General features: G+C 65.5%; 49 protein-coding genes (2 of these 49 only partly in view). 29 read left to right on the forward strand and 20 right to left on the reverse strand.

The annotated features are described in order from the left end of the window. Positions 1-314: the 5' portion of a ribulose bisphosphate carboxylase small subunit gene (locus K307_RS12700; protein WP_042878639.1), read on the reverse strand. It extends 118 nt beyond the left edge of the window; the window shows 314 of its 432 coding nt (coding positions 1-314); its start codon is at positions 312-314; the stop codon falls past the left edge of the window. Between the two features lie 46 nt (positions 315-360). Continuing rightward, positions 361-1,821: a form I ribulose bisphosphate carboxylase large subunit gene (locus K307_RS12705; protein WP_042878640.1), complete on the reverse strand. Its 1,461-nt coding sequence runs from the start codon at positions 1,819-1,821 to the stop codon at positions 361-363. Between the two features lie 166 nt (positions 1,822-1,987). Between K307_RS12705 and K307_RS12710 the strand changes: the two genes are divergently transcribed. Then, the gene (locus tag K307_RS12710; RefSeq protein ID WP_051974843.1) at positions 1,988-2,938 is read left to right on the forward strand and encodes a LysR family transcriptional regulator; all 951 of its coding nucleotides are present in this window, start codon (positions 1,988-1,990) and stop codon (positions 2,936-2,938) included. A gap of 167 nt (positions 2,939-3,105) precedes the next feature. On the opposite strand, the gene K307_RS12715 is transcribed toward K307_RS12710, so the two are convergent. From K307_RS12715 to K307_RS12730, 4 genes are all read right to left on the reverse strand, one after another. Continuing rightward, the gene (locus K307_RS12715; RefSeq protein ID WP_042878642.1) at positions 3,106-4,125 is read right to left on the reverse strand and encodes a Bug family tripartite tricarboxylate transporter substrate binding protein; all 1,020 of its coding nucleotides are present in this window, start codon (positions 4,123-4,125) and stop codon (positions 3,106-3,108) included. Positions 4,126-4,170: 45 nt separating this feature from the next. Next, the gene (locus K307_RS12720) at positions 4,171-6,642 is read right to left on the reverse strand and encodes a CaiB/BaiF CoA-transferase family protein (protein ID WP_051974844.1); all 2,472 of its coding nucleotides are present in this window, start codon (positions 6,640-6,642) and stop codon (positions 4,171-4,173) included. A 37-nt stretch (positions 6,643-6,679) separates the two neighbouring features. After that, complete coding sequence (locus K307_RS12725) at positions 6,680-9,997, reverse strand: acetyl-CoA carboxylase family protein (RefSeq protein WP_042878645.1); 3,318 nt, start codon at positions 9,995-9,997, stop codon at positions 6,680-6,682. A 111-nt stretch (positions 9,998-10,108) separates the two neighbouring features. Then, positions 10,109-11,659, reverse strand: coding sequence for an acyl-CoA carboxylase subunit beta (locus K307_RS12730; protein ID WP_042878646.1), 1,551 nt, complete (start codon positions 11,657-11,659; stop codon positions 10,109-10,111). A 90-nt stretch (positions 11,660-11,749) separates the two neighbouring features. On the opposite strand from K307_RS12730, the gene K307_RS12735 reads away from it, so the two are divergent. Then, on the forward strand, positions 11,750-13,456 hold the full coding sequence (locus K307_RS12735; protein ID WP_080745008.1) for a sigma-54 interaction domain-containing protein: 1,707 nt from the start codon (positions 11,750-11,752) through the stop codon (positions 13,454-13,456). 136 nt (positions 13,457-13,592) lie between these two features. On the opposite strand, the gene K307_RS12740 is transcribed toward K307_RS12735, so the two are convergent. Next, positions 13,593-14,657 (reverse strand): VWA domain-containing protein, encoded by a 1,065-nt coding sequence (locus K307_RS12740; RefSeq protein WP_042878649.1) that lies wholly within the window; start codon positions 14,655-14,657, stop codon positions 13,593-13,595. A 74-nt stretch (positions 14,658-14,731) separates the two neighbouring features. Here K307_RS12740 and K307_RS12745 point away from each other — a divergent pair, with 74 nt between their 5' ends. From K307_RS12745 to K307_RS12770, 5 genes are all read left to right on the forward strand, one after another. Further along, positions 14,732-15,655, forward strand: a complete 924-nt coding sequence (locus K307_RS12745) for a S1C family serine protease (protein ID WP_042878651.1) — start codon at positions 14,732-14,734, stop codon at positions 15,653-15,655. A 12-nt stretch (positions 15,656-15,667) separates the two neighbouring features. Continuing rightward, positions 15,668-16,681 (forward strand): AAA family ATPase, encoded by a 1,014-nt coding sequence (locus K307_RS12750; RefSeq protein WP_042878652.1) that lies wholly within the window; start codon positions 15,668-15,670, stop codon positions 16,679-16,681. Next, complete coding sequence (locus K307_RS12755; protein ID WP_042878654.1) at positions 16,659-17,654, forward strand: DUF58 domain-containing protein; 996 nt, start codon at positions 16,659-16,661, stop codon at positions 17,652-17,654. Before K307_RS12750 ends, K307_RS12755 begins: the two co-directional genes overlap by 23 nt. After that, positions 17,651-18,709: a VWA domain-containing protein gene (locus K307_RS12760; RefSeq protein ID WP_042878657.1), complete on the forward strand. Its 1,059-nt coding sequence runs from the start codon at positions 17,651-17,653 to the stop codon at positions 18,707-18,709. The genes K307_RS12755 and K307_RS12760 overlap by 4 nt, the downstream gene beginning before the upstream one ends. A gap of 1,452 nt (positions 18,710-20,161) precedes the next feature. Continuing rightward, positions 20,162-20,386 carry a DUF2188 domain-containing protein gene (locus K307_RS12770; protein ID WP_042878660.1) on the forward strand — a complete coding sequence of 75 codons (225 nt, stop codon included), beginning with the start codon at positions 20,162-20,164 and terminating at the stop codon, positions 20,384-20,386. Between the two features lie 455 nt (positions 20,387-20,841). Here K307_RS12770 and K307_RS12775 read toward each other — a convergent pair whose 3' ends face one another. Beyond that, a complete protein-coding gene (locus K307_RS12775) occupies positions 20,842-21,852 on the reverse strand; it encodes a zinc-dependent alcohol dehydrogenase family protein (RefSeq protein ID WP_042878662.1) in 1,011 nt (336 codons plus the stop codon). A 450-nt stretch (positions 21,853-22,302) separates the two neighbouring features. Here K307_RS12775 and K307_RS12780 point away from each other — a divergent pair, with 450 nt between their 5' ends. From K307_RS12780 to K307_RS12790, 3 genes are all read left to right on the forward strand, one after another. Further along, a complete protein-coding gene (locus K307_RS12780; RefSeq protein ID WP_042878664.1) occupies positions 22,303-23,139 on the forward strand; it encodes a universal stress protein in 837 nt (278 codons plus the stop codon). Between the two features lie 72 nt (positions 23,140-23,211). Then, positions 23,212-24,051: a universal stress protein gene (locus K307_RS12785; RefSeq protein ID WP_042878666.1), complete on the forward strand. Its 840-nt coding sequence runs from the start codon at positions 23,212-23,214 to the stop codon at positions 24,049-24,051. Between the two features lie 120 nt (positions 24,052-24,171). Continuing rightward, positions 24,172-24,732 (forward strand): hemerythrin domain-containing protein, encoded by a 561-nt coding sequence (locus tag K307_RS12790; RefSeq protein ID WP_042878668.1) that lies wholly within the window; start codon positions 24,172-24,174, stop codon positions 24,730-24,732. Positions 24,733-24,800: 68 nt separating this feature from the next. On the opposite strand, the gene K307_RS12795 is transcribed toward K307_RS12790, so the two are convergent. Together K307_RS12795 and K307_RS12800 are read right to left on the reverse strand one after the other, a co-directional pair. Beyond that, positions 24,801-25,163: a DUF3307 domain-containing protein gene (locus K307_RS12795; RefSeq protein WP_051974845.1), complete on the reverse strand. Its 363-nt coding sequence runs from the start codon at positions 25,161-25,163 to the stop codon at positions 24,801-24,803. A gap of 283 nt (positions 25,164-25,446) precedes the next feature. Next, complete coding sequence (locus tag K307_RS12800; RefSeq protein WP_042878671.1) at positions 25,447-26,343, reverse strand: hypothetical protein; 897 nt, start codon at positions 26,341-26,343, stop codon at positions 25,447-25,449. A 278-nt stretch (positions 26,344-26,621) separates the two neighbouring features. Between K307_RS12800 and K307_RS12805 the strand changes: the two genes are divergently transcribed. Genes K307_RS12805 through K307_RS12830 form a run of 6 tightly spaced genes read left to right on the forward strand, consistent with a single transcriptional unit; the run spans position 26,622 to position 31,882 of the window. Then, on the forward strand, positions 26,622-27,335 hold the full coding sequence (locus tag K307_RS12805) for a c-type cytochrome (RefSeq protein ID WP_042878672.1): 714 nt from the start codon (positions 26,622-26,624) through the stop codon (positions 27,333-27,335). Positions 27,336-27,339: 4 nt separating this feature from the next. Continuing rightward, entirely contained in the window at positions 27,340-28,653 is a 1,314-nt protein-coding gene (locus K307_RS12810) for a c-type cytochrome (RefSeq protein WP_042878674.1), read from the forward strand. Positions 28,654-28,658: 5 nt separating this feature from the next. Then, the gene (locus tag K307_RS12815; RefSeq protein ID WP_042878676.1) at positions 28,659-28,874 is read left to right on the forward strand and encodes a hypothetical protein; all 216 of its coding nucleotides are present in this window, start codon (positions 28,659-28,661) and stop codon (positions 28,872-28,874) included. Further along, on the forward strand, positions 28,871-29,464 hold the full coding sequence (locus K307_RS12820; RefSeq protein WP_042878677.1) for a cytochrome c oxidase subunit II: 594 nt from the start codon (positions 28,871-28,873) through the stop codon (positions 29,462-29,464). Before K307_RS12815 ends, K307_RS12820 begins: the two co-directional genes overlap by 4 nt. Next, entirely contained in the window at positions 29,451-31,073 is a 1,623-nt protein-coding gene (locus tag K307_RS12825; protein ID WP_042878678.1) for a cbb3-type cytochrome c oxidase subunit I, read from the forward strand. Before K307_RS12820 ends, K307_RS12825 begins: the two co-directional genes overlap by 14 nt. After that, entirely contained in the window at positions 31,073-31,882 is an 810-nt protein-coding gene (locus tag K307_RS12830; protein ID WP_042878680.1) for a c-type cytochrome, read from the forward strand. The genes K307_RS12825 and K307_RS12830 overlap by 1 nt, the downstream gene beginning before the upstream one ends. Before the next feature lie 47 nt (positions 31,883-31,929). On the opposite strand, the gene K307_RS12835 is transcribed toward K307_RS12830, so the two are convergent. Both K307_RS12835 and K307_RS12840 read right to left on the reverse strand, forming a co-directional pair. Further along, entirely contained in the window at positions 31,930-33,942 is a 2,013-nt protein-coding gene (locus tag K307_RS12835; RefSeq protein WP_051975050.1) for a sensor histidine kinase, read from the reverse strand. Between the two features lie 5 nt (positions 33,943-33,947). Next, positions 33,948-35,351, reverse strand: coding sequence for a sigma-54-dependent transcriptional regulator (locus K307_RS12840; protein ID WP_042878681.1), 1,404 nt, complete (start codon positions 35,349-35,351; stop codon positions 33,948-33,950). A 309-nt stretch (positions 35,352-35,660) separates the two neighbouring features. Between K307_RS12840 and K307_RS12845 the strand changes: the two genes are divergently transcribed. The 8 genes from K307_RS12845 to K307_RS12870 all read left to right on the forward strand — a co-directional run bounded on the left by K307_RS12845 (position 35,661) and on the right by K307_RS12870 (position 43,227). After that, entirely contained in the window at positions 35,661-37,091 is a 1,431-nt protein-coding gene (locus tag K307_RS12845) for an OFA family MFS transporter (RefSeq protein ID WP_042878683.1), read from the forward strand. Positions 37,092-37,129: 38 nt separating this feature from the next. Beyond that, on the forward strand, positions 37,130-37,252 hold the full coding sequence (locus tag K307_RS49410; RefSeq protein ID WP_022538703.1) for an MFS transporter small subunit: 123 nt from the start codon (positions 37,130-37,132) through the stop codon (positions 37,250-37,252). Positions 37,253-37,496: 244 nt separating this feature from the next. Then, positions 37,497-38,945 carry a cytochrome ubiquinol oxidase subunit I gene (locus K307_RS12850; protein WP_042878684.1) on the forward strand — a complete coding sequence of 483 codons (1,449 nt, stop codon included), beginning with the start codon at positions 37,497-37,499 and terminating at the stop codon, positions 38,943-38,945. A 13-nt stretch (positions 38,946-38,958) separates the two neighbouring features. Continuing rightward, complete coding sequence (gene cydB, locus K307_RS12855; RefSeq protein WP_042881936.1) at positions 38,959-39,966, forward strand: cytochrome d ubiquinol oxidase subunit II; 1,008 nt, start codon at positions 38,959-38,961, stop codon at positions 39,964-39,966. Then, positions 39,966-40,103, forward strand: coding sequence for a DUF2474 family protein (locus tag K307_RS47770; RefSeq protein WP_155301136.1), 138 nt, complete (start codon positions 39,966-39,968; stop codon positions 40,101-40,103). The genes cydB and K307_RS47770 overlap by 1 nt, the downstream gene beginning before the upstream one ends. A 4-nt stretch (positions 40,104-40,107) precedes the next feature. Further along, positions 40,108-42,204 (forward strand): FUSC family protein, encoded by a 2,097-nt coding sequence (locus tag K307_RS12860; protein ID WP_051974846.1) that lies wholly within the window; start codon positions 40,108-40,110, stop codon positions 42,202-42,204. Then, positions 42,191-42,403, forward strand: a complete 213-nt coding sequence (locus tag K307_RS12865) for a DUF1656 domain-containing protein (RefSeq protein ID WP_042878685.1) — start codon at positions 42,191-42,193, stop codon at positions 42,401-42,403. The genes K307_RS12860 and K307_RS12865 overlap by 14 nt, the downstream gene beginning before the upstream one ends. Next, entirely contained in the window at positions 42,400-43,227 is an 828-nt protein-coding gene (locus K307_RS12870) for an HlyD family secretion protein (protein WP_042878686.1), read from the forward strand. The genes K307_RS12865 and K307_RS12870 overlap by 4 nt, the downstream gene beginning before the upstream one ends. Before the next feature lie 101 nt (positions 43,228-43,328). On the opposite strand, the gene K307_RS12875 is transcribed toward K307_RS12870, so the two are convergent. From K307_RS12875 to K307_RS12890, 5 genes are all read right to left on the reverse strand, one after another. Next, positions 43,329-43,595: a helix-turn-helix domain-containing protein gene (locus K307_RS12875; RefSeq protein ID WP_051974847.1), complete on the reverse strand. Its 267-nt coding sequence runs from the start codon at positions 43,593-43,595 to the stop codon at positions 43,329-43,331. Further along, positions 43,582-45,042, reverse strand: a complete 1,461-nt coding sequence (locus K307_RS12880) for a PLP-dependent aminotransferase family protein (protein ID WP_042878690.1) — start codon at positions 45,040-45,042, stop codon at positions 43,582-43,584. Before K307_RS12880 ends, K307_RS12875 begins: the two co-directional genes overlap by 14 nt. Positions 45,043-45,108: 66 nt before the next feature. Beyond that, complete coding sequence (locus tag K307_RS47775; protein ID WP_155301137.1) at positions 45,109-45,285, reverse strand: hypothetical protein; 177 nt, start codon at positions 45,283-45,285, stop codon at positions 45,109-45,111. Continuing rightward, the gene (fdhD, locus tag K307_RS12885; protein ID WP_051974848.1) at positions 45,279-46,151 is read right to left on the reverse strand and encodes a formate dehydrogenase accessory sulfurtransferase FdhD; all 873 of its coding nucleotides are present in this window, start codon (positions 46,149-46,151) and stop codon (positions 45,279-45,281) included. The genes K307_RS47775 and fdhD overlap by 7 nt, the downstream gene beginning before the upstream one ends. 294 nt (positions 46,152-46,445) lie before the next feature. Next, positions 46,446-48,773 carry an FdhF/YdeP family oxidoreductase gene (locus tag K307_RS12890; protein WP_042878691.1) on the reverse strand — a complete coding sequence of 776 codons (2,328 nt, stop codon included), beginning with the start codon at positions 48,771-48,773 and terminating at the stop codon, positions 46,446-46,448. Positions 48,774-49,063: 290 nt separating this feature from the next. On the opposite strand from K307_RS12890, the gene K307_RS12895 reads away from it, so the two are divergent. The 3 genes from K307_RS12895 (at position 49,064) to K307_RS12905 (ending at position 50,388) form a co-directional block, all read left to right on the forward strand. Next, positions 49,064-49,774, forward strand: coding sequence for a DUF899 family protein (locus K307_RS12895; RefSeq protein ID WP_042878692.1), 711 nt, complete (start codon positions 49,064-49,066; stop codon positions 49,772-49,774). Positions 49,775-49,873: 99 nt separating this feature from the next. Further along, complete coding sequence (locus K307_RS12900) at positions 49,874-50,149, forward strand: DUF3562 domain-containing protein (protein WP_230625643.1); 276 nt, start codon at positions 49,874-49,876, stop codon at positions 50,147-50,149. Between the two features lie 8 nt (positions 50,150-50,157). Then, positions 50,158-50,388 (forward strand): hypothetical protein, encoded by a 231-nt coding sequence (locus K307_RS12905; protein WP_042878693.1) that lies wholly within the window; start codon positions 50,158-50,160, stop codon positions 50,386-50,388. 41 nt (positions 50,389-50,429) lie between these two features. On the opposite strand, the gene K307_RS12910 is transcribed toward K307_RS12905, so the two are convergent. Together K307_RS12910 and K307_RS12915 are read right to left on the reverse strand one after the other, a co-directional pair. Continuing rightward, positions 50,430-51,122 (reverse strand): cysteine peptidase family C39 domain-containing protein, encoded by a 693-nt coding sequence (locus K307_RS12910; protein WP_230625645.1) that lies wholly within the window; start codon positions 51,120-51,122, stop codon positions 50,430-50,432. Between the two features lie 191 nt (positions 51,123-51,313). Next, positions 51,314-51,697 (reverse strand): hypothetical protein, encoded by a 384-nt coding sequence (locus K307_RS12915; RefSeq protein WP_042878695.1) that lies wholly within the window; start codon positions 51,695-51,697, stop codon positions 51,314-51,316. Positions 51,698-52,051: 354 nt separating this feature from the next. Between K307_RS12915 and K307_RS12920 the strand changes: the two genes are divergently transcribed. Together K307_RS12920 and K307_RS12925 are read left to right on the forward strand one after the other, a co-directional pair. After that, a complete protein-coding gene (locus K307_RS12920) occupies positions 52,052-53,575 on the forward strand; it encodes a Fic family protein (RefSeq protein WP_042878697.1) in 1,524 nt (507 codons plus the stop codon). Between the two features lie 267 nt (positions 53,576-53,842). Further along, a complete protein-coding gene (locus K307_RS12925; RefSeq protein WP_042878699.1) occupies positions 53,843-55,852 on the forward strand; it encodes an alkaline phosphatase D family protein in 2,010 nt (669 codons plus the stop codon). A gap of 65 nt (positions 55,853-55,917) precedes the next feature. Here the strand turns inward: K307_RS12925 and K307_RS44405 are convergent, their stop codons facing one another. Then, positions 55,918-57,671: the 3' portion of a PAS domain-containing protein gene (locus K307_RS44405; protein WP_155301138.1), read on the reverse strand. The gene runs 1,069 nt beyond the window's last position; only the last 1,754 of its 2,823 coding nucleotides appear in the window; its start codon lies off the right edge, out of view; the stop codon is at positions 55,918-55,920.

Below are 57,671 nucleotides of genomic sequence, written 5' to 3' on the forward strand. Positions count from 1 at the left end.
TCGGCGGGACGATTGACGATGAAGGACATCACCACCGACTCCACCGTATGGGTCGAATCGAAGGCCGTGACGCGGATGTAGTGGTTGGGGAAAGTGCTGCGCGCGTTGTTGATTTCCATCAGGATGCCGGCTGCATCGCGCAGGTCGAACATCGGCAGGCCGAACATCTCCCAATAGGTGTTGCGCGGGTGCGGGTCGTCGGTGTATTCGATGCCGACCGCCCAGCCCTTGCCGAGGCAGTATTCGAGCTGGCTGGTGATCTGCGCGTCGGTAAGGTCGGGCAGGAAGGAGAAAGTGCCTTGGGTAATACGCATGATGTCCTCTCGTTCTCTGGTTTCGCTGTGGTAGCTCGCGCCTGGCTCAGGCCACCGACGCGGTCGGCACAAAGTCCGAGGTGTCGGTCGGCGTGTAGTTGAAGCTGATGTCGCCCCAAGTATCGAGCGCCGCCCGCAGCGGCCCGCACCAGCGCGCGGCGTCGCGCAGGATTTCCGGCCCTTCGTTGAGGATGTCGCGCCCTTCGTTGCGCGCCAGCACCATCGCTTCCAGCGCGACGCGGTTGGCGGTGGCGCCCGCCTGGATCCCTTGCGGGTGGCCGATCGTGCCGCCGCCGAACTGCAGCACCACGTCGTCGCCGAACAGGCTGATCAGCTGGTGCATCTGGCCGGCGTGGATGCCGCCGGAGGCCACCGGCATCACCTTGCGCAGCGAGGCCCAGTCCTGGTCGAAGAACAGCCCGCGCGTCAGGTCGGTATCGGTGTACGCATCGCGGCAGACGTTGTAGTAGCCCTGCACGGTGAGCGGATCGCCTTCCAGCTTGCCCACCGCAGTGCCGGTATGCATGTGGTCCACGCCCGCCAGCCGCAGCCACTTGGCGATCACGCGGAAGGACACGCCATGGTTCTTCTGCCGGGTGTAGGTGCCATGGCCCGCGCGGTGCAGGTGCAGGATCATGTCGTTCTGGCGGCACCAGTTGCTCATGGACTGGATGCAGGTCCAGCCGACGATCAGGTCGACCATGATGATGACCGAGCCCAGCGACTTGGCGAACTCGGCGCGCCGGTACATCTCTTCCATGGTGCCGGCGGTCACGTTGAGATAGCTGCCCTTGACCTCGCCGGTGGCGGCCGAGGCCTTGTTGACCGCGTCCATCACGAACAGGAAGCGGTCGCGCCAGTGCATGAAGGGCTGCGAGTTGATGTTCTCGTCGTCCTTCATGAAATCCAGCCCGCCCTTCAGGCCCTCGTACACCACGCGGCCGTAGTTGCGCCCCGACAGGCCGAGCTTGGGCTTGGTAGTGGCGCCCAGCAGCGGGCGGCCGAACTTGTCCAGCCGCTCGCGCTCGACGATGATGCCAGTCGACGGGCCGGCGAAGGTCTTCACGTAGGCGACCGGGAAGCGCATGTCTTCCAGGCGCGCGGCCTTGATCGGCTTGAAGCTGAAGACATTGCCGATGATCGAGGCGGTCAGGTTGGCGATCGAGCCTTCCTCGAACAGCGACAGGTCATAGGCCACGTAGCAGAAGAACTGCTCGGGGTTGTTGGGCACCGGATCGACCCGGTAGGCCTTGGCGCGGTACATGTCGCAGGCGGTCAGCCGGTCGGTCCACACCACCGTCCAGGTGGCGGTGGAGGATTCGCCAGCCACCGCGGCGGCGGCCTCGACCGGATCCACGCCGTCCTGCGGCGTGATGCGGAACAGCGCCAGCACATCGGTGTCCTTGGGCACGTAGTCCGCGTCCCAGTACCCCATTTCCTTGTACTTCATGACGCCGGCGTCATAGCGCTTGCGCGGCTTGGCTTGGATCGTCTCAGGTGCGTTCATGCTGATCTCCCTTGCGTGGATTGGCGGCGCGGCTGCGTTGTTGGAAAGATATCTGCCGACCCACATAAGGTAAATTCAGATATTCTTAGCCCCTGTATAAGCAATCCCTTAAGTGCGATCCAAGCCGCACATCAAGGGAAGCGCCCAAAGCCCGCCCCCACTGCCCATGTCCTTCCTGCGCGCCCTCACCCTTCGCCAGTTGCAGATCTTCGTCACGGTGGCCAGGCACGCCAGCTTCGTGCGCGCGGCCGAGGAGTTGCACCTGACCCAGCCGGCGGTCTCGATGCAGGTCAAGCAGCTGGAATCCGTGGTGGGCCTGGCGCTGTTCGAGCGGGTCAGGGGGCAGCTCACGCTGACCGAGCCCGGGGATCGCCTGCTGCACCATGCCTCGCGGATCCTCGGCGAGGTGAGGGACGCTGAGGAAGGACTGCAGGCAGTCAAGGACGTTGAGCAAGGCTCGATTACGATCGGGCTGATCAGCACGGCGAAGTACTTCGCGCCCAAGCTGCTCGCCGGTTTCACGGCGCTGCACCCCGGCTTGGACCTGCGCATTGCCGAAGGCAATCGTGAGACGCTGCTGCAACTGCTGCAGGACAATGCGATCGACCTGGCGCTGATGGGCCGTCCGCCGCGCGAGCTGGACGCCGTGTCGGAGCCCATCGCCGCGCATCCGTACGTGCTGGTTGCGTCAACGCGCCATCCACTGCACGGCGAGAAGGGCTTCGACCTGCAGGAACTCCGTCACGAGACCTTCCTGCTGCGCGAACCGGGCTCAGGTACCCGGACCGTGGCGGAGTTCATGTTCAGGGACCACCTGTTCGCGCCGGCCAAGGTCATCACGCTGGGCAGCAACGAGACCATAAAGCAGGCAGTGATGGCGGGCATGGGTATCAGCCTGTTGTCGCTGCACACGCTGTCTCTGGAACTGCGCACCGGCGAGATCGCGCTGCTGGACGTGACGGGCACGCCGATCGAGCGCATCTGGCATGTGGCGCATATGGCAAGCAAGCGGCTGTCTCCCGCCAGCGAGAGCTGTCGCGCCTACCTGCTCGAACACACCGCGGAGTTCCTGGGGAAGGAATATGCCGGGCTGCTGCCCGGACGGCGTGTGGCCTGAGGCCAAGTGAGTTGGTCAGTGTTCGCAGGCAATCAGCCGCATTGCGTACGCTTGCGCCAATGGCTTGCTGCTTAGCACTGACGTTTGTCCCCAACCGGCCGTCGTGAAATCCTGGTTCCGGAATATTCCTTCGCGACGGCCGATCAACAGGCTTGTGCAAGCAGGCTTCAATCCAGCGTGATGCCTTCGCGCTGGATCACAGCGCCCCAACTGGAATCCTCCTTCTCAATGCGCCTGGCGAAGTTCGCAGGGTCGACCATGACGACCTCGCCCTGCAGGCTCAAAGCGGCGCGTGCCTTGCCGTCATCAAGCACGCCACGCGTGATCGAATGGATTCGTTGCACGATCTGCGGCGGCGTGCCGGCCGGAGCAAGCATGCCGATCCAGAACGTCACGTTGAACGGCGTGATCCCGACCTCTTCCAACGTAGGCACTTCGGGCAACTGGGTCATCCGCTTCGATGCACTGATCGCGAGCGGTTTCAGCTTCCCTGCCTTGATTTGAGGAAGCGCAGTCCACGTGTCGAATGCCGCGTCCAGTTCGCCACTGACCACAGCCAGCTGCGCCTGCGCAGACGACTTGTACGGAATATGCGTGGTCTTGATCTTCGCCCTGTTGTTCAACATGGCGAAGCTGAGATGCGCGATATTGCCCGGGCCTGCCGATCCGTAGCTGACTTTGCCAGGATGTTGCGAGGAGAAACGCACCAGGTCCGTTACCGACCCTACCGAGTTCTTCTGGGACCATTCAGGATTCGCCACCAGAATAAAGGGTGCCTCCAGAACCAGCGTGACCGGCGTGAAATCCTTCGGCTTGTAGTTGCTTTTCTTGTAGACCTGATGGTTGATGGTGATGCTGCTGGAGTTCGTCAGCAACAAGGTATACCCATCCGGCGCCGCCCGGGCAGCCTCTGCCACGCCGATCAGTCCATTGGCGCCCGCCTTGTTCTCCACGACCACCGGCTGGCCCAAGGACTTGCTGAGATGGTCGGAAACAATGCGCGCCACGGTGTCGGTGAATGAACCCGCCGGGAACGGAACGATCATCCTGACTGGCCTGCTCGGCCAGTTTGCATCCTGGGCCGCGGCCGGACCGGAGATTGCGCAAAGCAAAACGCCTAGCGCCGCAGCCAATCTGAATTTGCCCGCGGATTGAACGCAGCGCGTCGCAAGTTTGAGTTCCTTCATGTCGTCTCCTGATCGTCGTTAGTCGTATTCGAAACACAAGCTGGCTTACGGCATCTCTCTCGAGTGCCTGGGCTTCGCCGTCTTGCCGGTGATGCCCCGTTGCTCCAGGTCGGCAATCTGCGCCGCGCTCAATCCCAGCACGCGAGCCAGCACTTCCTCGTTGTGTTCGCCCAAGGTCGGCGCGACCTTGCGGATGGGCATGGGGTGGATGCCAGTGCGAAACCAGGCGGTGCTGGCCGTGTAGCTGCCGATGTGGGCGCGCTCGACTTCGCGCCAGAAGCCCCGCGCGCGCAGGTGGGGATCCTGCAGGACTTGCGCCATGGTTCGCACCACGCCCGCAGCAACGCCGACCTGTTGCAACAGGCGCATCGCATCTTCCGGGTCTCGATCCACGCACCAGGCGGAGATCGCCGTGTCGATCCTGTCCTGATGCGCTCGACGCCCCGACGCTCGCGCAAGCAGCGCATCGGCGGCGAGGTCCGCCCTTCCGATCACACGACACAGGGCGGTCCAATGCGCGTCGGTAACAGTCAGGATGATCCACGCGTCTTCGCCCGCGCAGCGGAAACACCCGTGCGGGACATGCATTGGATGACGATTTCCCTGGCGAGGCGAGACGGTTCCGTGGACAGACTGCTCCAGGATGAACGGCGCCGCCATCGGCAACATGGCCTCCACTTGCGACAGGTTGACATGTCGGCCCGCGCCGGTGGCTTGCTGCTCGAACAGTGCCAACAACATCGCGGCCCCTGCATTCAAGCCGCCAATCGGATCGCCATAGGCATACGACGTCATGGCCGGCGGCCCCTCCGGGTGTCCGGTGTGAAGCGGAAGCCCACTGGCTTGCTCCAGCGTGCCGCCGTAGGCGCGCGTGTTGCTCCACGCGTTCCCCAGCCCGAATGCCGGCATCGACAGCATCACCAGCCGCTTGTTCACGGCCCGCAGTGCTTCATAATCCAGGCCCAGCTTCGGCAGGACTTCCGCGGAGTAGTTCTCGATCACCGCATCCGCGCCCTCTACCAGCTGCAGAAGCAGCTGCTTCCCTTCGGGGCGCGTCAAGTCCAGGGTGATGCCCAGCTTGTTGCGGTTCATCAGGTTGAAGTTTGAGTTCTTCTCGTACAGCCGGTCCCGATAAAACTCTTCCGTGAAGTTGGCACCGCGCCACCAGTCGGGATAGCCGGTACTCTCGACCTTGATGATTTCCGCGCCAAAATCGGCCAGGGTCCGGGAAGCGAGCGGCCCCGCCCAGCCCATCGTCAGGTCGATGACGCGGATCCCTCGCAGCGGCAACTGGTCAGTGGAAGTTCGCTGGCGCTGCCGACGGGGGCGGTGTGCCAGGCCCGAGGTCCGGTAGAGAGCATCATGCGCGCCCTTCGCCGGAGCCGTTCCCCCCAGCAACGGACCGGCCGCATCGAGGCGCAGCGGTACCACAGGGCCTTCGAAGGTCGCGCCTCCTGCAACCACCGGGATAAACGCGCTACGCTGCCGATGAACGTCCTGCCTGAGTAGTTCCTCCATCGTCGGCACGATGACAGTCGGATGCTTCTTCGCGCCGAGGATCTCGAACCACTCCTGAGCCGACCGGGTCAGGAACGCGCGTTCCAGCAGCGCGTCGATCTCGTCCGCACGGACCATGCGCTTTTGGCCGTTGGCGAAGCGAGGGTCGTCAGCCAGCTCCGGTTGCCCGATCGCCTCGCACAGCGCCTTCCACTGGGGCAGCGTGTGTGTGAAGATGCCGATCCACCCTGCCGCGGTCTGGTAGATCCCGGCTGGATGCGTGCCGCAGAACCGGTTAACGCCGAGACGCCTGAGCGGGTGGCGCTTGTCCGGGACCATGCCGGCTTCCATTTCGACGACGCTGAGGATCGCCTCATGCGCGCTCAGCACGTAACTACGGCTGCCATCCTTTGCGCCGATCAGGCCTGCTACAGCCGCCGAAAACGCAGTCAACCCGAATACCACGGCAGTCTGCACGTCATGCGGCATGTGTGGCGGCCCATCCACCGGGCCGCTTCCATACACGGCACCGGCGAGGCTCCGGCACACGGCTTCCGCGCCTGCATACTGGCTGTAGGGTCCGCTCTCCCCGAACCAGGTAAGTACGACCTCGATCGGCTCGTTTTCCTGCTTGTCGCCGGTACTATCGGACCAGACAGGTTTGGCGGAGATGCCTGCGCCTGCCGCCAACGCTCGCGCATCCAGCACGACATCGCAGGTTCGCGCGAGTTGTGCCAACCATGTGCTGTCCTCCGGGCTGTCGCCATCAGCCGTGACGCTGCGCTTGTTGGTGTTGAGCCACGCAAAGAGCGCGCTTGCAGGTGGCTCTGCCCCAGGGACGCCGGCCATAGGCGGCATCTGCCGCCAGGCGTCACCCGCAGGACTTTCCACCTTGATGACTTCGGCACCGAAATCGGCGAACAACTTGCCCGCGTACGCAAGCGCCGGGCCAGTGCCGACTTCCAGCACGCGCAGGCCGCGCAACGCCAGTCGAGCCATGTCAGGACCATTCATCGTCATAGGAGCCTCTTGTATGTGGACTGTCCAGGGCCAGGGTTCACCACGCATCGACAAACGAGCGGCGCTCTCTGCGGCGTCGAATGTCGGCTGATGCGATGCCCTGGACGATCCACTTCCGCGTCTGCGCAGGGTCAATTACGGCGTCGATCTCGACCGCGGCAGCCGTGCTGATCGCGTGGCCACGCTCGTAGGCGTGGGCAACCAGCTTGTCGAACAGCGCTTTCCGTTCCGGCCCGTCGGGAACCGCTTCCAGCTCTTTCTTGAAGCCCAGCGTGACAGCGCCTTCCAGACCCATCGGACCGAATTCACCGGTCGGCCATGAAATGACGAAATTTGCCGACCGGAAGCCGCCTCCCGCCATGGCCATGGCGCCAAGGCCATACCCCTTGCGCAGCGTGACGCCCAGCAAGGCGACGCGCAGCTTGGCGGCCGTGAGGAACATGCGCGACACATGGCGCACCTGTGCGCGAGCCTCAACCTCCGGCCCGACCATGAACCCAGGCGTGTCGATCAGCGAGATGATCGGCAGTCCGTGCGCGTCGCACAGCTGCATGAAGCGCGCTGCCTTGTCTGCCGCATCGGCATCGATGGCGCCCCCGAGATGATGCGGGTTGTTGGCCATGATCCCCACCGGCTGCCCCTCCACCCGGGCGAGAGCGGTGTGAATGCCTGCGCCGAAGCCACCGCGCAGCATCAGCACGCTGCCGACGTCGGCGATCCCTTCGATGGCTTTGCGCGAGTCGTACACGCGCAGCCGGTTCTCCGGCACGACGTGGCGCAAGTCGAGGGGGTCCGGTGCGGTCCAGTGCGCCACGCGCCCCTGGAACATCGACAGGTAGTGCTTCGCCACCTGGACCGCCTGCGCTTCGTTATCAACGAGGATATCGACCACGCCATTGGCAAACTGCACCGAAGCCGGACCGACGTCCTCCGGACGGAAGACCCCGAGGCCCCCGCCCTCGATCATGGCTGGCCCTGCCATGCCGATATTCGCTGACTTGTCGGCAATGATCACGTCGCAGCAGCCCAGGAAGGCCGCATTGCCGGCAAAGCATCGACCCGACACGATGCCGACGACCGGAACGTGCCCATTGAGATCGGCAAATGCGGCAAATGACGGTTGATACAGACCGGACACCGAGGGGAAATCCACGTCACCGGGCCGACCGCCACCGCCTTCGGCAAAGAGCACCAGCGGGAGTTCGTCACGCATCGCGACTTCCACGATGCGGTCGGTCTTGATGTGGTTGCGTTTGCCTTGCGTTCCCGCCAGGACCGTGGCGTCGTAGGCCATCACCGCACTGCGCGCCTTGTCCTTGCCGACAAGTTCTCCGTTGATGTCGCCGATGCCGGTGATCAGTCCGTCTGCCGGGGTGTTAGCAATCAGATCTTCCTGAGAACGGCGGGAAGCCTGCGCCGCAACAGCAAGGGCGCCGTACTCCACGAAGGTCTCCGGATCGCACAAGTTCGCGACGTTCTCACGGGCCGTGCGCTGGCCGCGGGAACGGCGCTTTGCCACCGCATCGGGACGCCTGTCGTCATGCAGGTAGGCATGCCGGTCGAGCACGCGCTGGAGGTCCGCACGGATCGCATGAAGGTCGACGTCCCGGGCGACATCCGCTGACTCGCCATTGGCCTCGACCTGCTCCAACACCATCAGGATCTGGCCTTCCGGCGCCAGCGCTCCTGCCTCCAGACGCAGGTCGATGACACGGCCGCCGCATTCAGCCATCACCGCGTGTTCCATCTTCATGGCGTCGAGAACCGCAACCGTCTTCCCGGGCTGGACGATGTCGCCCACATTCACTGAGATCTCGACCACTCGGCCGGTCAAGGGCGCACGGATAGCCACCGCCCCTTCGCCCACGGCCTCCTCGGCATCGGCCAGGCGCGGCGTGATCACAGTGGCCGCTGGAGCTGCGACGCCGAGCAGGGATTCCTGCGCACGCTCGGCCCTTGCAATGTCCTCCGCCGATGCAGTCAGGTCCGGCAAGATCGCTTCAAAGTGCCGTGTGTGGACATCCTGGCTGAGGAAATCGGCGCGCTGCGTGAGGGCGCGCAAGAGGTTAAGGTTGGTCGGCACCCCCACGATCCGGAATTCCGCAAGACTACGCTGCAGACGCCGCACGGCGCCCTCGAACCTGGGCGTCGCACTGGTGACAACCAGCTTTGCCAGCAAGGTGTCGAAGTTGGGCGACGGCTCATAGCCGGTGTAGCCGTGCGTGTCGACACGAACCTCCGGGCCTGAAGGCGGGTCGAAGCGTTCGAGGCGACCCTGGGCCGGGCGTGCAAGGCCCTGCGCGTCTGTCGTTTCCGCGTTCACACGTACCTGGATCGCATATCCCTTCGGTTGCGGCGGCGAAGCTTGGTTGAGGCCAAGGTCACTCAGGGTCTGCCCTGTTGCAAGCCCGATCTGCAGCGCGACAAGATCGACGCCGGTGACTTGTTCCGTGATGGTGTGCTCGACCTGCAACCGGGGATTGGCTTCGATGAAGACAAAATCCTTCTGCGCACAGGACTCGGTTTCCTCGACCAGGAACTCGAAGGTACCCAGGCTCAGGTAGTTGACGCGGCGCGCCAGCTTAAGCGCGGCCTTGATGATCTGCTCACGAAGCTCCGGTCGGAGTGTCGGGCTGGGAGCGATCTCCACAAGCTTCTGGAAGCGGCGCTGCAAGGTGCAGTCCCGCTCGCCGAGCGCGATGACTCGCGCCCCGTCGCCGGCAATCTGCACTTCAATATGGCGCGCCCGGCTGACCAGCCGCTCTGCGTACAGGGCATCGATGCCAAATGCGGAGCCCGCCTCGGACCGGCAGCGCGCGTAGGCTTCCGCCAGGTCGTCGCGCCGCCGGACCACGCGCATGCCGCGGCCACCTCCCCCGCCAACGGCCTTGATGACGATGCCGGCTTCGCCTTGCGCATCGAAGAAGCTGGCGATTTCATCGAGAGTCGCCCCGCCTCGCGTTGCCGGCATGGTCGGGACATCGCACTCGGCCGCCAGTTGCAGCGCACTGCCCTTGTCCCCGAACAGGGCAAGGTGCTCTACGGTGGGGCCGACGAACGTGATGCCGGCGTCAATGCACGCCTGGGCAAAATCGGCACGCTCGCTCAGGAAGCCATAGCCGGGATGGATCGCATCGCAACCGGCGGCTTTCGCCGCGGCAATGATGCCCGCAATGTTGATGTACGCCGACGGCCCGGCCCCACCGAGAGGAAGCGCCTCGTCGGCCAGCATGCGATGCCGCGAGCTGGCGTCGTCCTGCGAGTAGACCGCGACCGTGCGGATATCCATGTCGCGAGCGGCGCGTTGGACGCGCAACGCGATCTCCCCTCGATTGGCGATCAACAATTTTTTCAATTCATGTCTCCTTTGGTTTTCCAAGTCAGTGCCGTGCCAGCCGGTTGGGCCATATCACCGGCCATGGCAGCAAGTACTCGTCAGTGGGGCGGCGTGCGGCCTGTGCAGCGCTCAAGGCCGGATGCCAAAGCGGCTGATGCCGGTTTCACGCAGTGGTGCCGCCAGGTTGGCGAACTCGCACAGCAGCGTGCGCGTGTCGCGCGGATCGATGATGTCTTCAATGACGAACGCCTCGGCGCTGCGAAACGGCGACGTCAGGCTGCGCACGCGCTGCTCGATCTCGGCGTGCTTCTGCACCGGATCGTCGGCGCCTTCAATCTCGGCCTTGTAGGCAACTTCCAGTCCGCCTTCGATCGGCAGTGAGCCCCAGTTGGCCGACGGCCAGGCATAGCGGAAATTGAACCGCCCCATATGCTGGTGGCCGGCAGCCGCGACGCCATAGGCGCGGCGCAAGATCAACGAACACCACGGCACCGTGGTCTGGTAGACCGCGGCCAGCGCGCGCACGCCGTAGCGCATGGTGCCCGCCCGCTCGGCTTCCAGGCCGATCTCGAACCCGGCGATATCGACGAGGTTGACCACGGGCAGGTGGAAGGCCTGGGCCATGTCGACGAAACGCGTGAATTTCTCCGCGCTCGCGCTGTCCCAGCCGCCGCCATGGAAGGACGGATCACTGGCGATGACAGCCACCGGCCAGCCATCCAGCCTGGCCATGCCGGTGACAATGGCGCAGCCCCAGTTCTTGCCGATCTCGAAGAAGGAATCGGCATCCACCAGCGCCTGCACGATCGGGCGGATCTTGTACGCGGCACGGCTGTCGCGCGGAATGGCCGACAGCAGCCATTCGTCGCGACGGGCGGGATCGTCGGCCGGCTCGATCCGCGGCGGCAGTTCGTGGACGGACCCCGGCAGGTAGGACAGGAAGCGACGCGCGCGCTCGAAGGCCTCCTGCTCGGTGGCGACCTCATCGTCCACCACGCCGTTGCGGGTATGGATCTGGCTGCCGCCCAACTCATTCTTGGTCAGGTTCTGGCCAACGCGCGCCACCACAGACGGACCTTCATTGAACAGCTGCGAAGTCTCCCTGACCATCACCGAATAATGGCTGGCTGCCACACGCGCCGCCCCCATGCCCGCCACGGATCCGAGCGCCAGGGACACGACCGGCACCACGGACATGTTCTCCACCACGTGCTGCCAGACCTTCATGGTGGGGATCAGCGTGTGGCCCTTGACCTCGATATTGCGCACCGAGCCGCCACCGCCGGTGCCATCGACCAGCCGGATCATCGGCAGGCGCAGATCGTGCGCCATCTTCTCGGCGTGGATCAGCTTGTCACCCACTGCGCCATCATTGGCACCGCCGCGCACGGTGAAGTCGTCCCCCACCAGCACCACCGACCGCCCGCCGACCTGGGCCCGGCCCATCACCAGGTTCGAAGGGACCAGGTCCACCAGCCGCCCGTTGCTGTCATAGCGGCCACTGCCGGTCAGCCCGCCCACCTCCAGGAACGATCCAGGGTCGGCAATCTCATCGATGCGCTCTCGCACCGTGAGCTTGCCGGCCGCCTTGTGGCGCCCCACTTTGTCTTCACCCCCCATGCGGGCGGCGAGCCGCCTGCCCTTGAATTCATTGAGAAATTTCCGGCGCCCGCGTACCATGTCCGCAATAAAGACAGAATGTGTCCACCCGAAGGACACCTACGGAGACAAGCAGTGTCCTCAGCAACAACACCGCGAACAGCAGCCGAAATGGTTGCGCTGGGTGCCATAGTGCGATCGCCAGCCGGCAGGGTCGCCACGGTCGGAGTGTGTGCGGACCCCGCCATTGCAGACGCGGCCGAATCCGCCTGCAAGCGCGCCACGGACCTGGCCAACGGGCGCAGGCTTTTTCCCGTTGAGGCCGGCGATCACCGCTACATCGGCCTGTGCCTGGAAGACGGCAACCATCAGCTGATCCTTCTGCACCGTGCCGACACACATACGGTGTTGTTCGACTTCATCGGCACGGTGCCCTTTGCAGGCGCCATCCTCGACCACTTCCTGACCGACCCGTACCAGGCCATCACGGTGGTCGACCAGGATGGCCTGGTGCGCTTTATCAGCCCGGTGCACGCGAACTTCCTGGGCCTGGAAGCCGGCGCGGGAATCGGCAGCCCCGCCGCCAGCGTCATCCCGAATTCACGGCTACCGCAGGTTGTCGCGAGCGGCAAGGCGGAGATCGGGCAGTTGCAGGAGATGAACGGCGTTACCCGCGTGGTCAACCGCATCCCCATCCGGCAGGACGACAATGTGGTCGGGGCCATCGGCCAGATCATGTTCAAGGGACCGGAAGCGCTTGTGCGCATGCACAAGGAGCTGTCGGAGCTGCGCTCGCAAGTGGCGCGTTACCAGCGCGAACTGGACGGCTTGCGGGAAAGCCAACCCCTGCTCGCGCTCATCGGCGAAAGCGCACCGATGCAGCGCCTGCGCCGCGAGATCCAGACCGTGGCGCGCCTTGACGTGCCCGTGCTGATCCTGGGTGAAAGCGGCACCGGCAAAGAACTGGTCGCCCGCGCCATCCACAGCGCAGGGCCCGAGCCGGTCAGCGACAGGCCGCTGGTCAGCCTTAACCTGGCTGCCCTGCCTGCCACGCTGATCGAATCCGAACTGTTCGGCCATGCGCCCGGCGCCTTTACCGGAAGTCGGCGCCAGGGACAGGCGGGCAAGCTGGAACTGGCGGCCGGCGGCACCGTATTCCTGGACGAGGTGGCGGACATCCCCATGGAGATGCAGGTCAAATTGTTGCGGGTGCTGGAGGACCACATGGTCGAACGCCTTGGCAGTCGCCGCGCGCAGCGTGTGGACTTCCGCCTGATCTCCGCCACCAATCGCGACATTCCCTCCCTCGTCGACGCCGGGCGCTTCCGCCTCGACCTGTACTACCGGCTTAGCGGCGTGGTGCTGCGGATTCCCGCCCTGCGTCAGCGGCGCGAAGATATCCCCGCCTTGCTACAGCACTTCGTCGGCGCCTTCTGCGCGCGCAATGCCGTGCCCGTGCCTAAAGTCGATCACGACGTAGCGCGACACCTGGCCGGCAAGCCCTGGCCCGGCAATGTGCGCCAGTTGCGCCAGCGCATCGAGGAGGCGCTGGTGTTCTGCGATGGCCGCACGCTGCGCGTGGCGGATTTTGCACGTGGGGAATCGGCGCGCGGGCCGGTGAGCATGGAAAGCCAACTCGGCGTGAATCCACTGGCGCAAGCGTATCCGCATGAGGAGATCGACGAGGGGAGCCTGCCATCCCTCGCACCCAAGCCGGGGTTATCGAGCGAGGCTGGTGCCGGCATGAGCGAGCTCGCCTATGCAGCAGTGGTCGACGCAATCGCGCGCCATGGTGGCAACAAGAAGCGGGCCGCGGAGCAATTGCGGATATCGCGGTCGCACTTGTACAAGATTCTGGAACGGGGGGCGGCTCGGTGACCGGCCTGGTCGCCCACTTCCGCGCCTGCCCCGGAGGGCACACGTTCATCCTGCTACACTTTGCCGAGGGGGCAAGGCGTTCCCTCCGGCCGGCTATGGCAAGCTGCGTGACGTCACCAGCGCTTCAGCACCGTGGTCACCGCCGAAACCACAACATCGATAGCCCGCACGCCGCGACCAGCAGCAGGACCGAGGCTGCCGCAAACAAGGCACCCAGCTCGGTTTCCTTGCGCTCGAGCGCGAAGCGGGCGCTGAGCTGCCGATACACCTGGCTCAGGTCCGCAGCAGAGCCAGCCTGGAAGTACTCGCCGCCCGAGATCGCCGCTACCGCCCGCAAGGCGGGTTCATCGAGCTGCATGAAGTAAGACAGGCTCGATTCGACCGCGCCCCCGCCCTGCGGCGTACCGAAGCCCACCGTATAGACGCGCACGCCGCGCTGGGCGGCCATGCGCGCGGCGTCCAGCGGGTCCGGGCCGGTAGTGCGGCGGCCATCGCTGAGCAGGATCACCGCACCGTGCCGATACGAGCCGGGCTGCGCCGCCGGCCGCTCCTGTTCGCGCTTGCGGACGGCGTCCGCCGCGGCGGCCTCTGTCAGCGATCTGCCGCCGGGCCCGGGTGCGAGCGACTCGCCGCTGAAGAGGATCGTCTCCAGATCAATCCCATCGTCGGGAAACAACACTGCCAGAGCCAGGATCAGTCCGCTGCCGGTCGCCGTGCCGCGCTGGAGCTGAAAGCGATCAATCGCGTCGAGCATGTCCGGCCGGTTGTTGGTGGGGGGCAGCACCACGGTCGCCGTGGCGGCGAAGGACACGATGCCCAGACGCACGCTGGCCGGCAGCCCCACGATGAGGTCCCGGGCGGCCTGCTGGGCGGCACTGATTCGTGTGGGAGCAACGTCGGTTGCCTCCATGCTGCGGGAGGTGTCCATCGCCAGTACCAGGGTGACCGTGTCGGACGGCAGGGTGACGGTTGCGCTGGGGCGGGCACATGCCAGCAGGGCCGCGGCCAGCGCGAACAGGAAAAGCAGGGGCGGGATGTGGCGCCGCAGTCGTTGGCCGGGAGACAGGGCCGCGCGGGGCAATGCAAGGCTTGCATAAAGCACGGCGGACTTCTTGCGCCGCGCGATCAGATACAGGTAAGCGGCTGCCAGCAGTGGGAGGGCGAGCAGCAGCCAGAGCATTTGCGGCCAGAGAAACTGCATGCCCTGCTCCTTGGCGCGTGGGTAAGAGGATGGTACTGTATTTTCCACGGCGGGACGGGACCTCGGGGGCTGCGATGAAACGGGTGACGATCTACGGGTGGGTCTCGGCAGCCGTCGCGCTGGTTCTCGCTGCCGGCGTGGGCTCCGCCTGGCTGCTGCAGCCGAAGCAGCGCGCGCTCACGCAAGCAGACATCGACGCGGCCGTGCTGCATACGCTGCAAACCAAGAGCCTGCCGTCGCGCACGGCCAGGGCGGCAGAGGCGGTTCGCGAATCGGTGGTGGAAATTCGCAGTTTTACCCCAGCGGAAAAGAAAGCGGAGGCGGCGTCTTCTCCCCAGGCCAGGCGTGCTCCCCCTGCCACACGTCCCGAATCCTCCCGGCCAGCCCCACCCTCCCCGCGCGACGAGCTCGCCATGGGCGACCGACCCGGTGGCAAGGACGAGGCCGAGGGCCAGCCCGAAGATCGCCACATTGGTTCGGGCGTGGTCGTGACCGAGAGCGGCATCGTCCTCACCTGCTACCACGTCGTCGCCGGCGCCCGACGCCTGGAGATCAAGTTCCACGACGGTCACACTTCCGAGGCCTCGGTACTGCAGGCGAACCCGGAGAAAGACCTCGCCATCATCCAGGCCAAGTCCATTCCCGACGACTTGCCGGCGGCGACGCTCGGTTCCAGCCGGGAACTCGCGCCCGGCACCGAGGTCGTCGCGGTCGGCTTTCCCTTCGGCATCGGCCCGTCGGTGTCTGCCGGCGTGGTGTCCGGACTCGACCGCAAGTTCGTTTCACCAGACAACAAGCAGAAGCTGGACAAGCTCATCCAGTTCGACGCCGCCGCCAATCCCGGCAACTCCGGCGGACCGCTGGTGAATATGGATGGCGAGGTGGTCGGGATCGTCACCGCCATCCTCAACCCCAACAAGAGCGGCACCTTCCTCGGCATTGGCTTTGCCATCACGATCGAAAGCGCCGGCGTTGCCATCGGATCTTCTCCTTTCTAGACGCGGAGGCCTATGAACGACCAGACCAGGGGCGCTGTGGACAGCGCCGACTTGATGGAACGCCTGCTGTATGAGGTGAAACGTGTGGTGGTCGGACAGGACCACTTTCTCGAACGGGTGCTGGTGGCCATCCTTGCCGGCGGCCACTTGCTGGTGGAAGGCGTGCCGGGCCTGGCCAAGACGCTGACCGTCAACACACTGGCCAGGACCATGAGCGGTTCCTTCAAGCGCATTCAGTTTACGCCGGACCTTCTGCCGGCCGACCTGATCGGCACCCGCATGTATAACCAGGGTACGGGCGAGTTCTCCACCGTGCGGGGGCCGGTCTTCGCCAATCTGCTGCTGGCCGACGAAATCAACCGTGCGCCGGCCAAGGTGCAGAGCGCATTGCTGGAGGTCATGCAGGAAAAGCAGGTCACCATCGCCGGCGAAACCCATTTGGTGCCCACGCCCTTCCTCGTCATGGCGACACAGAATCCGATAGAAACCGAAGGCACCTACCCCTTGCCCGAGGCGCAGGTCGACCGCTTCATGATGAAGGTCCTGGTGGGATATCCCAGCGAGGAGGAGGAGGTCGTCATCGTCAACCGCGTCACCGGCCCTCAGATCAGCGTGAGCCCGATCGCCACGCCCGAGCACCTGGCAGGCCTGCAGGATGAATGCCGCAAGGTTTACGTCGATCCGGGCCTGATCCAGTACGCGGTGCGCGTGGTGGCGGCCACCCGCAAACCGGGGACCTACGGCGTGGCCGACCTGGATCGCTACATTTCCTTCGGTGCCAGCCCCCGCGCCACCATCGGCCTGATCGAAGGCGCGCGCGCCCTGGCGTTCCTGCGCGGCCGGGACTATGCCCTGCCCGAAGATGTGATCGACCTCGTGCCAGATGTATTGCGCCACCGCCTGGTGCTTTCTTACGAGGCCATGTCCGATGGCGTGACCGCCGACCAGCTCATCACCCGCATTTCGCAGGCCCTGCCCGTCCCCGAGCGGCCGCTGGAATCCCATGTTCGGGCGGCTGCGGGCTAGGCGCCGGCGCGGTCCGGACGCCGCACCCGGCGGCGCACCTGCCGACGGGGTGCTTGCCCGCGTCGGGCCAAACCAGACCGAGGCCTTGTTGCGCCGCCTGGAATGGACGGTGGTCCGCCGCCTCGATGGCCTGCTGCAGGGCGACTATCGCACGCTGTTTCGCGGCTTTGGGCTGGACCTTGCCGACCTGCGCGAATACCGCCCCGGCGACGACGTGCGGCACATCGACTGGAATGTGACAGCGCGCCTGCAGACGCCGCACGTGCGTGAGTACCAGGAAGACCGCGAGGTCTGCGTCTGGTTCCTGCTGGACCTGAGCGGATCGGTCGATTTCGGCTCCGGCAGCGTGCGCAAGCGCGACCTTCTGAGCGACTTCACCACCGTCATGGCGCTCCTGTTGACGCGCTATGGCAACCGGGTCGGCGCGGTGCTCTATGGAGGGGCAACAGACATGGCCGCGTCCGTGGTGCCGGCGCGCTCGGGGCGTCGCCACTTGCTGCACCTGCTCGACCGCATGCATGCCACACCCGCCGCGTCGCCGGGCGACACCCGGTTGCGCGACCTGCTGGAGCGCGCACGGGCCGTCGCCAAACGCCGGTCGGTGCTGTTCGTCGTCTCCGACTTCATCAGCGCCCCGGGCTGGCAAGCATCGCTCGGCATGTTGGCCCGGCGTCATGAAGTCGTCGCCGTGCGGCTGGTCGATCCCCTGGAGATGGCCTTGCCCGACCTGGGCCTGGTCGTGATGCAGGATGCCGAAACCGGAGAGCAGATGTTCGTCGACACGCATGACCCGGCCTTCAGGAAACGCTTCGCCGCCGCCGCCGAGGCGCGCGAGGCCGAGCTGCGCCAGGGTTTCGCGCTGGCCGGCGTGGAGTGCCTGACGCTGTCGACCTACGCCCGCCTGGACCTTGCCCTGCTGCAATTCGCCTGCCGGCGGCATCGTCAGCAAGGGGCCGCCAAGGGGGGCGCATGATCGATACGATGAGCCGGTTGCCCGTCTTCAGCTTCCTGTGGCCAGGCATGCTGTGGTTGCTCGCGTTCGTCCTCATGCTTGCCGCTGGCTATGTCTGGCTGGATGCGCGCCGGGGGCGCCCGGCGGCGCACTATCCCGCCCTGAAAACCGTCGGCCTCGCCATCAAGGGCGGCGCGAGCTGGCGCCGCCACGTGTCACCCGCGCTGACCCTGCTGGCCCTGGCTGCGTTGATCTTCGCGATCGCCCGTCCCCAGGCCGTATTGATGCTGCCCTCTCGCATCGAGACCGTGATCCTGGTCATCGACCTGTCCGGCAGCATGCGAGCGCAGGATGTAAAGCCCAGCCGCATCCGCGCCGCCCAACAGGCAGCCAAAGTACTGCTGGACGCACAGCCCGCGGGCGTCAGCGTGGGCGTGGTCGCGATGGCCGGCACGGCCGGCGTGGCGCAGGCTCCCAGTCGCCGAAAGGATGACGTGGCCACGGCGATCGACCGCCTGCAGCCGCAAGGCGGCACCGCCCTGGGCAACGGCCTGCTCATCGCACTCACGACCCTGCTGCCGCAGGCGGGCGACGACGCCGAGCGCCTGATGAACGACGACACCACGCCGCCGAAGAAGCCAGAGGCATCCGACAGCGGCGACACCGTGACGCCCGGCTCCTATGCTGCCGGTGCGATCGTCTTGTTCTCCGACGGCGAAAGCAATGCCGGCCCGGGTGCGATGCAAGCGGCGCAACTTGCCGCCGCGCACGGCGTGCGCATCTATACCGTGGGGGTCGGCACGACCGAAGGCGTCGTGCTCAGGGTCGACGGCTGGTCGGCCCGCGTCAGGCTGGACGAGAAGGTATTGAAGCAAGTCGCCGACGCAACCGCGGCTGAGTACTTTCGTCTCGAGGATGCCACCAGATTGAAGAAGGTGTACCGGGCGCTCAACGCGAGGCTGGCGTTCGACAAGCGCGAACAGGTCGAAATCACCGCGTTCTTCGCCGCGCTGGGCGCGCTGCTGGCGACCTGTGCGGGGCTGCTGTCGCTGTGGTGGTTCGGGCGGGTGTTGTAGGCAGGGGCCGGTTCAAGTTGATGAACACAAGCCTGCGCAAACTGGTTTGAGCGCCGTGACCACGGCACCGCAGGCGCGCTATCCGCTCCTGACCCAACAGGTCCGCTTGGCAAAGCCGGCACGCGATGCATAGACTAGGAAGGCGCCCGTGCCAGGAGCCCCCATGACAACTGCTGCCCCTGTCGCCAATGGAATCAACCGGCTGAAATCGATGTAGCGACATGGCCAGGCAACGCTTGGCGCCATCGCGACCATACCTTCGGTTCAGACCATCCAGATCATGGCGCGCGCCGGTCTCGATTGGGTATCGATACCTTAGGCTTGCGGTCAATCAGTGCAGGTTCAGCAGTCACTTGTTTGGGCGGCAGCAGCCGCAGGAACGTCCGCGCCCGCTGGAAGGTCTGACGACAGCCGGTGGCGTGTCATGCGGCGGAACTCAGGATGCCTGACGGCCGACGGCGATCACGCTCGGCCTTCCTTCAGCGTCCTCGATGCGCGGCAGGACGCCCGAAGCAATGTTCTGCCTAACCGCAGCCATCAGTTCAGCAACATCCCAACGCCCCAGCTCGATAGCGCCCAGGGCATCGCCAGTGACTACGAATCGCCCGCCACAGGCAGCGCAGCGGTAGATGCGGCTACCACGAAGGCGATCTTGTCGGTCGAGCCAGCGTCGCGCCAGCGCAGCGCATAGTAAGCAAGGTACGGCTTCTGTTGTACTCACAGTCTACCTCAGTCGATCGCCCAACCCGCCTGACGGCCGGCCTGGCGTGTTGCAGCCTACTGCCAGCCAACAACTCTGAATGCAGCACTGCAAAAGCGCGCATTGTGGAATGCGTCCTCAATGCCCTACCCGGTTGACCAGTGCAATGCGTGCGAAGGCTGCCGGCATGCACTCGGCCAGTACCCAAAGGCGATCACCAGTTAAATGATTCTGCCCGTTGCAGCCATGGCCCCCATGTTCAGGGGGCAGCGCTAGGTACAGAGGAGATAAGTGGTCAATCCCGAGGCCTAGGGGCGCGTGGCCGTGTCCTCGCAGTCGCAGGAGCGTTGGCTTAAGTTTCATTTAAGAAACGCGCCCTGACGAGGTGGAACTGTTTGCGACACAACAGAACCAACCAATGCGGCCGAGGGATGCAGCGGCGACCCCTAGCGCCGATTACACGCCATTGTGATCACTAAGTCGCGCCCTCCCGAGAACTGCCCATCGCGCCGCGCAAGGAGGCTCCACGGAAGCGGCAATCCGGTCACTGGCCCAAGCTGATCCCGGCGCCCTAACGAAGTCAGCGCGAATCTGCCACGTTATGAGCAATCTAAGGCGTCATGCCGACTCCGGCGCGGACCTCTTGGCATTTCCGGTAACCCGCCTTGCGCGGGCATTTTTGTCGGACAACGTCTGATACCGGCGCCCTCGGCGCGCGCGGGAGACTGGCTGCATAACTTCAGGAGACAGCCATGCCGGGCAAAAACATCCACGTCGTGCCCACCGACAACGGGTGGGCCGTTGAAGCCGAGGGTGGCGCAGAGGGCGAGCAGGTCTACACCTCCCAAGATGAAGCAATCGCCGCCGGCACCAGGAGGGCAAAACAGGAGAAGGTCGATCTGCTCGTTCATAGCCGCGATGGCCATATCAGCATGCGAAATTCCTTCAGCAAAGACGCGCGAAACATCAAGAAGTGATGCAATGGCGCGACGCCCCCTCTTAAGCAGGGATATGCTACCGAAAACATAGATGGGCAATATAGACCCTGTCGAATGCGTTCACCTTCCGGGAGGCATCAGGGATTGCTATACCTCCACGGATAACCCGGACTCGGCGGCGGTCCGTCAGCGAATCGCAACGCGGTGCATTCGCTTCAGCTCGGGGCGGTAGTCATTGACCGCATAGTGTTGGCTGGCGATGTTGTCCCTGACTGCGACAGACCCCTTTCTCCATCGGAAACTTCAGCTTCGCCGCGGAGTGCTGTACAGGAAAACCCCTACAGCGAAGAAAACAGCACACATGTGAGCTGCGCTGGAGCCGCGCACAGGCATACGCCGATGTGTCGCACGGCAAGTTAATCTTGATTCAGTTGGAGCAGGCATGAGTACTCATCGGGGACAAAAATCACAGGGAACAGATATCTGCCGGGGATTTATTGCCGGAGTCTCAGGACGGCGGCACCGGAAAGGCGGCCCTCGCGCAGATCGGCCAGTGCCGCATTGGCCTGCTCCAACGGATAGGCGGTGGTGTGCGTATGCAGCTGCGTCCGGGTGGCGATATCCATCAGCGCGATGCCGTCGGCCCGCGTGAGATTGGCCACGGAACACAGGCGCCTTTCTTCCCAAAGCAGTTGGTAAGGCATGCTTGGGATATCGCTCATATGAATCCCGCCACAGACAACGGTGCCACCCTTGCCCACGGCGCTCAGTGCTTTTGGAACCAGCGCGCCGACCGGAGCGAAGATCAGCGCCGCGTCCAGCGGCACGGGCGACTGGAGGTCGCTCGAACCGGCCCAGCAAGCGCCAGTCTGGTATGCCAGTTGCTGGGCGCCTGTGTCGCCCGTGCGGGTGAAGGCGTAGACCTCGCGGCCTTGCGCCACGGCAATCTGCGTCACCAGGTGGGCAGCGGCGCCGAAACCGTAGATACCGATGCGGTGTGCATCGCCGGCCAAGCCCGCCATGCGCAGCGTCCGGTAGCCGATCAGGCCTGCGCAGAGTAGTGGCGCAGCATGTTCGTCATCGTAGGTGGGTGGAATCCGGAAGCAATAGCTGCTGTCAGCAACTACGTACTCAGCATAGCCGCCATCCCGGGTATAGCCGGTGAACTGCGGCGTATCGCAGAGGTTTTCCTGATGACGCAGGCAGTAGCTGCAATGGCCACAGGTATGTCCGAGCCATGGCACGCCCACACGGTCGCCCGGCTTGAAGGCGGTGACACCAGCGCCACATGATTCCACCTGTCCGACGATTTCATGCCCCGGGATGAGCATGGGCTTGGGATGGCGCAGGTCGCCACGGGCGATATGCAGGTCGGTCCGACACACCCCGCAAGCCGCCACGGCGATGCGCAGTTCGCCAGGCCCCGGATCGGGAACCGGCACGTTGTGAAGGCGCAGCGGCAGGCCAGCGCCCTCGAAGATCATCGCTTGCATGGTTTGGGGCATGGCGTGGCGCTCCGTCACCGCCTATGGCGCCGCGGCGCAGCTAACCTTCGGTATTGCTGCAGACCACGTCGGCCTCGGTCGGATGGCTTGGCTCAGTGCTAAGTCCGAAGAACGGCTGCCGTCAACGGCGAGCAGGATCCGCTGGTACATGATGGGCCTCCCGACAGGCACGAATGCGCGAGATCGTTGTTTCGGCTCGTTGCATTCAGCGTAGACGCCGGCGTCGATACGCGCTTGACATGCGTCTACCCGAAGCGGCGGGCCTGGCGGCGTTCCAGATCGCGAGCAAATGCTCGAGAGACGGCAGCAATACTTGAGGGCTCCACATGCCCCCCTGAGTCTCGGACTCCGTATGACGGGTGCCGCAACTGGACAGGCCCGTTGATCTGGGTCAAGAGCCGGTCGACCCTGCTGCCTAGACTGAATTGTAGCTTCAGTGAGGGGGCGATCATGGCTTACGACAGCATCCTGGTTCATCTGGACAGCAATCCGCAGGCACTGCAGCGGCTCGCAGTGGCGGGGCGGATTGCGGCGGCCAGCCAATGCCCGCTGATCGGCATGTACGCCGGTTTCATTCCCGATCCCGCCTGGTTCTACCTCATGGATGGCGCGCAGCAATTTGTGGCGGACGATCTGGCCCGGCGCAAGCAGGTGAGGGAAAACATCCGGGTGCAGTTCCTTGCTGCGACCCAAGCGCTGCCGGTGCGCACGGAGTGGCGTGCGGCAGAACGCGAGTCCGTGGCGACGGTGCTGCGCGAGGCCCGCGAGGCCGGACTGGTCATTGCCGGCCAGTACGACGCCGACAATACCGAAGGCCCGGTGGCCCGAAAACTGCTGGAATCGTTGCTGCTGGAGACCGGCCGCCCGACGCTTGTCGTGCCATGCGCCGGCAAGTTTCCCACCGTGGGTACGCGGGTTATCGTCGCGTGGAATGGCAGCCGGGAGGCGGCGCGGGCGCTTCACGATGCTGTGCCTCTGATGGCCGGCGCACAGGCGCACATTCTTTGCGCACACACTGCGGCCAAGGAGGCCAGAGCCGATGCCACCCCGGTCAGCCACGCCGCACGCGTGCTGGAGCACCACGGCGTGGCCGTGGAAATCGAACACGGTCCCGGGGGTGCTGACCTGACCATCGGCGAGCTCCTGCTTTCGCGCGCGGCGGATCTTAATGCCGACCTGATCGTAATGGGTGCCTATGGACACGGTCGCATGCGCGAACTGGTGCTTGGCGGCGTCACGCGCACGCTTCTGGAGTCGATGACGGTACCTGTGCTGTTCTCGCGCTGAAGCGAAGACAGACCAAACCGAAAGCGGTGACTGCCATGAAAACGCTTCAACGGTCCAGGCGGAGGCACTCTGATGGACTATAGGACGATCGTTGTCGAGCTCGGGCCAGACGCCGGTTGCGTCGCCCGTATCCGCATGGCTGGGGACCTGGCTTCCTGCTTTGGGGCGCATGTCGTTGGTGCCAGCGCGACTGGCGTGCGCATCGATCCCGTACGTGGCGCCGGCGACGATGCGGCGCGGTACGCAGAACTTGCGCGCCGCCGACTGCTGAGCCAGACCGCGTCGTATGGGGAGTTGCTGGGCAATACGTTGGCTGATGCCGCACCCCGGGTCACGTTCTCGCATCACGTCGTGGCGGAGGAGGCCGGCTGGGTCCTGGCGCAGGAGGCGCGCGTGGCCGATATCGTCCTGCTCGCGCGGCCGGCCCCCACAGGGGGCGGCGTGCCATCGCTTGCGGCCGAGGTGGCCGAATATGTGCTGCTGAATGCGGGGCGGCCGGTGGTCGTCCTGCCTGACCAGGTCCACCGCCTGCATGGCGGCCACGTCGTGATTGCATGGGACGGCCAGCGCGAGGCCGCAAGGGCGGTAGCCGATGCGATGCCACTGCTCCTTCGCGCCAGGCTGGTGACGATACTTGCAGTGTGGGACCGCGCCGGCAGGCCAGATGCGAAATCGGAGCCGGTCGCGGGGCTGCGTCACTACCTGCAGCGCCATGGCATCGTTGCTGCCGTGCGGACCGAACAGACTTCCTTGCCAGTTGGTCGGGTTATCTGCGATGTGCTCGGGGAGCTTGGCGCGGACTTCCTGGTGGCGGGGGGCTATGGCCACTCCCGCATGCGGGAGCTTGTGATGGGCGGGACAACGCGGACGTTGATGCGTCACACCGAAGTTCCTGCTTTGTTTTCACACTGACAGGAGGCATCGCGGGCAACTGTAACGCCTCAAAGGGCAACCGAGCACCACTGCGTCACGGTCGATTGCGGGTCGGCTTCGAACGCAACCTGAACTTAACCCGTTTCGCTGGAGCGCACCATGGCCAACTCACTTTCTGTATGGCATGCCGACCACATCAATTTCGCTCGGCTACTCGACCTTCTGGAAGAGCAGGTAGACGTTTTTCACCGTGGAAAGCAGCCAAATTACAATTTGATGGGCACGATCGTTTATTACCTGCGGAATTTTGGCGATCGCGTCCACCATCCCCGCGAGGATGTCGCGTACGCGCGGCTCGTTGAGCGAGATCCCGGCATGCAGGTTGTGGTTAACCGGCTCCAGCAAGAGCATCGCGTGATTGCCAATGTGGGCGAAGCGCTTTTAGACCGCCTGAATGAAGCCGAAGGAGATGTCATAAGTTCGCGCGCGGCTCTGGAGGCAGCCGCAGCCATGTACCTTGTGTACTACCGGAATCATCTCTCGACTGAAGAGCGACACGCAATGCCGCGCGCTGCTCAGCTGCTGACACAAGAGGATTGGGCAGCCGTTGCCGCCTCCGTTCCGGAGAGCCCCGATCCGCTCTTCGGGGAAAATGTGCAAGAGCGTTTCGCGAAGCTACACCAGCAAATCTGTGAGGAGAGACTGTCCAGCCAGAACTAGATACTTTGGATGAGCCGATGGCATTGGACCAGCTCACACGCGCGCGTGGCAGACAGGAAGCCGACGAATCAGTTCAGCTTCCCGGCGAGCCAGACCACCGCGAGGTAGGTCAGCACGTGCGCGTACTGGTCCACGCCAAATGCCCACCAGAACTGCGGCAAGTTTGGCGTCAGATTGGCGCGTCGGCCGTGGCGCACCTTCCAGCGGTCGACCATGTAGTGGACGACGGCGTCGAAGATCCCCAGCCAGAGCCAATGGGCCACACCGAAGCCGCCGAGCAGCACCGCGGTACACAGGCCATGCAGCCCCGCGTGGGCATAGCCACCTGGGCTCCGGAAGTCGCCCTTGCCGGCCAGCATCCAGCTCGGCTGCCACAGGTAGTCGCACACGAGATGCTTGGTGAACAGTGCGAACAGCAGCAGCAACTCCATGGCCAGCTCTCCACCCAAAGTCATGCCAGACCGCACGCATCAGCGACGGCACCGCGCTCTGGCTTTCCATTATCAACGAGCAGTAAAGAATAAGGCCACCATCACGATACGGACAGAAACGTGCGTTGCGGCCGGCAGAGATGCCGAGTCCCGAATTGCGCGATGGCGAGGTCTTGGTCCAAGTCCACGCCGCCGGCGTGAACCAGCTGGACTCCAGGAGCAGCGGCCACTCCCGCGGGGCACTAGTCCGCTTCCCAATGAGGAGCGCAGCCGGTTATTGGACTCAGAGGCGAAACACCACACTCAGCATCGGCCCCTTTAGGGTGAGCCTTTGCACCAACTGGTTACCGCCCAGTTGGTAGGTGATGTAGCGATAGGACAATTGCACATCCCCCCACCTTGCCGCGTATGCCGCCCCCCCGTACGCTTGAACCGTGTATCTGGAAGAACCGGTGCCGAAGTCAAGGTAATACGGCACATACCACTTGCCGCTGCTACTGAGATTGATGCGCCCACGCATACCGACTATGCCGTCGACGATATTCGCCGTCTGCGATACGCCCCCTTGTCTTGCCAATGTCGCGCCTTGTTGATTGAACGTTGCGGATAATGTCCAGTTTGCGTTAGCGCTCAGGTTCAGATATCGGAGCCCGCCCAACGGCATGACAGTTCCCCAAGGTGCCCGCAGCGCTGTATAGCTCCCCGCAAGGGCGAACAGGCCGCCGCTCAGGCCGCTGTTTACATCGGTCGCCACGTCGCGCGGGACGACAACCCTGGTGCCGCCCTCCGCCCCCACGGATTTGAGGGTGGTTTGCTGACGACTAAAGTCAAGGTAGATCGCGTCGGCAAGGACACTCCAATCTCCCTTGCTGGCTTCGACCTGCAGCATCAGAACAAACTGCAAATTCTGGAGATAGCTGTCCGGCCCCGCCCCAACATCGAGGTTGCCACCTCCGGTAGACGAGGATCCGGAGAAACGCAAAGCGCCGCTCACGTTTGGCAGCCAAAGGTACGGGGCAACGGCAAATTGCCAGCCTTCGGCATCCGTCGGCGCGGCATGCGCCGACCCGGCGGCGACAGCAAGGACGATAGCGCTCCCCAGACAATGGCGGCCCAGATTGGCGCATAGGCCTTTACTGTCTGGTGCACCGAACCGACCTGCGAGTCGCACTTTTCTCATGGCTTTGCCCCCATTTCACGACAAGCTGCGCCCCGTGCGCACGAGGGGAAGGGATTGCGGGGGTCGTCGGAGCGCCCGGTGCCGGCCCCCCTTACCAATGCAATGCCACGGGAAATGTCTACTGATCCAATCCAAGATAGCAGACGCCCATGGCGGCGAGCGCCGGCCCCGCATCGGTAGTGCCGTGGCGTCTTGGTCACAATTGAAGAAGTTGCCTTTCCGCTTGACACGGCACGCTTGACGTCTACGCTTGATGCATCCCACACGGCACACCGCCCATGCGCCCCACATGGAAGTTCACGCCGCTCGCGACGCTCCTTGTGTTTCCCCTGGTTGGGATCGCGCAGCCTGAGGCCGTCCCGGCTTTTAAGCAAGTGGACTCTCTCGAAGCCAGGGTGCAGGGCTGCGTCACCTGTCACGGCCAGAGCGGCCAAGGCACAGCAAACGGCTACTTCCCCCGCATAGCCGGCAAGCCGGCAGGGTACCTCTATAACCAGTTGGCGGCCTTTCGCGACGGCACGCGGCGGTATCCGCCGATGAACTACCTGGTGGCCTACCTGCCCGACCCCTATCTGAAAGAAATTGCCGAGTACTTCGCCAAGCTGCGGCCGCCCTTCGCGCCCAAGGAGAGCACCAACGCCGCGCCGCCCGTGCTCGCCCGCGGTCAGGCACTTGTGACCAAGGGCGACGCTGGCCAGGGCATTCCGGCCTGCGCCGCCTGCCACGGCAACGGGCTGACCGGGATGGAGCCGGGCATTCCGGGGCTGGTCGGGCTGCGCCGCGCGTATATCGTCGGCCAGCTCACGCGCTGGAAGGTAGGCGAGCGCCATGCGGCCGATCCCGACTGCATGAAGCGCATCGCCGGGCGGCTGAGCGACGCCGACGTTTCGGCGGTGGCTGAGTGGCTGTCGCAGCAGCCGGCGCCGAGCGACCCGTCGCCGGAATCCTCAAACCTGGTTCGCATGCCGCTGGCTTGCGGCAGCCAGCGGTGATGCAATGAAACGTTGGCCCGTACTCATCCTCGGCACTGCGGTCATACTCGTCATCGTGGTGCTGGCGATTCGCTTCATGCAGCGCCCCACTTCGGCGCCGCAGCAGGCGGGCTCGCCGCCGACCAAAGCCGCCCCGTCCGGGCCGGTCGGCGCTGCCACCCAGGTCATCACCAAGGGCGAGTACCTGGCCCGCGCCGGCGATTGCGTCGCCTGCCACACCGAGCCAAACGGAAAACCTTTTGCCGGCGGACGGCCAATGGCCACCCCCTTCGGCAACCTCTACGTGCCCAACATCACGCCCGACGATGAGACCGGCATCGGTCGGTGGAGCGCTGACGACTTCTACAAGATGATGCACACCGGCGTCTCGCGCGATGGCACCCTGCTCTACCCAGCCATGCCGTTCGCTTCGTATACGAAGGTAACGCGCGCGGATTTGGATGCCATTTATGCCTACCTGATGTCGGTGCCGCCGGTGAAGCATCCCAACCGGCCACATGAGTTGCGCTTTCCGTTCAATAAGCGCGAGTTGCTGATCGGCTGGCGCACCCTGTATTTCAAGGAAGGCGAGTACCAGCCCGATCCCAAGCAGACGGTGCAATGGAACCGTGGTGCCTACCTGGTGGAGGGGCTGGGCCATTGCGCGATGTGTCACACGGCCATCAATGTGCTGGGCGGCTCCAGCGAATCGAAGGAATTCGAAGGCGGCATGATCCCGAACCAGAACTGGTACGCGCCGTCGCTGACCTCCAATCGCGAGGCGGGACTGGGCAACTGGCCGATCAAGGACATCACCGACCTGCTGCAGGTGGGCATCTCTCACCGGGGCACGGTGTATGGACCGATGGCCGAAGTGGTCTACAACAGCCTGCAATACCTGACGGATGCGGACGTGGAAGCCATGGCCGTCTACTTGAAGTCGCTGGCCCCGCGCGACACCGAGCCGCCACCCACCAGCCAGGCGCGGCTGGTCCAGCCGGCGGTGATGGAACTGGGCCGGCAGATCTACACCCAGCAATGCGCGATGTGCCATGCCGAGGACGGCAAGGGCCATCCGCCCTCCTTCCCGCCGCTGGCCGGCAACCAGTCGATCACGATGGCATCGCCGGTCAATTCCATCCGCATGGTCCTCAACGGCGGCTATGCGCCTGGCACCGCCAAGAACCCCCGGCCACACGGAATGCCGCCGTTCTCACACATTCTTGACGACGATAAGGCTGCCGCGGTCGTCACCTATATCCGCGTAGCGTGGGGCAATGCCGGAACGCCGGTCGCCCCCAATCAGGTGAATGAGTTGCGCAAGCTGCTGCCGGAGTGAATCCGATGACCCCACCCAGTTCGATACCCAGCGCGAAACCGGGCGCCCCCGATCCGGACCATTCCGAGCCCATCGAGCCCACCGAGGCCGACCTGCACCGCGTGGTCAGCGCGGGGCCGACCGGCGCCTTCGCCGTGGCGGGGGTGGCGACGGCCATCGTCGTGCTGATCTACCTCGCCTTCTGGTTCTTCATCCACGTGCCGAGGGGGATGGTCCAGTGAACGCAGCGACGCCGCCTTCCAGTCCGTCCGCCGCCCCGGACGGCCATCACGCCGAAGCGGTCGCGGTCGCGGCCGAGCGGCGCTGGGCCGTGGTGGTCGGTCTCATCATCGCCGTGATCATTCTGTTGATGATTTTCGCCGGGCTGCACTGGGCGTCGATGCCGCCATCGCGCGTGGAGACGGTGGATGTGAAAACATTGCACCTGCGCGGCGAGTTCGCCGAGGGCAACCTGGGCACCGCCGTGGACGCCGACGGCAAGGTCACGGTGCGGCTGATCGCTCAGCAGTACTCCTTTGAGCCACAGTGCATCGTGGTGCCTGCAGGCGTGCCGGTAACCTTCCGCGGCACCGCCGCCGACGCTATCCATGGCTTCATCGTCGGCACGACCAACGCCAACACGATGCTCATCCCCGGCTTCGTCGCCACTTTCACCACCACCTTCCCCAAGGCAGGCGAGCACCTGATGCCTTGCCACGAGTACTGTGGCACGGGTCACGAAGCAATGTGGGCGCGGGTGCAGGTGCTGCCCCGGGAGGAGTTCATGACCCGCGCGCGTGGCGCGGAAAGGATGAACTGTGTTTCTCGCTAGAAAGCTCGTCCTCGCGCATTTCTGGGTCGCCTTCGTCGCCTTCCTCGGCGCCATCCTGCTTGGCGAATGGCAGATGTTCATCCGCAGCCCGCTGGCGCAGTGGGTCAACAATCCCGAGCACTACTACCGCTCCGTCACCGCCCACGGTACGGTCATGGCCTATGTGATGCCCACGCTGGTGGCGATGGGGTTCGGCTACGCCATCACCGAGCTGTCGCTGAAGCGGCCTCTGCTGGGGCTGCGCTGGGCGTGGCTCGGCTTCTGGCTGGTGATTGCGGGCACGGTGCTGGCGGCCATCGCCATGGGGCTGGGCAAGGCGTCGGTGCTCTACACCTTCTACCCGCCCATGATCGGCAGCCCGTTCTACTACCTCGGCGTGGTGCTGGTGGTGGTGGGCTCGTGGGTGTGGGTGGCGCTGATGTCGGTGAATCTGCACGCCTGGCGGCGAGACAACCCCGGCGCAACCGTCCCGCTGGCGCTGTACGGCACAGTGGCCGGCGCCTACCTGTGGGCGTGGACCTCGGTGGGTGCGGCGGTCGAGGTGCTGGTGCTGATCCTGCCCGCGTCGCTGGGGCTGACCGACACCATCAACGCCGGGCTAGCGCGTGTGTTCTTCTCGTGGACCCTGCATGCCATCGTCTACTTCTGGCTGATCCCGGCCTACGTGGCCTTCTACAGCATCGTGCCGCGCGCCATCGGCGGGCGGCTCTACAGCGACACGATGGGGAGGGTAGCCTTCGCGCTGTTCCTTGTTTTCTCCATGCCCATCGGTATCCATCACCTGTTTGCCGATCCGCAGGTCGGCGCGGGCTTCAAGTTCGTGCATGCGGCCATGACAGCGCTGGTGTCAGTGCCCACGCTGCTCACGGTGTTTACCATCGTCGCCTCGGTGGAGATCGCGGGGCGGCTGCGCGGCGGCAAGGGCGTGTTCGGCTGGCTGACGGCGCTGCCGTGGCGCGACCCGATGATGCTGGCGGTAACGTTCTCCTTCATCATGCTCGGCCTGGGCGGCGCCGGCGGTATTATCAACATGAGCTACCAGCTCAACGAGACGGTACACAACACGCAGTGGGTCACGGGACATTTCCACCTGATCTTCGCCGGCGCCATCGTCATCATGTACATGGTGGTCGCCTACGACCTGTGGCCGCAGCTCACGGGCTGCGCGCCGCTGCAATCGGGGCTGGTGCGCCTGCAACTGTGGCTGTGGTTCCTCGGCATGCTGGTGCTGTCGCTGCCGTGGCACTGGGTGGGCCTGCTCGGCATGCCGCGCCGCATGGCCTACTACGACTACAGCCACCCGGCGCTCCATCCGCAGGCATGGACGGTAACGGCCTCCACCTTCGGGGGGCTGGCGATGGTCGTGTCGGCCATCCTGTTTGTGCTGATCCTCGCCCGCGCCCAGCGACGCCCCGGGCCGGCGCCCGCCCCCTACACCTTTAGCCAGCCGCTACATCCCGGCGCCCGGCCGCCAGCCGCGCTGAATGGCTACGCGCTGTGGGTGGGCATGATGATCGCGCTGACGCTGGTGAACTATGGCTATCCCATCGTGCAACTGGCCATGCTGGACAACGCCCGCGTGCCGGTGGTGCCCATCGGGAGCCGCTGATGCAAGACAACCGTACGCCCCCGGACCGCAGCCCGCTCGGCAGGCAGAGTGTGATGGCTCTGGCCGTGCTCACCGCCCTGCTGATGCTGGTCGGTTTCCTGTGGCTGCCCACGGCGCAAGGCGACTTTACCGTGCGTGGACTGTGGGACACCATCTGCCGTGCCGCGGGGGTACCATCCCAATGGGCCGCCAACAGCGCTGCCCGTACCGGCCACGTCGCCACCAACGTCGTGCTGGACCGCGCAATGGGCCATGCCGCGCCGGCCGACGCCATAGGCCGGGGTGCCACGCTCGCGCTGAACTGCACCATGTGCCACGGCGCGCAGGGCATGAGCGCATCCAATGCGCCCAACCTCGCCGGACAGTATCCCGAAGTTGTTATCAAGCAGATGCAGGACTACAAGACGGGTAAGCGTCATAGTCCGATCATGGAGACGCTTTCCCGCAATCTCTCCGAACGCGACATCGCCGACCTCGCGGCCTACTACGCTTCGCTTCCCAAGGCCCGCACGGCGCCGACGACCTACGACGAGAACCTGCCCGGGTTGGTGCGCGTGGGAGACCCGCTGCGCAACGTGGCGCCCTGCATTTCTTGCCACGGGGGCGTGGATCAGAAATTTGGCGCGCCGTGGCTCGAAGGCATGCCGCAAGCCTATTTGACAAGCCAGTTGCGTGCGTTCCGCGAGGGTACCCGTCGTAATGACAGCGAGGCGCAGATGCGCAATATGGCGCGAGCGATGAGCGATCAAGAGATCGAGGAAGTTTCGAATTTTTACGCAAGGAAAAATAGTCCGGCAGAGGGGCGCTAGCCATCGCATCCGCGACGCGATGGGATGGTGCTTCCGGCGCAGGACTGCTACGCCGGCGCCCCGCTTTCGCGCAGCCACACGATGAACTCGGCGCCCTGCCCCAGCTTGCTCTCCACGGTAATGCGGCCGCCATAGCGCTCCACCAGCGCATAGCTGATGGACAATCCGAGGCCGGTCCCCATCTGCTTCTTGGTGGTGAAGAACGGATTGAACAGATTGGGCAAGTCTTCTTCACGGATGCCGCGGCCCGTGTCGCGCACATGCAGCGTCACGCCGTGCTCTTCCCAGTCCCGCGTGGCCAGCGTGAGCGTGCCGCCTTCCGGCATGGCGTGGATGGCATTGGTCAGCAGGTTGACGACCACCTGCTGCAATTCGCCGCGGCTGATGCGCACGCGGCGCGTCGCCTGCCAGTCCTGCCCGATCCGGATCTCCGGCCCCTTTATCAGGTGCCGGACCAGGTCCAGGCAACCGGCCGCGACTTCGCCCACGTCCAGCCGCTCCATATTTCCGGCGAACTCCTCCGGCCGGATGAACTGCAGCAGCCGGTTGGTCAGCAGGTAGATGCGCCGCACCTGCTCGTCGATCAGCCGGAGCTCGTGCCGGACCGGCTCCGCCGCCGGGCCGAGGATCTCGCGGGCCACGTCAAGGTTGCCCTGGATCACCGCGATCGGGTTGTTGATTTCATGGGCCACGCCCGCCGTTAGCTGTCCTGCGACCGCCAGCTTCTCCGACGTGATCAGCTGCTGGCGGGTGGCGCGCAGCACGGCGTTGGCATCCTCCAGCTCCCGGGTGCGCTCGGCCACCTTGCGATCGAGCGAGTCGGCCCAGTCCCTGAGCTCGGCATTGCGCTGCTGCAGGTCCGACAGCAACTGGTCGAACTGGCCGGCGAGCTGCCCCAGTTCGTCCTCGCTGCCGACCGGGCCTACGCGTGCCTCGGCATTGCCGGCCTTGAGCGCGCGCATGGTGCCGACCATCCGTGTCATCGGCGTGAACACGCGCCTGGCCCACAGCAGCGAGAACAGCGCTCCCGCCACGGCAAGCAGCAGGAACAAGCCCACCAGCACGCCCAGCGCCAGGTCCTTGGCCTGGCTGATCGGCCGGGCCAGGTAGCCCACGTACAGCATGCCGATGCGCCGGCCGCGGCTGTCCGCGATCGGCTCATAGGCGCTCATGTACCAGTCGTTGACCACGAAGGCCAGGTCCAGCCATTTCTCGCCGCGCAGCAGCACCTTGTCGCGTACCTCGCGGGAGACCCGCGTCCCCAGCGCCCGCTCGCCATGGAACAGCCGCACGTTGGTGGCAATGCGCGTGTCGTCAAGGAACAGCGTCGCCGTGCCCTGGCTGCCACGGGGCAGGGATTCCGGCTGGTAGACCAGTGCGTTGATGGTGTCGATAAAACCGAGGTTGTTGTTCAGCAGCGTGCCGCCGTGCAGGATTGCCACCAGTGCGCCTGCTTCATCGAACACCGGCGCCGCGGCGTGCACCACCATGCCGCGGGTTTCCAGGGTCCTGTCGGTGGGCGCCGCATTGGCGGTGGGGCGCAGCGCCACCTGTGCGCGTCGGGCCAGGTCGCCGGAAACGGCAGCCAGCTGCGCGGCGGACCAGGCATCCGTGGCGGCATCCGCGCGGCCGGCCGCGGCACTGGCCACCACGCGCCAGGCGGCATACTCCGTACCCGCGGCACTGGCCGGCGTAGCGGCAAGCAGCCGCCCTTGCGGATCGAGCAACTGCAGGAAATCGAGCCCGTGCGCGCGCCGCGCTTCGGCCAGGATGCCGGGCATGGCGCCGCCGCGGCCAAGGCCATTCACCAGCGCATGCGACCTGGCCTCCTGCAGGACCCGGTCTTCCACACCGCCGACCATATGCTCGAAGTACTCGTGGGCGACCAGCAGGTCGCTATTGACCTTGTAGGTCAGCAGCGCCTGGAACACCCGATCGCCCCATAGCGCCATCAGCAGCAGCAGTGCCACCAGCGCCACCAGCAAGGGCGCGATAACGATGGACACGAGCTTGGCGCGCAGCGAGGCGCGATAGCGGCGCAGCAGTGCGCCCGGGCGAATGAGGCTCAAGAACGCAGGCCCCACTGCAAGCACTTCCGGTCCAGCGTGCGACGCGAGATGCCCAGCCGGCGCGCGGCTTCCACCCGGTTGCCGCCCTCCGCCGCCAGCACCTGCAGGATGTGCAGCCGCTCCACCGTCTCCAGCAGCGTTGCGTCATCCGCCGGCGCGGCCGTGTCCTCTCCGGCCTCCGCCGGCAGGCTGGCCTTGGCCGGATCAGCCGGCTGCGCCAGCAGCTCGACCGGGTATTCGCCCAGGATCAAGGCACGCTCCACCAGGTTGCGCAGTTCGCGCGCATTGCCTGGCCAGTCGTAGCTCTTGAGCATTCGCACCAGCGAAGGGGACAGCGGCACCATCGGCAGCCCGAGCTGGGCGGACAACTGCTCCGAGAAATGCTCGGCCAGCGGCACGATGTCTTCCGGCCGCGTGCGCAACGGCGGGATCGCGACGGACACCACGTCGAGCCGGTAGTAAAGGTCCTGGCGGAAGCGACCGGCGGCGACCTCGTTGGCCAGGTTGCGGTTGCAGGCCGCGACGATGCGCACGTCCACGGCGATCTCGCGCTCGGTACCGAGCGGCCGGATGCGCCGGTCCTCGATCACCCGCAACAGCTTGGCCTGCATCGGCAGCGGCAGCTCCGATATCTCGTCCAGGAACAGCGTGCCGCCGTCGGCATAGAGGAACAGCCCGTGGCGTGCCCCGGCCGCCCCGGTGAAGGCGCCCTTGGCGTGGCCGAACAATTCGCTTTCGACGATCTCGGGCGCCATCGCGCCGCAATTCAGCGGCACGAACTGGCCCTGCCGCCCGCTGAGCCGATGCAGCTCGCGCGCCACCACTTCCTTGCCGGTGCCGGACTCGCCCGTCACCAGCACCGTCGACGGCATCGGTGCCACCCGCGCCACCAGCGCCATCACCTTCTTCATGGCTTCCGACTCGCCGATGAAGTGCTTGTGGATGGTGTACTTGTCCAGCTCGCGGCGCAGCAGGTAGTTCTCGCGCGCGAGCCGGGTCCGGTCGAAGCAGCGCCGGATGGCGTTGAGCATCTGGTCGACGCGGAACGGCTTGACGATAAAGTCCGCGGCGCCCGAGCGTAGCGCGGCGATGGCCGTGTCCATGTCGGCGAAGGCCGTCATCAGGATGACATCGGCGGGGTTGCCGGCCGCGCGCAGTGCCTTGAGCCACTCCACCCCGCTGACGCCAGGCAGCGCCACATCGAGCAGGATCAGGTCGAAATGGCGTTGCTCCAGCAGCGCGGCGCCCGCCTCGGCGCTGTCGGCCGTCACCACGCTGTCCACCTTACCCTCCAGCGCCCGGGACAGGAACGAACGCATGCCGGCCTCGTCGTCCACCACCAGGATCGTGCGGCGCTGCCAGTTGTCGGATTCGGCTGCGTTGGTTTGTCGTTCGCTCATCACTTTGATTCTAAGGCCCGCTTGGTGCGAAAGGCCAGTCTAGCGACAGTGCGCTAATCGGAAGTATTGGGAGTAAACCGAGCCAGCCTCCGATGCCGCGGCTCGGAGATGGACAGTTTGGCCCGCGCGCCGGGCCGCTGCCTGGACATTTTGTCCATGGCCTCGCCTCACCGCGCGGGCAGCGCGCTGCAAGCCGTTGACGGCAAACGGATTCCACCACGGGCATGGCCCTTGCTCAACGACGCGCTCCCAGCCCATCGCACCCGACGAAAAAAGAGAGGCTGCCACTTCCAGGTAGGAGACAAGTTCATGTCATATCCCGCGCAAGCGCAAACGCCCTCGCAAAAGTCCCCACACGCATCGCCATCCCGGCCAACATCGCGGCCGTCGCCCTTCTCCAAAGAAGCCATCATCGCCCGCCCCGGCTTCAACCGCTGGATGGTGCCGCCCGCCGCGCTGGCGGTGCACCTGTGCATCGGCCAGGCCTACGCCTTCTCGGTCTTCAATGAACCGCTGACCCGGATCCTCGGCGTCACGCATTCCGCGCCAGGCGACTGGCAACTGACCACGCTGGGCTGGGTGTTCTCGCTGGCGATCTTCTTCCTCGGCATCTCGGCCGCCTTTGCCGGCAAGTGGCTGGAGAAGGTCGGGCCGCGGCGCACCATGTTCACGGCGGCGTGCTGCTTCGGCGGCGGGTTCATGGTTTCGGCATTGGGCATCTGGCTGCACCAGATCTGGCTGCTGTACCTGGGTTACGGCGTGCTGGGCGGAATCGGCCTCGGGCTGGGCTACGTTTCGCCAGTCTCCACGCTGATCCGCTGGTTCCCGGACCGCCGCGGCATGGCCACCGGGCTGGCGATCATGGGCTTCGGCGGCGGCGCGATGATCGGCGCGCCGCTGTCCGTCGCCCTGATGAACTACTTCAAGAGCGCAACCAGCGCGGGCGTGGCGCAGACCTTCCTCGTCATGGGCGTGGTCTACTTCATCTCGATGTCGCTTGGCGCGCTGGCCATCCGCATCCCTGCCCCGGGCTGGGCGCCCGCGGGCTACGTTCCCACCGCCAAGGCTGGCAAGATGGTCACGCACGCCAATGTGCACATCGACCAGACGCTGAAGACGCCGCAGTTCTACCTGCTCTGGCTAATCCTGTTCCTGAACATCACGGCCGGCATCGGCGTGCTGGGCCAGGCGGCCGTGATGATCCAGGAAACCTTCAAGGGCAGCATCACCGCCGCCGCCGCGGCCGGCTTCGTCGGGCTGCTCAGCATCGGCAACATGACCGGGCGCTTCCTGTGGAGCTCCGCCAGCGACTACTTCGGCCGCAAGACGACCTACGCCATCTTCTTCGCCTGCGGCGCCGCGCTTTACCTGGCCGTGCCGGCCATTGGCGCGTCCGGCAACGTGGTCCTGTTCGTGGCCTGCTATTTCCTGATCCTGACCATGTATGGCGGTGGCTTCAGCACCATTCCCGCCTACCTGGCGGACATGTTCGGCACGGCCTACGTCGGTGGCATCCATGGCCGCCTGCTGACCGCCTGGGCCGCCGCCGGGATCGCCGGGCCGGCGCTGGTGAACTACATCCGCGAGCACAAGCTGGCGCTGGGCGTGCCCAGGTCAGAGGTCTACGTCGACACCCTGCACATCATGGCGGGCCTGCTGGTGGCGGGCTTCGTCTGCAACCTGCTGATCCGGCCGGTGCATGCGCGACATCACCTGCGCGAAGCGACCAGCGCAGCCTGAATGCCATCCCCAGCTTCCAACATACAGGAACATCAACCATGCATAACGACCGCACTTTCGGCAAGACCATGCTGCTGCTCGCGTTCTGGGCCTATGTGCTCATTCCGCTGGGTGCAGGGATCTGGTCGACCCTCGGGAAGGCCATGACCCTGTTTAGCTGAGCGCCCGCGCCGGGCTCCGGATCGTCGATACGGCGGCGTCCATCCCTGACTGTGATCCTGCGCAATCGCGCCATCTGTACTGGTGGCGCGATTGCGCATGGCACGCGCTGCTCACCATCCCAAACTGAGCTTCAGCGGTTCCGCCAGAACTGTATTCCTCGCAGAGAAGCTGTCATCCGTACATTGTCCGTAGTGTCGCGCGACACGCCGTCGTGCTGGCGGCAACCCCACGGAGAGCACATCGATGCACGGACTCACAGCGCTGGAACTCGCTCGAATCCAGTTCGGATTCACGGTTTCCTTTCACATCCTTTTTCCCGCCATCACAATCGGGCTGGCATGTTGCCTGGCGTTCCTGGAAGCGCGCTGGCTGCGCACCCAGGACACCGTGTACCGGACCCTGTACCAGTTCTGGATCAAGATCTTCGCCCTGAACTTCGGCATGGGGGTCGTTTCCGGCCTGGTCATGGCCTATGAGTTCGGCACCAACTGGTCGTTCTTCTCGCAGTTTGCCGGCGGCATCACCGGCCCGCTGCTGACCTACGAGGTGCTGACCGCCTTCTTCCTGGAAGCGGGTTTCCTCGGCGTGATGCTGTTCGGCTGGAGCCGCGTCGGGCCGGGGCTGCATTTCTTCTCCACCGTGATGGTCGCGCTCGGCACCATCATTTCCTCCACCTGGATCCTAGCTTCCAACAGCTGGATGCATACGCCCGCGGGCTACGCAATCGTCGCCGGCAAGGTGGTGCCTACCGACTGGCTGGCCGTGATCTTCAACCCGTCGTTCCCCTACCGCCTCGCGCACATGGTCATCGCCGCGCTGCTGTCCACGGCACTGTTCGTGGCGGCATCCTCGGCCTGGCAGCTGCTGCACGACCGCGCCGTACCCGCCGCCCGGAAGATGCTGTCGATGGCGCTGTGGATGGTGCTGGTCACATCGCCGCTGCAAGCGGTGGTGGGTGACGCCCACGGCCTGAACACGCTGGAGCACCAGCCCGCCAAGATCGCGGCGCTGGAGGGGCACTGGAACACCGCGCCCAAGGACGACAAGGGCGGGTTCCCGCTGATCGTCTTCGGCATCCCGGACATGGCACGCGAAGAAACGCGCTACGCCATCGAGATCCCGCGCCTGGGCAGCCTGATCCTCACGCACAGCCTTGACGGCCAGATCCGCGGCCTGAAGGACTTCCCCAAGGCAGACCGCCCCAATGCCACTGTGCTGTTCTTCACCTTCCGCACCATGGTTGGTCTCGGCGTGCTGATGATCCTGTTCGGCGGGTTGGGATGGGTCCTGCGCCGCAACGGCGCCGTGTACCGGTCCCGCGCGTTCCTGCGGTTCGCCGTGCTGATGGGGCCCACCGGCCTGATCGCGCTGCTGGCCGGCTGGATGACCACCGAGATCGGCCGCCAGCCGTGGGTGGTCTATGGCCTGATGCGCACCAGAGATGCCGTTTCCGCGCATGCGGCGGGCCCGGTCGCGCTGTCGCTGGCGCTGTTCGTGGTGGTCTATTTCATCGTCTTCGGCGTGGGCATCCGCTACATGCTCAAGCTGGCGAGCGCCGGCCCCGTCGCTGACACGCACCAGCACGAAGTGCCGCCTTCCTACGGGCCGGGCAGCCTCGGTGCCGCTCCTGCCGCCATCACCGCGGCTTCCGCATCCAGCGCCATGGCCCCGCACGGCCAGCGCAAATTCTGAACAGGTGATCGATATGGGCATCAATCTTCCCGTTATCTGGGCCGGCCTGATTTTCTTCGGCGTGATGATGTACGTCATCATGGACGGATTCGACCTTGGCATCGGCATCCTCTTCCCCTTCGTTGGCGACCGCCATGACCGCGACGTCATGATGAATACCGTGGCGCCGGTCTGGGACGGCAACGAGACCTGGCTGGTGCTCGGGGGCGCAGCGCTGCTCGGCGCGTTCCCGCTGGCGTATTCGGTGCTGCTCAGCGCGTTCTACCTGCCGCTGACGTTCATGCTGCTGGGCCTGATCTTCCGCGGCGTGGCCTTCGAGTTCCGCTTCAAGGCGAGCGACCGCAGCCGCCCCTGGTGGGATGCTGCGTTTACGTGGGGCTCGGTGGTCGCCGCCTTCTTCCAGGGCGTGACGCTGGGTGCCTACATCGACGGCATTGCCATGCAGGGCACCACCTACACCGGCGGCGCGCTCGACTGGCTGGCGCCGTTCCCGATCTTCACGGGCGTGGGCGTGGTGATCACCTACGCCTTCCTCGGCGTGACCTGGCTCATCATGAAGACCGAAGGCCGGCTGCAATGGACCATGCTGCGCGTGACCAACGTGCTGACGGGCGTGATGCTGGCGATGGTCGCGGCGGTGAGCGTGTGGACACCGCTGACCCACCCTGAAATCGCGCAACGCTGGTTCGCGCTGCCCAACCTGTTCTTCTTCCTGCCGGTGCCGCTGCTGGTGCTGGCCTCGGCCGCCGGCATCTACCGGGCCCTGCACAGCCGCCCGAACGTGTCGCCGTTCCTGTACGCGCTGCTGATGATCTTCATGGGCTATACCGGGCTTGCCATCAGCGTCTGGCCCAACATCATCCCGCCGTCGATCTCGATCTGGGAGGCTTCGTCCGCCCCGCAAAGCCAGGGCTTCGCGCTGGTCGGCACGCTGTTCATCGTGCCGATCATCCTGGCCTACACGTCCTGGTCCTATTACGTGTTTCGCGGCAAGGTCAAGCGCGGCGAGGGGTACCACTGATGGCAAGCTTCCTGCGTTCCCGGCTGGCGGCCCGACTTGGCTGGCTGCTGGCACTCTGGCTGGCGGGCGTGGGCACGGTCTTCGCTTGCGGCAGCCTGATGCGGCTGGCGATGCGCGTGGCCGGGCTGGCCAGCTGAAGCCATGCGGTCCTCCAGCCTGCTCTCCCGTGCCACGCTGCCCGCGCGCAATGCGCGCAGCGTGCTCGACCTATTCGCGGCAGCTTGCGCGGGCAGCCCGGGTCCCGCGCCGTGGATTCATTCGCTGAAGGTGTTCGGCGCCGCCATACTGGCGCTCTACGTGGCGCTGGCACTCGGCCTGCCGCGGCCCTACTGGGCCATGGCCACGGTCTACCTGGTGTCCAGCCCCCTGGCCGGCGCCACCCATGCCAAGGGCACCTACCGCGTCATCGGCACGCTGCTGGGCGCCGTCTGCGCGGTGGCGCTGGTGCCCTTGCTGGTCGACGCGCCCGTGCTGCTGATGGCGGCGATCGCGTGCTGGACCGGCACCCTGCTCTACCTGTCGCTGCTGGAACCGGCGCCGCGCAACTACATCTGCCTGCTGGCCGCGTATACGCTGCCGATCGTGGCGCTGCCGACGGTATCCAATCCGGCGACCGTCTTCGACATGGCGCTTGCCCGCATCGAGGAAATTGTGATCGGCATCGTCTGCGCCAGCGTGGTCAGCGCGGTGGTCTTTCCCGTCAGGACGAGGCCGGCGCTGGCCGCGCGAGCGTCCGCCTGGCTGGCCCACGCTTCGCGCTGGATCACCGGCATGCTGGCCACCGATGCCAGCGCGGCTCAGCGTCATGACAGTTTCAGCCTGCTCGCCGCCGATATCCTGGCGATGCAAACACAGATTGCCCAACTGACCTATGAATCTGACGGCGCGCTGACGCTGCGGCACGCACGGGCCCTGCACCAGCGCATGACGGCCCTGCTGCCGCTGGTGCTGGCACTTGCCGATGCTGCCGGCGCCTTGCGCCGGCATCCCGCAGGCATGCCCGACACCGTCGCGCAACGGATGCGCGCCACGCTGGCATGGATCGCCGGCAACGAAGCGGCGTGCCGGCCTGTGCCTTCCTTCTGTCCGCCGGGCACGGCACAGGCCGAGCCCGCGGACTGGCACGCACGGCTGGTCGCGGCTACCTGTACCTATCTCGATGAGCTGACCTACCTCTGGCACGACTGCCGCCTGCTGCAGGCACGCCTGCGCCAGGGCGGGAACGAGCCCGCCGCCTTGCGCTATCGCGTGGAACCCGCCGGGCAGGCACGGCACCATGATCACGCCCAGCTGCTGATCCGCGCTGCCACGGCTGGCACGGCCACGTTCGTCGCGGGCCTGCTGTGGATGGTGTCGGGCTGGCATGACGGGGCCGGCCCGGTCGGCCTGGCCGCCCTCGCCAGTTGCTTCATTGCCACCACCGAGGAGCCGCGGCTGGTTGCCGGCCGGGTGATTGCCTGGAGCGTCGCCTGTACGCTGCTGTCCTGGTATTACCAATTCGTGGTGCTGGCGCTGGCGCATGACTTTGGCTCGCTGGCCGCCTTGCTGTTCGGCCCCTGGCTGGTCATCGGCGCGATGACGACGCAGCCGCGCCTGGCGCTGTTCGGGGTGCTGCTGGCTGTCACGACAGCATCGTTCCCAGGCCCGCAGCATCTCAACGCCGCGAGTCTTGCCGGCATCTTCAACTTCAGCCTGGCAAGCCTGGCCGCGCTGGCCTTCGCCGCATGGTGGGCGGTGCTGATGCAGCCCTTCGGCCAGCAGCTGGTGGCGTACCGGCTGGTCAGGGCCAACTGGGACGAGATCGCGCTGGCCGCGCATCCGCGAGCGCCGGTCAATAGCGCCCGTCTGCGCGGCCGCATGCTGGACCGCCTGCTGCGCCAGTGGCCGCCGCTGACGCGCCGGAATAGTCCAGCTGGCAAACAGGCCAGCAGCGCGGTTGCCGACTTCCTGGTCGAATCCGCCGTGCTCGCGCTGCGGCGTGTCTGTACAGCCCTGCCGGCGCCCCGCAGGCGTGCCGTGGAGCGCGTGCTGGCAGGCGTAGCGCGCCACTACCACCAGTGCGCGCGCGCCGGCTACGCCTCCACGCCCATGCCGGCGCTGGCCGCGCAGGTCGACGCGGCCTTCGCGGCGCTGCCCGCGACGGGGCACGGCGGCCACCGCCCGACGGTGGCTGCGCTCGCCACCATCCGGCTTGCCCTTTTCCCACTGACGGACGCAGACCACCATGCACGCCACTGAGTTCGACCTGTACGGCGTATACGTGCCAGCCGCCGTGGTATGGATGCTGGCCGCGTTCGCCATCACCGCCGGCGTGTGCGCCGGGCTCACCCGGATCGGCTTCTACCGCATCGTGTGGCACCGGTCCCTCTTCAATTTCTCGCTCTACATCCTCGTACTGGGCGCGGTCGTCGCGCTCGTCTGGCAGGCTCCATCATGAAACGCAAGCTTTCGCTGCTCGGCCCCGTCGCGGTGACCCTGGCAGCCGTTGCCGCCGCGGCGCTGACCGCCTGGCATCTCTGGCAGTACTACACCGAAGCCCCATGGACGCGCGACGGCCATGTGCGCGCAGACGTGGTCCAGGTGGCCCCGGACGTCTCCGGCGTGGTCACGGCCGTGCTCGTCGGCGACAACGCCCGGGTGCAACGCGGCCAGGTCCTGTTCGTGGTCGACCAGGACCGCTTCACCCTGGCATTGAGGCAGGCGCAGGCTTTGGCCGCATCTACGCGCGCCGCGCTGGTCCAGGCCCGGCGCACCGGGGCGGGCGCAGCCGACGCCGTGGCCGCCGCGCAGACGCGCGTGGAGGAAGCCGACGCCGCGGTGGACGTGGCAAGGCTGAACCTGGCCCGCTGCCGCGTGACCACCCCGGTGGACGGCTACCTCAGCGACCGCCTGCCGCGGGCGGGCGACTTTGCCACCCGCGGCAAGCCGGCCTTGTCGGTCGTAGCCAGCGGCTCGCAGTACGTGGAGGGCTATTTCGAGGAAACCAAGCTGCCAGCGATCCGCGTCGGCAGCGCCGCAGAAGTGCACATCATGGGCCAGCGCACACCCCTGCGCGGGCATGTGCAGAGCATTGCGCCCGGCATCGAGGACCAGGACCGCAGCAGCGGGCCGAACCTGCTGCCCAGCGTCAATCCGACCTTCAACTGGGTACGCCTGGCGCAGCGCATACCGGTGCGCATCGCGCTGGACCAGGTGCCACCCGGGGTACATCTGATCGCCGGCCAGACCGCCACGGTGCGCATCCGGGATCTGCGCGAATGAGGCAGCGCCTGCGCCGCCTGCGCGGGAATGACAACGGCAAGCGGCAGTACCTCACGCTGCGCATGTCGCTGATGGGCGGCTGAGCCGCCGGGATGCAGGCCTCAGGCAGTATCCGGGAAAACCTGCGTGGCAAGCTCCGCACCGGCCTGCGACAGGCTGGCGTGTCCGCGGCCTTCCTCGTCGATCTCAAAGTCGGCCAGTCCGGCGGCCTGGAGCTGCGTCAGCACGCGCCGCAGCACGCTCATCGGCAGTTGCGCCCGTTTGGCGATCCTGGCGAGCGACCATGGGCTGGCGCCGCCCTCGCGGCCGGCCTGGCACAGGACCTGGAGGACTGCGAGGATGGCGGGATCGATATCAGTGTCTTGCATGGTCCTGGTGGTCCTCATCCGACTGGCGGCCGCGCGCAAGCAGGTGCTGGGCGATCTTGCCCAGCGTGTGCACGGCGGACTCGATGCCTTGCGACCATTCCCCGCTGTAGTTCAGCCGGATGCAGTTGCTGTAAGTGGCGCCGGGCGCGAACATATGCCCCGGCGCAACGGTGATGCGGTGCTCCAGCGCGGCGTGGTACATCTCCATGGCATCGATGCCCTCCGGCAACTGCACCCACAGCACATAGCCCCCCGCTGGCCGCGACGTGGTCGTGCCCTCGGGGAAAAACCTGCGCACGGCGGCGGCCATGATGTTGGCCTGCTGTGCATAGTTCTTGCGCACCCGCCTCAGGTGGAAGTCGTAGCCGTCGTTCTTCAGGAATTCCGCGATCGCCAGTTGCGGGATGGCAGGCGTGGTCAGCGTATTGAGGAACTTGAGCCGTTCCACGGCTTCGCGGTATCGGCCCGGCAGCGCCCAGCCGATCCGGTAGGCATTGGTCAGCGTCTTGGAGAACGAGGCGCAATGCAGCACGATGCCGGCCGTGTCGTAGGCCTTCAGCGAGCTGGGATGGGCCTCGCCATAGTAGAGCTCGCCGTAGACGTCGTTCTCGATGACCGGGATGTCCTTTTCGGTCAGCATCGCCACCAGGCTGCGCTTCTTGTCATCGGGCATCTGGAAACCAAGCGGGTTCTGAAAGTTGGGCATCACCATGCAGGCTTTCACGCCCTGCTCGTCGATCAGCCGTGCCAGCGCGTCAATATCGATGCCTTCCACCGGATCGGTCGCCACCTCGATGGCGCGCATGCCCAGGCGTTCGATGGCATGGAGCATCGCGTAGAAGGTCGGGGACTCCACCGCGATGGTGTCGCCCGGCCTGGCCACCGCCTGCAGGCAGAGGTTGATGGCCTCGGTGGCGCCGATCGTGACGATCACCTCGTTGGGGTCAATGGCGTAGCCGTTCTCCAGATAGCGGCGCGAAATCTGCCGGATCAGCTCGGGGCTGCCGGGCGGCAGGTCGTCCAGCATGGTCCACTTGGCATAGCGGCGCGCGATATTGTTGGCGTACTGGTTGATGCGCTGCCAGGGAAACAACGAAGGGTCCGGATAGGGCGAACCGAGCGGTACGGCGTCATCAGAACGGATCGAGCGCAGCGTGGACAGCACCAGGGCGCTCACGTCCACCGCCGAAGGCTTGGCACTGGGCTTGGACGGCCGCAGTTCGATCGCCGGCTCGCCCGGCCGTGCGCGCACAAAGTACCCGGACTGTGGCCGGCTTTCGATAATGCCGCGGCTCTCCAGCATGACATAGGCCCGGATCACCGTCGTGATGCTCATGCGGTGGTGCTGGCTTGTCTGCCGCACCGAGGGAATGCGCTCGCCGGGCAGCAGGACGCCCTGTTGCACCAATGCCTCGATATCCGCAGCCAGTTTTTCATATAGCTTCACGCCGCGCTCCCCTTGCCTGCCGTTTCCCTTCCGCCCGCCCCGGGGCCGCCCTTCAGCGGGCTGCCGTCAGCTGAGCCAACGATGGGAATCATAGTACGGTCGCGGCACATGATGGCGTTGCACGACGCTGTGCGGTCCCACGCGCACAAAACCGCTGGAGCGGACCGCGTAGCCATCGATGGCGCTGCAGTCCGCCAGCGGCGTGTCGATGACCGCGGGCAGGACCTCGTCGAAGCTCAGCATGCGGCGCCGCCCTGCGTAGCGCTGCTGTCTTGCGCATCGTTGCCGACGCCCAATGCGGCGCCGGTATAGTCGACATAGCCGTCCTTGCGGCAGAAGCTGAGCAGGTGCAGGCCGGCCTGCTCCGCGATCCGGATCGCCAGCGAGGTCGGCGCCGAGATCGTGGCGAGCATCTGGATATTCATGCGTGCCGCCTTGCGCACCAGTTCATAGCTGGCGCGGCTGGACAGCAGCACGAAGCCGTCGTCCATCGCCACGCGCTGCATCGCCAGGTGGCCGATCAGCTTGTCCAGGCCGTTGTGCCGGCCGACATCCTCGAAGACATGCAGGATCTCGCCGCGCGCATCGCACCAGGCCGCGGCGTGGACGCCGCCGGTGGCCCGCATCAGCCGCTGGTGCGACGGCAGCGCCGCGACGGCGCGCTCGATCAGCTCGCGCGACGGCGTCAGCCGCTTTGCCGGCAAGGCCATGCGCGCGGGCTGCAGGTCGAGGAGCTCGATGCTTTCGATGCCGCAGACGCCGCAGCCGGTGCGGCCCGCCAGCGCGCGCCGGCGTGACTTCATGGCGGCAAAGGCGTGCTCGTTGATCTGTAGCTGGACTTCGGCGCTGTGCCGGTGCACGCGCACGTCCACGTCATGGATCTGGGCGTTGTGGGCGACGATGCCTTCGGTCAGTGAAAAGCCGACCGCGAACGCCTCCAGGTCCAGCGGCGTTGCCATCATTACGGCGTGCGAGATGCCGTTGTACACCAGGGCTACCGGGAGTTCTTCCGCCACGTTGTCGGTGGCCGGCTGCGCGGCGCATGCCTTGTGGCGTACGATGCTGCGCGCTTCATAGCCTGAGTGTTCGACCAGTTCGGTGCAATGCATTGAAATCTCGCAAAGATGAATGCCACGCCCGCGTGAGGCGGGCGCATGAGCGGTGACAAAAAGTCCGTGCTGCCGGCTTGCTCCCCTCTCCCGCCTGCGGGAGAGGGGCCGGGGGTGAGGGCAGGCGCTGGCATACCGACGCGCTCTTGGGAATGATGGTAGGCAGGGGCCGCACTGCTCGAGGCATACAGTTGCGCCGCTCGGCGACACCGGATTCCAGCTGGGCGCGCACCAGGCCCCGTGCCCGGCCGGGAACCGGGCTTTCTGTCCAAACCCATTGCTCTGCGGGTGGGGTCAGGCCGCCACCGCGGGCTGGCGGCGGGACGGCGTCAGCAACACCGGCACCGACTTCGATGTAGGCGTGCCGCAGCCATCCCCGGTGCTTTCCAGCGGCACCAGCGGATTCGTCTCGGGGTAGTACGCCCCCAGGCAGCCTTGCGGAATGTCGTACTCAACCAGCACGAAGTCCTCGACATGGCGTTGCACGCCGTCAGCCCAGACACTAGTGATATCCACGTGCTGCCCCGCCTTCAGGCCAAGCGGGGCCAGGTCGGCGGGATTGATGAAGACCACCCGGCGCAGGCCGAACACGCCGCGGTAGCGGTCGTCCAGGCCATAGATGGTGGTGTTGTACTGGTCGTGCGAGCGCGTGGTCATCAGCACCATCAGCTTGTCGCCATACTGCTCGCGGGCACGGTGGATGGGGGTGTCCCTGTCGATGCGGTTGACCAGGAACTGCGCCTTGCCCGACGGCGTTTGCCAGACGCGGTTGCGCGACGCGGGGGTCAGGTGGAACCCGCCTGGCACGGCGACGCGCTCGTTGTAGTTGTCGAAACCCTCGACCACCTGCTCGATGGCATCGCGAATGCGCGCATAGTCCTGCGCGTACCACAGCCAGTCGATCTTCTCCGAGCCGAGCGTGGCGGCGGCCATGCGCGCGACAATGGCAATCTCCGACAGCAGGTGCGGCGACGCCGGCGCGTTCATGCCAAAGGAAATATGGACCATGCAGACCGAATCCTCGACGGTCACGCCCTGCGGCACGCCGTCCTGCTGGTCGATCTCGGTGCGGCCCAGCGTGGGCAGGATCAGCGACGCCTTGCCGTGCACCAGGTGGCTGCGGTTGAGCTTGGTAGCGATGTTCACGGTCAGGTCGCACTGGCGCAACGCCTCGAAGGTGCGGGGCGTGTCGGGCGTGGCGGTGGAGAAATTGCCGCCCAGGCCGATGAAGACCTTGACCTTGCCCGCGAGCATCGCCGAGATGGTGTTGACCACGTCATACCCATGCGCGCGCGGCGGCTCGAAACCAAAGGTAGCCTGCAGGCGGTCCAGGAAGGCATCGTCCGGCTTCTCCTCGATGCCTACCGTGCGGTCGCCCTGCACGTTCGAATGCCCGCGCACCGGCAGCAGTCCGGCACCCTCGCGCCCGATGTTCCCGCGCATCATCATCAGGTTGGACAGGATCTGCACCGTCGGCACCGAATTCTTGTGTTGCGTCAGGCCCATGCCCCAGCATGCGATCACGCGCTTGCCCCTGGCGTAGACCTGGGTCAGCGCGTCGATATCCTCCTGCGATACGCCCGACTCCGCGACGATATCCGCCCAGCTTTCCGCGCGCAGGTCTTCGACAAAGTCGCCGAAGCCGATAGTGTGCTGGCGTACGAAGTCGACGTCGATCAGGCGCGCGCGGCCGTGCCTGATCGCATCATCGTCCAGCTCGACCAGGCGCTTGGCCATGCCCTTGATCAGCGCAAAATCGCCGCCCAGCTTTGGCTGCACGAACATCGACGCGATCTTGGTACTGGAGCCGGTCAGCATCTCCACCGGGTGCTGCGGACTGGTAAAACGTTCCACCCCGCGTTCGCGCAGCGGATTGATCGAAACGATGGTGGCACCGCGCCGCGCGCACTCGCGCAGCTCGCCCAGCATGCGCGGGTGGTTGGTCGCCGCGTTGTGGCCGAACAGCAGGATGGTGTCGGCATGCTCGAAGTCGTCCAGCACCACGGTCGCCTTGCCCACGCCTATCGTCAGCGGCAGGCCGCGGCTGGTGGCTTCGTGGCACATGTTCGAGCAGTCGGGGAAGTTGTTGGTGCCATAGGCACGCACGAACAGCTGGTAGAGGAACGCGGCCTCGTTGCTGGCGCGCCCCGACGTGTAGAAGGCGGCCTGGTTGGGGTCCGGCAGCGCGCGCAGGTGGCGCCCGATCAGCGCAAAGGCCTCGTCCCAGGCAATCGCGCGGTACTTGTCGGTCTGCTGGTCGTAGACCATGGGGTGCGTCAGCCGTCCGTGCTGTTCCAGCTCAAAATCAGTCTGCGCCATCAGCGACGTGACCGTGTGCTGCGCGAAGAATTCCGGCGTGACGCGCATGCTGGTGGCCTCGGCGGCCACGGCCTTGACGCCGTTCTCGCAGAACTCGAAGGTGGAGGCGTGCTGCCGGTCCGGCCAGGCACAGCCGGGGCAGTCGAAGCCATCCGCCTGGTTCTGCTTGAACAGCATCTTGTACTTGCCACCGGCAACCTTCTCCTTGATCAGGTTGATGGCAACGTACTTCAGGGCACCCCAGCCGGCGGCGGGGTGGGTGTAGGGGGCAATGTGGCCTTTTTCAGGTGTCGGGGAGCTCATTGGCGTGGTGTCCTGTAACCGCTGGAGCCGCGTCCGGCCAGCCCATGGGTTGGGTCCGGATCGTCGCGGTGACACCAGATTAGGGCTCCCGGGTGTGTCCGGGTACGTACAAACTGCAGCCTGACCGGGGAGCACAGTCTCATCGGCCGGGATCCCGGCTGCAAGGCGCGGAACGATTCGCCCTTGGCTGACACGAACCATGACAGGGCCGTGGAAATGTTGAGCCGTCCAGCGGCGGCAAGCTCACATTTCCGGCCATTCAGGGGACTTTATCCTGCAGGAGGGCCGATATGAACGCAACGGCAGATCTCATCCCGTCAACTGAGCTGGCGCAAGGCAACCCCATCCGGTTTCCCAATGAAAGCGCGGAGTATCGCAAAGCGCGCAATGCGCTGCTTGCAGAGGAGATCGAGCTACGGCGGCACATCGAGCGCGTGGCCGAACAGCGCCGCAAGTTGCCCCCAGGCGGCGAGGTGACCAAACCCTACACCTTCCAGGGCGAACACGGGCCGGTCACGCTTGCCGAGCTGTTTGGCGACAAGGACACGCTCGTCATCTACAGTTATATGTTTGGACCGCAGCGGGAACAGCCTTGCCCCATGTGCACGTCCATCATGGCATCGTGGGATCACAAGGTTCCGGACATTGAGCAGCGCGTGGCGCTGGCGATGGTCGCTCGCTCGCCCATTGATCGTCTTATGGCGGCCAGGAAGGCGCGGGGCTGGACGAAGCTGAAGGTCTACGCGGACGTCGACGGCGATTTCACCCGTAACTATGTCAGCCACGAGGATGCCGACGTCCCGGGCTACACAGTGTTTACGCGCCGGGACGGCAAGATCCGCCATTTCTGGAGCGGTGAGATCTACGGCGTCCCTCCAGACCCCGGCCAGGACCCGCGCGGCGCGCCGGACCTGGACCCGCTGTGGAGCCTGCTGGACACCACGCCTGAAGGTCGCGGCACCGACTGGTATCCGAAGCTGGAATACCCGGGCAGGAATTAGCGCCGGAGACGGTCCACGCCCACGCGCCTTTCCGCCCTTGGTCAAACCCGGCCCGGACAGCTAGCATGAATCTGTGCCAGTCTCCTTGGAGGGTATCGCATGCTGCGCGTCACCGAAGCTAGCCGGAATATGCCGCCCCCTGCGCTTGAGCACGCCCCTGTGAAAATGGGGCGGACACGGCCCCGCGCAGGAGAAGATGCGATTGCGCGCATTGCTGTGGCTCACGGCGCGCCGCTGGAGTTCGTGCGCTGGCAATTCTGGAACGCGTGGGATGCGCTCCAGGAAGATGCGAAATTTCCCGACTATCTGCTGGTGCTGACCGAGCGGAAAGTCGTCGAGGCTTTGCGGAGGCGCAGAAGACAGGCTGACATTTAGAAACGGCGATGACAAAGTCGATCAAGAAGCGATATTTGAAGGCGCTGAACCGTCGTCTGAAGAAGGAGGCAGGCAAGACGTTCGGCGCGACCTTCGTGTTCTATCCACCCGGCACGAAGCCGAAAGACGCAACGGGCGTCACGGCGAGCGATCTGGCAGACCCGCATGCCCTCGAAATCATGGACGCCGTTCAGGCTCGCGTTTTCGTGAAGTTCAGCGGCGAGACAAAGTCAACGTAAGGGCCTCCCTGCGCAAGTCAAGCACCGACGCGTGCCGCGTCTCAAGCCGGCTGCCTGCCGCGCAGGCACAGCACCCTGAGCGTCGAGCCTGCCAGCCGCCACCATGATGGCCGCATTGCGGCGCTCGGCTGCACCGGCGACGGGTCGGCCGACTCTTCCGCTTGCAGCGCGGGCTGCGCCAGGACCGCGTACCCGCTGTACCGGGCCAGCAGTTCCTCGCGACTGACTTCCTGCTCCCCGCCGCCCCAGCCTGGCAGCGCGACCAGAAACCGTCCGTGCTCGCGGCGCTGTAGCAGTACGCAGGGTTTGCGCTTGTCCAGCAACAGGATGGCCGGCAGCGAGGTATCCGGGATCCCGTCGAGATCCCGCTCCACCAGCCGGGTCGACAACCCGGCGCGCGCCGCCGCGGCGAAAAGCAGCGGCAGCGTGAGGCCCTGCCCTTTGAGCGGCAGCCCTTCCAGCAGCACTGCGGACGGAACCGGCCGGTGCAAGGCCCGGTTCAGCAGTAGCAGGCTGCCCAGCAGCGGATCGTCCGCACCCGTCGGCTGGTCTATGACGGCAGTCGGCTCCCGGCGGCCAGCCATGAGGTACAGGTTGGAAGTCCCGGGATGCGCGGCGGGCGTGGTCTTGATTTGCTGTGCCCGCCGCCATGGCGTTGATGCGCCCTCTGTGTCTTGCGCCTGCGCCTCGCATAGCGCCGACTCGTGCCGTCCGCACGGATTCCATTCACCCATGACTCCCCCCGGTTTCAGTGGTGTGATCCTTCTTTGCCAGGAGCATAGTGCATCAGCGCGCGCGGGCCCATCATTCGAACAGGCTAGTAGTACGGCCGCGGCAGGACTGATTCAGCGCTGAAACGCCCCGTTGGCTTGCCGGGGCCAGCAAGGCCGGTGCCGGCGCGAGCGTGGCGCTTTCGTCCAACCACCTACTGCAGCATACCGGGAGGCACTACGGTCCATCCTGAAGCCCCGCTCGACGTCGTCCTGCGCTGACTCCTGAGGACACCGTTCTCGTCGAACTCGAAAAGGACCGTCGACGAGCGGATCTCGCCTCCGGAAAACAGCGGCCCAATGAATGGAATAAAGCTCTCAGGATTAGGCCTGGAGGTCGCAAAGGAATAGATCAGTATCGTGGATCCGTTTCCCAGCGTCGCCTGGGATGTGGGCTTCCCGAGCTGCGTGGTAACGTCGTCGAGCGTAGAGAAACCGAGCATGAAGTTCGACATATGCTCCGGTTTCACGTCGACGCCTGTCGATACACAGGCAACCAACATGGCGCAAGTCACAATCAGTGCGTGAACACGCTTCATGTCGACACCGCCGTACTTTTTGTGCCGTGACTGAGAACGTGCTGAAGGCATGATGCCAGCCTGACCGCGCGATGCGTCCGGCACGCTGTTCACCAAAGAATACAACTTTGCTGACTGCAGTTCCGAAGCCGATACTTTTACCGTTCGCGTAGACTGAATTGCCTATGCCACCCGCAAAAATAGACGAAACGGTAAGCGAGGTAGAAACTTTGGCAAGCTGCGCCGACCTCGCATCCCCAGCGAATGACATAGACAGACTGTCAAACCATATCGCAAAAAATAGATAGTCTGGTAATACGGGTAGAAACTCTGGTAAGCTCCGGAGCACCCCAGAACCCCACCGACCACCCTGATATGGCCCATGCGCCACTCGGCTACGACGCCCTGATCCGCAAGTTCGGCCTGCGCGTCCCGCCGCTGCGCTCCACCTCCGCCCTGGCCGACAAAACCGGCGTTCTCAGCACGCACACCGGCCCGGACGGCACCACGCGCACCGTTTATCCCAGGAACCGCTACCGCGGCGGTGACACGACCGTCGACCACCTGACCTTCGCGCTGAAGAAGGAGCAACTGGACCTGACCGTGCTCGCGGCATTGTTCGAGCACGAGGAGGCGGTGGAGACGGTCCGGGCGTGGCTGGCGGCGACGCCCTCCTCACGTTATGCGAGGTTGAGCGCCTTCTATGCCAAATGGCTCGCCGGGGCGCAGTTCGATTACAAGCTGCCCACCGGCGCGCCCCGGATACTGGCGCTCGACGAAGCTGAGTACGTGACCGGCCCGGTGACGACGGACCTGCAGCTCGGGATCCAGAACAACCACCTGGGCCCGGCCGCCTTTTGCCCGCTGGTGCGACGGACCGGGAAACTGGCGTCGTTGATTGCCGCCGATCTCCCGGGCCGGGTGTCCGCGGCAATCAAGCGGCTGGAGCCGGAACTGCTCGCACGCGCGGTCGACTACCTGTACCTCGCGGAAACGCGATCGACCTATTCCATCGAGCACGAGGTCCCCGATAACCAGCGGGTCGCGAAATTCAGGCGCTTGCTCGAGTATGCCGGCGAACCGGGCCGTCTCACCGAAGAGCGCCTGTGCGAATGGCAGAACGAAATCATCTCCGGGCTGCGGGCCGAATACGCGTTTCGCGATACGCAGAACTGGCTCTCCCGCGGCGGGCGCATGCGCAATATCGCGGACTATATTCCGCCGCCGCCGGAACAACTCGACGCGATGATGGATGGGATTGCCACGCTCGCCGAGCTTGCGCCGGCACAGGCGGCAAACCCGATCGTGATCGCGGCTTGCGTGTCGTTTGGCTTCGTGTTTGCGCACCCGTTCTACGATGGCAACGGCCGGCTCCATCGCTTCCTCATCCATCATCTGCTGCGCCAGGCCGGTGTCACACCCGAGGGTGTAGTGCTGCCGGTGTCCGCGCGCATGCTCAAGCAGATCGATACCTATGCGGCACTGCTGAAGTCCTACTCCGCGCCGCGCACGGCTTTGCTCAACTACGCGCTGGACTCGGACAGCGACACGATCCTGATCAAGTCGCCGCAGCCTGACTGGCTTTACGCCTCCTTCGATGCTACGGCGCTGTGCGAGTTCGTCTTCGAATGTATCGAGCAATGCGTGGAGCAAGACCTCGCGCAGGAGATCCAGTACCTGCGCGCCTACGACGCCAGTGTCACGCGCCTGGAAAGCTGGCTCGACCTGCGCCAGTCACGCCTGTCCAACCTGATCGACCTCATTGTCCAGAACCACGGCGAGCTGTCGAAGCGCAAACGCAAGCTGTTCGAAGACGTCACGGACGATGAACTCGCGCGCATCGAAAGCGTGGTGCGCGACGAGTTTGCCGAATATCTCGATCTCCACGCCAACGCCTGACTGGCCGGGCATCACGGCTCGATCCTCGCCCTGTCCCTAATACGCAGAGCGCACACACACACTCACTGAGGCGCATTGCGCGAGAGACGGCAAGGCAGCCTGCCCAGTCATCTTCTTCCTATATCGATGTCGGCGAGTCACCGACAGCGAGCGTGCCGGCCAGAAACTAGTATCCAGATACAAGTCAGCGCAAGCGTCCCATTCTGATGCCTTGAACGGCATCCGCGCCACGCTGCGCGCCTCGCAACCCGAACAGGAAGAACAGCCATGGACCGCCGCCAGTTTCTCAAGTGGGGAAGTTTCCTGACCGTCTCCATTGCCACCGGCGGCCTGACCGCTTGCGGCGGCGGCGGCGACGATCCGCCCGACACGGGCAATCCGGAGAACTTCGGTTTCCTGCATGGCGTCGCCTCGGGCGACCCGAAGCCGGACAGCGTGGTGGTGTGGACCCGCATCGAGGGCAACAACGGCAAGCGGCCGGTGGTGGTGCGGCTGCAGGTGTCGACACAGCAGGATTTCGCGCCGCCGAGCCTGCTGGTCAACGAACCGCTGATGGCGCTGCCGGAGTGGGACTACACGATCCGCAACAAGGTCACCGGCCTTGACGCGGGCACGCGCTACTACTACCGCTTCCTGCTGGGCAACCGTCCCAGCACCGTGGGGCGCACGCGCACCGCCGCCGCGGCCGGCACGCCCTTGTCGCAGCTGCGTTTCGCCTTTGTCAGCTGCCAGGACTGGAATGCCAACCACTGGGCCGGCATGGAAGAGCTGGTGCAGCAGGACCTGGACTTCATCATCCACGTCGGCGACTACATCTACGAGGCCGTGCCGGGTGGCTCGCGTGCCGGCAACGTGGAGGATCGCCATACCGTGCTGACGTTGCCCAATGGCACCCCACTGCCGGATGGCAGTGTCTATGCCACCACGCTGGACGACTACCGCTACCTGTACCGCAACTATCGCAGCGACGCGCGCCTGCAGGCGCTGCATGCCGCGTTCCCGATGATTGCCATCTGGGACGACCACGAGTTCTCTGACAACTGCTGGCAGGATCGCCAGACCTACGATTCAGACGATGACCTGACGCCGCACACGGCGCGCCGGCGCGCGGCCAGCCAGGCGTGGTTCGAATACTTGCCGGCGGACGTGAGCCTGGACACGAACAACCCGTCGTTCCAGAACATCCAGATCTATCGCTCCTTCACATTCGGCAATCTGGCCACGCTGCTGATGACCGACGAGCGCCTGTACCGGGCCGACCACATCGTCCCGGAAGAATCCACCGGCCGCGCCGTGGGCAGCCTGTTCTTCGTGCCTGCCACAACGCTGGCCGCAGCCGAGGCCCAGAAGATCGCCGCCGCCGGCAATGCGCTGACGCCGGTCTCGATGCTGGGCGACACGCAGCGTGCGTGGTGGCAGGACCGCCTCGGCGGCGCCAATACGACGTGGAAGCTGTGGGGCAACCAGGTGTCGCTGCTGCGCATGCAGGTCGACGTCACCCAGGCAATCGCGAACCTGATCGCCCGGGGGTTGGTGCTGGCGAACAGCGCCCTGTCCTCATTGCAATCGGCCATTGCCGACGCACTGGCAAGCGACCTGCGTGCCGCCAAGGCCGCCGGCACCTACGCCAACCTCGCATACACCGCGCTGCGCAACGTGCTGTCGCAGGCCGGCATCAACGCCGCGACCTTCGATGCCAACATCAAGCCATTCATCGAGAGCCGGCTGCCGGCCATCGCGCTGCTCGACCGCTTTATCCTCAATGCCGACCAATGGGATGGCTACAACGCCGAGCGCAAGAACCTGATGGCCTTCCTCAAGGCCAACAGCGTCCGCAACGTGGTGGCCTTGAGCGGCGATATCCATGCCTTCTTTGCCGGGCAGGTGATGGACGACTACGATGCCGCAACGCCGGCACCCGTGATGGTGGACCTGGTCACCGCCGGCCTGTCGAGTAACTCGCTGCTCAGCGGGTTCCGCGCGATCGTGGACAACGACCAGGCCTTCGCCGCGCTGCGAGAGCTCGTTTACAGCAATGTGGGCGGCGCGGTGGTGAACACCTTCGATGCCACCTTGCGCACGTTCAATCCGTGGCTCCGCCACGCCGATTCCAACACGGAGGGCTATGCACTGGTCACGCTGACGCCGGACAAGCTCAGCTGCACCTTCCATACGCTCAAGCTGCTTGATGGCGCCATGGCGCCTGCCCAGCCCGCAACGGCTAGCACGAAGGTGCTGGAGGTGGCCGCAGGCACGGCGAATGTGAGTGTGCTGTAGTGCCGGGGGTGGCGGCGTGGCCGGCGCCGCCGGTCCAGGGCACTCACCATGTCGGCTGCCAGCGCTTAGCGGTCAAGCAGGTATTGGCTGGCCAGGCGCAGGATTTCGCGCGACTGGTAGGCATTGGCCAGCTGCCTGAGCCTGGCGGCAAAATGCCCGTAGCGCTCGTCGAGCTCCACGATCCGCTGCGCCCAGTCGTGTATCTCGCGCATGCTGCCGCGCTTGGCGAGGTAGTGCAGCTTCTCGATTTCCGCGACAGGCGGCACCACCACGGCAGCGGGTGACGGTTGCCTGCCGGCCCCCGTCGCAGCCTCGTAGTCCCACTGGATATGGAGCAACCTGCCGATCTGGACCAGCAGCGCATCGTGGTCGATCGGCTTGGGCAGGAAGACATCGGCGCCCGCGTCGATCGAACTGGTCTCGTCCATGCCCCGCGTACTTGCCGAGGTCGCAATGACGGGCACCCGCTTCAGCCTGGGATCGCGCCGCAACTGCCGGATCGCATCAAGGCCGCTGATCCCCGCCATACAGACATCCATCAGGATCAGGTCAGGCGGCGCCCTCAGCGCCTGCCTGAGTCCCGCCTGCCCGTCCGGCGCGGCTTCCGGCACGAACCCGAGGGACCGCAGCAGATCCACCAGCACCGCACGGTTTTCGGCGATGTCGTCCACCACGAGCACGCGGCGGCGCGCTCCGGCATACCCGACGGCAACGGCTGCGTGGTCTTCATGGCGCAGCGGCGTCGCACCGGTGGCGGCATCGATCTCGAAGCAGAACGTGCTGCCGACACCCGGCTCGCTCTGCAGCCGGATCTCGCTTCCCATCAGGCCGACCAGCTTCTGGCTGATGGCGAGTCCCAGGCCGGTGCCGCCCCGGCGGTGCCTCGCGTCGCCGAGCTGCTCGAACGGTCGGAACAGCCGCTGCTGCTGCCGGGCGTCAATGCCCACGCCACTGTCGCTGACCTCGAAGCGCAGGCGCGACCTGCCCGGCCCCGCTTCCGAGACCTTCACGTCCAGCCGCACGTAGCCGCGGTCCGTGAACTTGACGGCGTTCGACAGCAGGTTCAGCAACACCTGGCGCAGCTTGCCCACGTCCGCGCAGGCCGTGGTCGACATTGCCTGCGGCGCATGGCACGCGAAGGCCAGGCCTTTTTGCTCAGCCTTGACCCGTATCAGTTCCTCGATGGAGGCGAGCAATTCGGCCAGGCCGAATTCCGTCGGCGCCAGTTCCAGCTTCCCTGCCTCGATCTTGGAAAAGTTCAGCAGATCGTCGATCAGCTTGAGCAACTGCTCGCCGCTGCGCTTGATGACCTCGCTCTTCTCGCGCACGCCCGGGGCGCTGTCCTTGTCGCGCATCAGCAGCTGGGCATAGCCGAGGATGCCGTTCAGCGGCGTGCGCAGCTCGTGGCTGATGGTGGCCAGGAACTCGGTCTTGGCGCGGTTCGCCGCCTCGGCCGCACGGCGCGCCTCGCGCTCGGCTTCCGCAAGCCGCACGGCGGTCTTGTCCGCCGCGATGCCGACATACTCATCGACCCCGCCGTCCTTGTTGCGTACCGGGTGCGCAAGCACGCCCACATGCCGGATGGTGCCGTCCGGCAGGGCCAGGCGCATCTCGTGTTCGAGCTCGCGCGGATCGCGCAGGCTGTCGGCCACGAAGGCTTGCATGGCGGGCCGGTCCTCGGGGTGGATGCGGCTCATGAAGATCTCCGCGGTCGGCTCGACCTCGCCGGGCGCAAATCCATAGATGCGGTAGTGCTCGTCGGACCAGACGACGGCACCGGTCCTGACATTCCACGACCAGCTCCCGGTCCGGCTGAGCC

The organism is Cupriavidus necator A5-1 (assembly GCF_000744095.1).
Taxonomy (GTDB): domain Bacteria; phylum Pseudomonadota; class Gammaproteobacteria; order Burkholderiales; family Burkholderiaceae; genus Cupriavidus; species Cupriavidus necator_A.

Excerpts from the sequence above, each read along its gene's own strand:
- K307_RS12705 (WP_042878640.1), bottom strand. The coding sequence starts at position 1,821 with ATGAACGCACCTGAGACGATCCAAGCCAAGCCGCGCAAGCGCTATGAC.
- K307_RS12710 (WP_051974843.1), top strand. The coding sequence starts at position 1,988 with ATGTCCTTCCTGCGCGCCCTCACCCTTCGCCAGTTGCAGATCTTCGTC.
- K307_RS12715 (WP_042878642.1), bottom strand. The coding sequence starts at position 4,125 with ATGAAGGAACTCAAACTTGCGACGCGCTGCGTTCAATCCGCGGGCAAA.
- K307_RS12720 (WP_051974844.1), bottom strand. The coding sequence starts at position 6,642 with ATGACGATGAATGGTCCTGACATGGCTCGACTGGCGTTGCGCGGCCTG.
- K307_RS12730 (WP_042878646.1), bottom strand. The coding sequence starts at position 11,659 with ATGGTACGCGGGCGCCGGAAATTTCTCAATGAATTCAAGGGCAGGCGG.
- K307_RS12735 (WP_080745008.1), top strand. The coding sequence starts at position 11,750 with ATGGTTGCGCTGGGTGCCATAGTGCGATCGCCAGCCGGCAGGGTCGCC.
- K307_RS12740 (WP_042878649.1), bottom strand. The coding sequence starts at position 14,657 with ATGCAGTTTCTCTGGCCGCAAATGCTCTGGCTGCTGCTCGCCCTCCCA.
- K307_RS12745 (WP_042878651.1), top strand. The coding sequence starts at position 14,732 with ATGAAACGGGTGACGATCTACGGGTGGGTCTCGGCAGCCGTCGCGCTG.
- K307_RS12750 (WP_042878652.1), top strand. The coding sequence starts at position 15,668 with ATGAACGACCAGACCAGGGGCGCTGTGGACAGCGCCGACTTGATGGAA.
- K307_RS12755 (WP_042878654.1), top strand. The coding sequence starts at position 16,659 with ATGTTCGGGCGGCTGCGGGCTAGGCGCCGGCGCGGTCCGGACGCCGCA.
- K307_RS12760 (WP_042878657.1), top strand. The coding sequence starts at position 17,651 with ATGATCGATACGATGAGCCGGTTGCCCGTCTTCAGCTTCCTGTGGCCA.
- K307_RS12770 (WP_042878660.1), top strand. The coding sequence starts at position 20,162 with ATGCCGGGCAAAAACATCCACGTCGTGCCCACCGACAACGGGTGGGCC.
- K307_RS12775 (WP_042878662.1), bottom strand. The coding sequence starts at position 21,852 with ATGCCCCAAACCATGCAAGCGATGATCTTCGAGGGCGCTGGCCTGCCG.
- K307_RS12780 (WP_042878664.1), top strand. The coding sequence starts at position 22,303 with ATGGCTTACGACAGCATCCTGGTTCATCTGGACAGCAATCCGCAGGCA.
- K307_RS12785 (WP_042878666.1), top strand. The coding sequence starts at position 23,212 with ATGGACTATAGGACGATCGTTGTCGAGCTCGGGCCAGACGCCGGTTGC.
- K307_RS12790 (WP_042878668.1), top strand. The coding sequence starts at position 24,172 with ATGGCCAACTCACTTTCTGTATGGCATGCCGACCACATCAATTTCGCT.
- K307_RS12795 (WP_051974845.1), bottom strand. The coding sequence starts at position 25,163 with ATGGAGTTGCTGCTGCTGTTCGCACTGTTCACCAAGCATCTCGTGTGC.
- K307_RS12800 (WP_042878671.1), bottom strand. The coding sequence starts at position 26,343 with ATGAGAAAAGTGCGACTCGCAGGTCGGTTCGGTGCACCAGACAGTAAA.
- K307_RS12805 (WP_042878672.1), top strand. The coding sequence starts at position 26,622 with ATGCGCCCCACATGGAAGTTCACGCCGCTCGCGACGCTCCTTGTGTTT.
- K307_RS12810 (WP_042878674.1), top strand. The coding sequence starts at position 27,340 with ATGAAACGTTGGCCCGTACTCATCCTCGGCACTGCGGTCATACTCGTC.
- K307_RS12815 (WP_042878676.1), top strand. The coding sequence starts at position 28,659 with ATGACCCCACCCAGTTCGATACCCAGCGCGAAACCGGGCGCCCCCGAT.
- K307_RS12830 (WP_042878680.1), top strand. The coding sequence starts at position 31,073 with ATGCAAGACAACCGTACGCCCCCGGACCGCAGCCCGCTCGGCAGGCAG.
- K307_RS12840 (WP_042878681.1), bottom strand. The coding sequence starts at position 35,351 with ATGAGCGAACGACAAACCAACGCAGCCGAATCCGACAACTGGCAGCGC.
- K307_RS12845 (WP_042878683.1), top strand. The coding sequence starts at position 35,661 with ATGTCATATCCCGCGCAAGCGCAAACGCCCTCGCAAAAGTCCCCACAC.
- K307_RS49410 (WP_022538703.1), top strand. The coding sequence starts at position 37,130 with ATGCATAACGACCGCACTTTCGGCAAGACCATGCTGCTGCTCGCGTTC.
- K307_RS12850 (WP_042878684.1), top strand. The coding sequence starts at position 37,497 with ATGCACGGACTCACAGCGCTGGAACTCGCTCGAATCCAGTTCGGATTC.
- cydB (WP_042881936.1), top strand. The coding sequence starts at position 38,959 with ATGGGCATCAATCTTCCCGTTATCTGGGCCGGCCTGATTTTCTTCGGC.
- K307_RS47770 (WP_155301136.1), top strand. The coding sequence starts at position 39,966 with ATGGCAAGCTTCCTGCGTTCCCGGCTGGCGGCCCGACTTGGCTGGCTG.
- K307_RS12860 (WP_051974846.1), top strand. The coding sequence starts at position 40,108 with ATGCGGTCCTCCAGCCTGCTCTCCCGTGCCACGCTGCCCGCGCGCAAT.
- K307_RS12865 (WP_042878685.1), top strand. The coding sequence starts at position 42,191 with ATGCACGCCACTGAGTTCGACCTGTACGGCGTATACGTGCCAGCCGCC.
- K307_RS12870 (WP_042878686.1), top strand. The coding sequence starts at position 42,400 with ATGAAACGCAAGCTTTCGCTGCTCGGCCCCGTCGCGGTGACCCTGGCA.
- K307_RS12875 (WP_051974847.1), bottom strand. The coding sequence starts at position 43,595 with ATGCAAGACACTGATATCGATCCCGCCATCCTCGCAGTCCTCCAGGTC.
- K307_RS47775 (WP_155301137.1), bottom strand. The coding sequence starts at position 45,285 with ATGCTGAGCTTCGACGAGGTCCTGCCCGCGGTCATCGACACGCCGCTG.
- fdhD (WP_051974848.1), bottom strand. The coding sequence starts at position 46,151 with ATGCATTGCACCGAACTGGTCGAACACTCAGGCTATGAAGCGCGCAGC.
- K307_RS12890 (WP_042878691.1), bottom strand. The coding sequence starts at position 48,773 with ATGAGCTCCCCGACACCTGAAAAAGGCCACATTGCCCCCTACACCCAC.
- K307_RS12895 (WP_042878692.1), top strand. The coding sequence starts at position 49,064 with ATGAACGCAACGGCAGATCTCATCCCGTCAACTGAGCTGGCGCAAGGC.
- K307_RS12900 (WP_230625643.1), top strand. The coding sequence starts at position 49,874 with ATGCTGCGCGTCACCGAAGCTAGCCGGAATATGCCGCCCCCTGCGCTT.
- K307_RS12905 (WP_042878693.1), top strand. The coding sequence starts at position 50,158 with ATGACAAAGTCGATCAAGAAGCGATATTTGAAGGCGCTGAACCGTCGT.
- K307_RS12910 (WP_230625645.1), bottom strand. The coding sequence starts at position 51,122 with ATGGGTGAATGGAATCCGTGCGGACGGCACGAGTCGGCGCTATGCGAG.
- K307_RS12915 (WP_042878695.1), bottom strand. The coding sequence starts at position 51,697 with ATGAAGCGTGTTCACGCACTGATTGTGACTTGCGCCATGTTGGTTGCC.
- K307_RS12920 (WP_042878697.1), top strand. The coding sequence starts at position 52,052 with ATGGCCCATGCGCCACTCGGCTACGACGCCCTGATCCGCAAGTTCGGC.
- K307_RS12925 (WP_042878699.1), top strand. The coding sequence starts at position 53,843 with ATGGACCGCCGCCAGTTTCTCAAGTGGGGAAGTTTCCTGACCGTCTCC.